Below are 56194 nucleotides of genomic sequence, written 5' to 3' on the forward strand. Positions count from 1 at the left end.
CGGCGTTGCCCGCCTTGTCCCGGGCCACCACGGCCAGCGGGCCGGCGCCGCCGCCCGGCTGGACGGTCTCGTCCGTGCCGGAGACCTGGACCAGTTCGGCGATGGCGGGGGTCTTCCACTGGAAGACCACGCGCCCGTCGCCGGAGCGGTCGGTGTTGACGCCGCCCTCGGCGATCCCACCGCGCACCGGCTCGCCGGACGGCTGCCAGAACGGGTCGTTCTTCGCCGGCGGCACCGTCCGGCTGCCGGTGAGCAGCCGGGCGTCCCGCACGCGCTCGGGGTCCACGTAACTGCTCCCGCCCGCGCCGCTGCCGATGGGGCCGCGCTCCTCGTCCGTGCCGCCGCCCCCGCCGCCGCCCGCGTGACCGGCGCCGCCGCCACCGCCGTAGCCGTGCGCGCCGGAGCCGCCGGCGCCGCCCTTGCCGCCGCCGGAGGCGTCGGCGCCCGAGGAGCCGTTGCCGCCGCCCGCACCGCCGGTGGCTCCGGCGGCGCCCTTGCCGCCGCGCTCGGACTCGGTGTCGTCCTGGCCGCGCTCGCCGCCGCCCGGGCCGCCCTGGCCGGCGTCCACGTCGCCGTAGCCACCGCCGCCGCCACCGGCCGCGATGAGCAGCGGCTCGCCGTCGGCGGAGCGCACCCCGCTGCTGTTGCCGCCGACCGCGGCGTACCGGCCGCCGCCCGCACCGCCGAGCGCGTCACCGAAGCGCTGCACGCCGACCGCGACCGACAGCTTCTCCCCGGGCGTGACACTGAGCGTGCCCGCGGTGTAGCCGCCCGCCCCGCCGTTGGCGAAGGGGGTGCCCTCGCCGCCCTGCCCCCAGGCGCGCACGTCGAGCGCCGTGACACCGGCCGGGACCCGGAAGTCCTCGCGGGCACCCGTCGGATCGAACAGCCGGCAGCCGGAGAACCCCTCCGTCGGCGTGCACGCCTTCCCGGCGAGCACCTGGCTGCCCGCGGCCGTGGCGGCGGAGGCGCCCGTCAGGGCGGTGCCGCCGGTCAGGGCCAGCAGGGTCAGAGCGGCGGCGCCACGCCGGTACCGGGCGCGCCGCGGCACGGCGGCATGGTGATGCATCAAGGGAACTCCCCCACTCGTCACACGCTCCCCCCCTGGGAGCCAGACACTGCTCGATCGGAATCGAACAGGAAGTGTGTGACAGCTGATCAAAGTCGAGGCGACCGGTCAACCGAGAATGACCGCTTCCGGACAACGGCATGACCGGCGTGACCGGCGTGAGGGGATCACCGGCGGGAAGGCCGGGCCGGGCTCCCGAGCGGCACACGCGGGGACGCGACGGCCCGGCCGGCCTTCCTCTGGCCGCAATCTGCCACCCGGCACCCCGCGGCGCCTCCCGGACGGGCCCGAACGTGGACGGCGGCCCGGACGGGGAACGGCCGGGCGAGGCTGCGATGATGCGCGCATGTCGACCCTCGCCACCGTCGCGGTCCTGGCCCTGGCCGCGCTGCACGTGTACATCCTCGTGCTGGAGATGTTCCTGTGGACCACGCCGCGTGGCCGCGCCGCCTTCGGCACCACGCCCGAATTCGCCGAGGCCACCAAGGCCCTCGCCGCCAACCAGGGCCTCTACAACGGCTTCCTCGCCGCCGGCCTGCTGTGGGGCGCGGTGGCCGCCGACCCGGTGGGCTTCCAGGTCTCGGTGTTCTTCCTGGTGTGCGTGGCGGTCGCCGGAGCGTACGGCGCCGCCACCGCCAGCCGGAGGATCCTCTTCGTGCAGACCGTCCCGGCACTGGCCGCGCTCGCCCTGGTGCTGATCGCGCACTAGGCCGGGTTCGCCGGGGTGCGGCGCTCACGCGCCCTGCGTGACGGCCCGTTCCATCAGCCGGTCCGCCTCGGCCCGAGCCGTCCCGGGCGGCACCACCAGCAGGTCCCAGCGGCCCCGGCCGGGGGCGAGCAGGCAGACGGTGTCGGAGGCGGTGGGCGAGTCCCTGCGGCCCACGTGGACCGCCCGGCCCGCCACGTCCACCCGCTCCGGGCAGTCGAGCCAGGTGTCCCCGTGGACCAGGACGCTGCTGATCCGGCCCCAGGCGCGCGGCAGCCCGGCCAGCAGCCCGGGCAGTTCCGCGGCCAGGTCGTGGGAGCGGGGCCACCACGCCCCGTCGATCCGGCGGGCCGTACGGCGCTCGCGCGGCTGGTCGGCGAGTCTCAGCCGGGCCCCGGACGAAGCGGGGTCCTGCGGCGGGGGCGAGGAGGCGGACGTCATGGAGGGCTCCTGCTGCGGACGGGGAGGCGGCCGGCAACCGTGTGCCGCCGCAGTGCGACCTACCCCGGTTCCTCCACCGTACCCCGCCCGCCGGTACGGGAGCCGGGCCTCGCGCTGCCGTCCGGCACTCCGCCCGGACCATCGGACATTCCGGGCGCTTTATACCAAGCTGTCGGCGATAATCGGAGCATGAATACGGCAACGTACGAAGTGCTGGCGGCGTCGTCAGACCACGCGGTCGCCGTGACCATCGCCTTCATCGCCGGGCTGGTCGTGGCGTGCGCGCTGATCTGGGGCGTGCGCGTCGGGATGCGGGTGATGGACAAGGACACCCACCACCCCGACCCGGCGGAGCAGCCGCACCTGCCGGAGACCGGCCCGGTCCGCGAGACGCGGGAGATGCGGGAGCCCGACGACGTGCCGGTCGTGGACCGCGGCGGGCGCCGGCTCATGCCGCACGAGCTGCACCGCGCGAGCACCAGGACCGGCAAGGACCAGCAACCGCGCCGCTGGTCCCCCGGATCCAGCGGGTCCTTCGGCGGCGGCGGCCTCGGCCGCACGTGATGCCATGAGCCGTGCGGCCACGGCTGCGGAGGCCCGTGATCCCATGAGTCGCGCGGCCACGGCTGCGGAGGCCCGTGATCCCATGAGCCGCGCGGCGACGGCTGCGGATGCCCGTGATCCCATGCGCCGTGCGGTCCGTACCGCTCCCCCGGGAGGCGACATGGCTGCTGCCCGTGATCGCGGACGCCGCAGGCGCGGGGCCGCGGCCGGGGCCGCCCTGGCGCTCGCCCTGACCGGTGTGCTCGCCGGCTGCGGCGGCGACAGCCCCGCGGACACCGCGCGCAAGGCCGAGTCGGCGGTCGGGTCGATCGCCTCGCAGGCCACCGAGGCGGTGGAGTCGGCCGCGGCGGAGGCCGAACGCCGGCTCGGCGACATCCAAGGCGGCGTCGACGCCAAGGGCGACGTCACGGCCGGCAGGCCCGTCACCGGCTCCGACGGCCGGGTCCGCAGCGAGGTCACCGTCCGCAACACCGACGACACGGCCCGGTCCTTCGCCGTCCAGGTCGACTTCGAGGACTCCGGCGGACGGCTGGTCGACACCGTGATCGTCACGGTGGGCCATGTGCAGGCCGGCCAGTCCGCCACGGCCACCGCCCGCAGCACCCACGACCTGTCCGGCGACGTCCGGGCGGAGGTGGCCCGGGCGGTCCGCCACTGACGCCCCGCGGCGGGCCCGCACCGGCGCGTCACCGGTCCGCTCCCGCCGATCGCGCTCACCCGCCCGGGGCGGCGCCCTCCCGGAGACGGTCGGCCGGCGCAGGGCGCCGACGGTCCCCGCGGCCCTCCGGGCGGACCCGCGCCCCCGAAGGGGCGCGGGCGGCCGCGCGGACCGGCGGGGCGGCTACCGGCCCAGCCACACCGTCGTGTCCGGCCCGACCCGGCCGTCCTCCAGCGGCGCGCTGCTCAGCAGCACCTCTCCGGCCGGCAGCGGGACCGCGGAGGCGGACAGGTTCGTCACACAGCGCCAGCCCTCGCAGCGGTCGAACTGCAGGACACCGTCCGGGGCGTCCGCCGCCCAGGTCAGCTCCTCACCGTCGAGCAGCTTGCGGCGCAGCCGCAGTGCCGTGCGGTACAGCTCCAGGGTCGAGCCCTCGACCCCGTCCTGCGCCTCGACGGCGTACGCGGCGAAACCGGGCGGCTGCGGCAGCCACGCCCCGCCCGGCCCGAAGCCGTACGAGGGTCCGGTCGTCGTCCACGGCAGCGGCACCCGGCAGCCGTCCCGGCCCTTGCGGACGTGGCCCGTCTGCTCCCAGATCGGGTCCTGGAGCACCTCGGTGGGCAGGTCGGCGACCTCCGGCAGGCCCAGTTCCTCGCCCTGGTAGACGTAGGCCGAGCCGGGCAGCGCCAGCATCAGCAGGGTGGCCGCGCGGGCCCGGCGCAGCCCGGCCGCCTCGTCGACGGCCGGGGCCCGCCCGCCGGAGAGCAGCCAGGCGTTGAGGTCGGTGTCCGGCGGGAGCATCAGGCGGGAGGCGTGCCGGATCACGTCGTGGTTGGACAGCACCCAGGTCGCCGAGGCCCCGGCGGCCCGGGCGGTGGCGAGCGAGTCGGTGATGACCTGCCGCAGCTCACCGGCCTCCCAACGGGCTTGCAGGTACTCGAAGTTGAAGGCCTGGCCCAGCTCGTCGGGGCGGGCGTACAGCGCGCGCCGGGCGCCCGGCACCCACGCCTCGGCGACGGCCATGCGGGGCGGGCGGTAGGCGTCGAGGATCTTGCGCCAGTCGCGGTAGATCTCGTGCACCTCGTCCCGGTCGTAGAAGGGGTGGGTGCCGGGTGGCAGCGCGGTGAGCGCCTCCTCGCGGCTCAGCTCGGGCCGGCCGAGGTCGCGCAGCGGCTCGCTCAGGTCCTTGACCAGGGCGTGGGCGACGTCGACGCGGAAGCCGTCGACCCCGCGGTCGGACCAGAAGCGCAGGGTGGTCCGGTAGTCGGCGCGCACCTCCTGGTTCTCCCAGTTGAGGTCGGGCTGTTCGGGGGCGAACAGGTGCAGGTACCACTGCCCGTCGGGCACCCGCTTCCAGGCGCTGCCGCCGAAGACCGACTGCCAGTCGGTGGGCGGGAGTTCGCCGTGCTCGCCGCGGCCGTCGCGGAAGACGTACCGGTCGCGGGCGGCCGAGCCGGGCCCGGCGTCCAGGGCCTCCTCGAACCAGGGGTGCCGGTGCGAGGAGTGGTTGGGGACGATGTCGACGATGACCTTCAGGCCGAGGCGGTGGGCCTCGGCGACCAGCGCGTCGAAGTCGTCCAGGGTGCCCAGGCGCGGGTCGACGTCCCGGGGGTCGGCGACGTCGTAGCCGCCGTCGGCGAGTTCGGAGGGGTAGAAGGGGCTCAGCCACAGGGCGTCCACGCCCAGCGCGGCGAGATGGCCGAGGCGGCGGGTGATGCCACGCAGGTCGCCGAGTCCGTCACCGTCGGCGTCGGCGAAGCTGCGGGGGTAGACCTGGTAGACGACGGCCTGCCGCCACCAGTCGGGGTCGCGGGACGACAGGTCGAGAGTGGAGCGATCGGTCACGCGGTCTCCTTCGCAGGGCATACGGGCGACAGCATTGAATCTGTCCAGAATGCCGGAAAAAGGAACCATCAGGTTGATCGGAGTGATCCATTCCCACTGTGTCGGAAGTGTGATGGAGGGGTAACTTCCTTTGCGTTCCCGCAGGTTGACAGTGTGCTGCGGCACCGCCACCATGGGGGCTCACTGAGGCGCATGTGACCAATGAGCCCAGTGTTTCTCAGACCACTCCACCCGGTACGGCCCCGGCAGCCGCGCATCGCGCTGCCCGCATGGCGCCGTCCGGGTTCCGGCACACGCCAAGAAACGGGATACCCCTATGTCCATAGCGAGACGTGTCACCGCGCGCCGCCTGCTGGGGACGGGCGTCGCGGCCCTCGCCCTGTGCGCCGCCTCCGCCACCACCGCCTTCGCCCACGGGACACCCGGCGGTGACGGCTGGTCGTCCGGCGGCAGCTACAAGCCCGGGACGGGCGCGGGCACGGAGACGGGGACCGACCGCTGCCAGTTCTCGCTCGACGGCACCACCTTCCAGGACTCGGTCAAGGTCGACGACCAGAACCTGAAGCCGACCGAGGACGGCAAGGTGCACATCAAGGTGCGCACCGCCGGCGACGCCTCGACCTGCACGGCCTCCCTCGCCTCCTACCTGGCCCACGGCGCGACCTTCGCGACCTCCGGCGAGCAGGTGTTCGTCGACTTCGACACGGTGACGGTCAAGCCGGGCGCCACCGACTCGCTCGACATCGCCATCCCCGACCAGGGCTGCTTCGCGCAGATCGACCTCTACCGGGGCGCGGTGAAGTTCGACGGGGAGCTCGACGCGAAGGACGGCTTCGAGCACGGCGAGCTGCCGAAGGGCCCGGACCGCCCGGTCATCAAGGACAAGCTGATCGCGGCCTGGAACGGCGGCACCAAGGACTGCACGACCCCGCCGCCCGCCGAGGAGGAGCCGCCCGCCTCCACGCCGCCCGCGACCCCGTCGGAGCCGGCCGAGGGCACCACTCCGCCGGCGTCCCCGTCCGAGCCGTCGGAGCCCTCCGCCCCGCCGGCCGGGGACACGGAGACCCCCGCCCCGAGCGCCTCCGAGTCGACGCCCGCCGCCCCGAAGCCGAACGGCGGTGGCGGCGACCTCGCCGAGACCGGCGCCGACGGCAACACCGGCCCGATCGCCCTGGGCGCGGCGGCCCTGCTCGCGGGCGGCGCGGCCCTCGTCCTGACGACCCGCCGCCGGGCGAAGCGGAACGCGGCCGGCGCCTGATCCGCGTCCGGTGACGCCCCCGCGCTGCCGTCCGGCGGCGGCAGCGCGGGGGCGTCGTCCCGTTTCCGGTGCTAGAGCGCTTGCTCGACGGTCGCCAGGTACAGCCGCACGTAGCGCTCCACGTCCACGTCCAGGCCCACGTCCACCATCGGCTGTTCGCGGGTGCCCTCGTGCAGTTCGGACTCGCCCGGGCGCGGGCGGCGGTCGACGATCGTCATGCCGCGCGTGGGGCCGGGCGCCAGGGAGACGTCGACCGGCAGGCGGTGGGTCGTCAGGCCCTCCGGGTCGGCGACCGCGCAGAGCGCCCCCGCGTCACCGAGACCGCCAGCCGTCTCGGCCGGGTCGCCGGGACGGCTGCCGGGGTGGGCCGGGCGGTGGGCGAGCAGCTCACCGGCCAGCCGGGCCCCCGGCTCGGCGCTCGCGCGCAGGCGCCGCACCTGCTCCGCCGGGACGACGACCCGGCTGAACACGTCCAGCCCGTACATCGTGATCGGCACCCCGGCGGTGAGCAGGATCGCGGCCGCCTCCGGGTCGTGCCAGACGTTGAACTCCGCGACGGGCGTGGCGTTCCCGGTCGCCGCCGCGCCGCCCATGAACACGATCCGCTCGATGTTGCGCACCACCTCCGGGTGGGTGCGCAGCAGCAGCGCGATGTTGGTGAGGGGCGCGGTCGGCACCAGTGTCACCGGGCGCGGGGAGGCGAGGATCTCGCGCCGCAGCAGCGTCACGGCGTCCACGCCGGCGGGCTCGCGGGCCGGGGCCGGCAGCCCCAGGTCGCCCATGCCGTCGTCGCCGTGCACGTGCCGGGCGGAGCGGGGCGCCTCGATCAGCGGCCGCTCCGCGCCCCGGGCGACGGGGATGTCGGGGGCGCCCGCCTGCTCCAGCACGGTCAGGGTGTTGCGGACGACCCCGTCGACGTCGGTGTTCCCGGCCACGCAGGTGATCGCGCGGACGTCGAGCGCCGGGTGCCGTACGGCGAACAGCAGGGCGAGGGCGTCGTCGACACCGGTGTCGCAGTCGATGATCACCGGGATGCGCTGTCCGTCCGTCACGACGAGGACTCCTTCCACCTGTTCCGCGTTGGGGCCTGTCACCGGCGACCTTACGGCCTGCCGGGCACGGCCCGGGTGGCCCGGCCGCCCTCCCGGCAGGTGCCCGGTGACCGCGAAGCCCGTCGCTACGGGGTGGTGGCGCGGGAGGTCACCCGGGCGGTGATGTGGTCGAGCAGTTCCGCGCCGGGCAGCGGGGCCGTGCGGTGGCCGTCCCGCAGGCGTGGCGCCACCAGGCCGGCGGCGGCCTCCCGGGCGCCGATCACCGCCTGGTACGGCACCATCCGGGCCGCGCGGACCCGGGCCGCCAGGGTGCCCTCGCCGGGGTCGGCGACCTCGGCGCGCAGCCCCCGCTCCCGGGCCAGGGCGGCCAGCGCGTGCGCCCGTCCGGTCTGCTCGTCCCCCACCGGCAGGACGACCAGCTGCACCGGGGCCAGCCAGGGCGGGAAGGCGCCGCCGTGGGCCTCGACGAGATGGGCGACCGCGCGCTCCACGCTGCCGATGACGCTGCGGTGCACCATGACCGGCCGGTGCCTGGCCCCGTCCGGCCCGGTGTAGTGCAGGCCGAAGCGCTCGGGCTGGTGGAAGTCGATCTGGACGGTGGACAGGGTGGTCTCCCGGCCCGCCGGGTCGGCGATCTGCACGTCGATCTTGGGACCGTAGAAGGCGGCCTCCCCCTCGGCGGCCTCGTAGGGGACGCCGGACGCGTCCAGGACCTCCCGGAGCAGCGCGGTGGCCCGCCGCCACAGCCGCGGGTCGGCCACGTACTTGCCGCCCTCGCCGGGCAGCGACAGGCGGTACCGGGACGCCCGGATGCCCAGGTCCGCGTAGGCGCGCCCGATCAGCTCCAGCGCGGCCCGGGCCTCCGCCACGGCCTGCTCGGGGGTGCAGAAGATGTGCGCGTCGTTGAGGGTGATGGCCCGCACCCGGGTCAGCCCGCCGAGCACCCCGGACGGCTCCGAGCGGTACATGCCGCCCAACTCCGCCATCCGGAAGGGGAGTTCGCGGTAGCTGCGGGCGCGGGAGCGGTAGATCAGCGCGTGGTGGGGACAGAGGCTGGGGCGCAGCAGGACCTGTTCGGCGCCCACGTCCATCGGCGGGAACATGTCGTCGCCGTAGTGGTCCCAGTGGCCGGAGATCTCGTACAGCTCGCGCTTGCCGAGGACGGGCGAGTAGACGTGCCGGTAGCCGGCCCGCCGTTCCGCCTCGCGGACGTACTCCTCCAGGGTGTGCCGCACGACGGCGCCGTCGGGCAGCCAGTACGGCAGCCCCGCGCCCATCAGCGGGTCGGTGTCGAACAGCTCCAGTTCGCGGCCGAGTCGGCGGTGGTCGTGCATGGTGGCTCCTCCGGATGCGGATGTCCGGGCGAGCACCGCGTGACGAAGCCCCGGGGCACTCGCCCCGGGGCTTCGGTCGTCTGCGTCAGCAGTCAGCGCGCCGGGACACTCTCCGGCGTCGTCGTGGCGGACGGGAACGGCTGGACGCGCTGCATGGGCGTGACCGTAACAGCGGCGCCGCACGCGACGCGACGGTTTTTCGGCGGCGTCCCCGTCAGCGGTCCCCCCGGCCCCCGCGCGCGTCATACGGCATTCCGGTCCCCGGCCCCCCGCGCCACGCCCCGCGCCCGCGCCCGCTCACCCGGACGGCCCGGCGCGCTGGTGGCCCGGCTGTGGCGGTGGTGCCGTATGAGCAGCGCACCCGATCTCGGTCAGCCCCGGCCCGCCCACCAGGAGGCACTCCGATGACCCACCCGCCGGCCACCGCCCGTGCCCTCCTCGTCCCCGTCCTGGCCCTGGCCGCCCTGCTGGGCTCGGCCGGGTGCGCCGTCCAGGGCGAGCCGCGCCCCAAGTGGTTCTCGGCGTCCGCCTCGGCGTCCCCCGCCTCGCCCGCCGCCGAGCAGCCCGCCGGGCCCGGGGACGGCCTCACCGAGGCGCAGGCCCGGGCGGCCCTGATCACGGAGACCGACCTCGGAGAACCCTGGGGGCCGACCCGGGGCGCGCGGACCTGGCGCGACGGGCTGCTGAAGGCGACCACCGAGGACCCCGAGTGCCAGCGGCTGCTGGACGCCCTCTACACCGAGGAGCTGTTCGGCGCCCCCCAGGGCCCGGCCGCCACGGCCGCGTTCGACGCCGCCGACACCGACGCCCAGGTGCGCTACCAGGTCGTCGCCCGTCCCCCGGCCGACGTCGACCGCACCCTGGACTGGCTGAGGTCGCTGCCGGGCAGGTGCGGGCAGTTCACCGCCGCGAGCACGCGCGGCGGCGTCCAGGGCGTCGAGGTGGGGGACCTGCCGCTGCCGGCGGCCGGGGACGCCCGCCAGGCCCTGCGGATCACGCTGTCCGGCGAGACGGAGGAGGGCGAGCTGACCTATCTGACGGTGGACATCGCCGGCGTGCGGGTCGGCGAGGAGGCGATCGTCGTCACCCACGGCGGGCTCGACGAGGTGGACGCCGAGGTCACGCGGGAGACCGTACGGATCGGGGCGCAACGTCTGACGGAACTCACCCGGCGGGGCCGGGCGCAGATCTGACCGCCGGTCCCGCGCCGCCGGGATCCCGGCGGAGCCGCCCGTGCGCGGGCCGCGCCCTGCAACCGTCCCGCAACGCAACGCGAGCCGCCCCCGCCGGAGTCCCCGTGGCCCGCGCCCCGGTCGCGTCAGTCCCGTTCGCGTCAGGCCCGTTCGCGTCAGTCCCGTTCGCGTCAGTCCCGGTCGGATCCGTCCCGGTCGAAGCGCCGGCGGTGGGCGATGACGTCGCGGGCCACGTCCAGGGCCGTGCGCCCGCGCGCGAACGCGTCGCCCCGCAGCAGCGCGAGCGCGTCGTCCGTGCCGACCCCGAGCTGCGCCATGATCATGCCGACGGCCTGGTAGATCTCGTCGTGGTCCGAGGCGAGCCCGCTCAGCCAGGGCTCCCCGTCCTGCGTCCCGGGCTCGTCCCCGCGCGGCAGTGCCATCAGGGCGACGGTCATCACACCGGCCACCAGCCGGGCCACGTACAGCTGGCGCTCGGTGAGTCCGCCCGGGGTGTCGCGGTACAGGTCGAGGGTGCCCACGCACACCGCGTCGCTGCCGAGCGGCACCGCGTACACCGCGCGGACCCCGGCCGCGGTGGCCTGCTGGGCGAAGACCGGCCAGCGTCCGGCGTCCCGGCCGCTCGTCAGGTCGCAGGCGAGCACGGGCACCCCGTCCGCCACCGCGCTCTGGCAGGGGCCGTCGCCCAGGGTGGCCTGGATCTGCGCCAGATACGCGGCCTGCGGGCTGCTCGCGCTCAGGTGCACGGGCATGCCCTCGCTGCGCAGCGACACGCTCGCGCCGGTCACCGGCAGCAGTTCGACGGCCACCTGGCACAGCCGCGCGGGCACCTCACCGGCAGGGGCGCCGCGCACGCCCCGGGCGATCGCGTCAGCGGCCCGCACCCCGTCCAGGTCCAGGTCGCCGCCCCCCGCACCGCGTGCGCCGGGGTCGTCACCCGCCGCGCCGTGGGGGTCGTCCCTGGGCCGCACGGCCACCGCCTCCTTCGATCACCGCGATCTGCACTTCGCCGTTCCCGCGCGGGACGGGCCCGCGTGCGCACGCCGGGACGGCCGGACGCCCGCACCCGCGGCGGGCGGCACGAGATCACGTCGGGGTGGCCGTCCCCGCTGCCCCGCGACGCACCACGGGACGGCCCGCGGGGGCCCGCCCGGGCCGTCCGGGCCGTGCCCCGGCGCCCGCCCGGAGTGCTGCCCCGACTACCCGGGGCGGTGGGGCCGAAACCCGTGGTGGGGCCGTCACGGCGGGGTGCGGCCTCAGCGCTTCTCGTAGGGGTTGCCCGGCTGCGGCACCCGCCGTACGGACGTGGCGTCCAGGACCGGCGGCCAGGCGGCGTCCGTCCCGAGGGCGCCCTCGGGACGCCAGGTGCCGGTGACGGTGACCCAGGTGTCGACGGCCGGGGCGTCCGCGCCGCGCACCTCGGCCTTGGCGGCGCTCGCGTCGGCGGCGCAGCAGGAGACGAGGAGCCGGGTGACGTACCAGGTGCCGTCGGCGTCGCGGGTGACGAAGCCGGTGAGCCGGACCGTGCGTCCCCGCAGGGAGCGGCCGCTGTCGTAGACCGCCCGGGAGCCGAACTCCCCGAGGGTGAGGTCGAGCGGGTCGCCGTCCGGCAGCGCCGGGAAGGTGCCGACGCCCTGCGCCGCCCGCTGGGCCGCCTCCCGCTCGGCGCTGTAGGACCCGAGGGCGGGCGGCGGGAACAGCAGCAGCGCGAGAGCGGGCAGGGTGAGCAGCCAGGCGACGCGCGGGCCGTGGCCGTGGCCGTGGTCCGCGTCGTGGGGGTGGTCCGGGTCGTGGCCTCGGTGCGGGCGGTGGGCGTGGTCCGGGTCGTGGGCGTGGTCCGGGTGGTCAGGGTGCGGGTCGGGGGTGGGGGCGGTCGCGTGCCGGTCGTGGGCCTGCGGGCCGGCGTCCTGGCGCCGGCCGGGCCGTGCCGCCCCGGCGGTCCGGGCCGACACCGTCGCGACCACCGCCAGCAGCACCAGCGCCACCCCCGACACCACCAGGCAGGGCCGCAGCCCCGGCTGGACGTAGCGCAGGTACAGCTCGCTGAACAGGGACACCCGCAGGATCGCCGCCCCCACGAGCGCGAGCAGCACCGCCGGTCCGTGGCGCCTCACAGCAGCCACCACCCCGTCAGGACGCTGCTGCCCACCGCCACCACCCAGGTCGCGGCCGAGAACCGCACGGCGAAACCCCGGCCGAAGGTGCCCGCCTGCAGCGCGAGCAGCTTCAGGTCGACCATCGGCCCCACCACCATGAACGCCAGCCGCGCGGTCGGCGAGAAGCCGCTCAGCGAGGCCGCCACGAACGCGTCCGCCTCGCTGCACACGCACAGCACGACCGCCAGCAGCGCCAGCAGCAGCACCGACAGCCAGGGCGACCCGGTGAAGACGTCCAGCACGGACCGCGGCACGGTCACGGCGAACGTCGCCGCCGCCGCAGCGCCCACCACGAGGAAGCCGCCCGCGTGCAGGAAGTCGTGCTGAAGGCCCGCGACGAAGGCGCGGATGCCGCCGCCGGGCTCATGACCGGTGGCGCGCTGCGGCAGCCGCAGCCACTCCGCCCTGCCGAACCGCGCCCACAGCCAGCCCATCACCACGGCCGTGCCGAGCGAGGCGGCCAGCCGGCCCAGGACCATCGCGGGCTGCCCGGGGAAGGCGATCGAGGTCGACACCAGGACGACGGGGTTGATCGCGGGCGCCGACAGCAGGAAGGCCAGCGCGGCCGCCGGGGCGACACCCCGGCGCATCAGGCTGCCCGCGACCGGCACGGACGCGCACTCGCAGCCGGGCAGCACCACCCCGGCCGCCCCCGCGACCGGCACGGCGAGCGCCTCGCGCCGGGGCAGCAGCCGGGTGAGGACCCGCTGCGGCACGAACGCCCCGATCGCGGCCGACACCACCGTGCCCAGCAGCAGGAACGGCACGCCCTGGACGGCGATCGCCGTGAAGACCGTCCACCAGGCCGCGACCGGCGGGGTGTACAGATCGAGCGCGGCCAGCGGCCCGAGCACCGACACCACCGTCACGACGGCGATCAGCGCGGCGCCCCCGAGGACGGCGTACACCAGGGCCCGCAGGCCCAGCCGTATGCCGTCGGCGACCGTCGGTCGGTTCTCCACGTGCCCCGCCCCCATCGTTCCCGGGAGAGGCTAACCCGCACGGCTGTGCGCCAGCCGTGCCCGGTCACAGCGGGGGCTGTGCGGGCGCGGGCCCGAGGGTGGTGGTGCCGGGGGCCGTACGGTGCCCGAGGCCCGTGCGGTAGGCGTCCAGGGCCGCCTCCACCCGCCCGGCACGCCGCAGCAGGTCGCCGAGCAGCCGGCACAGGTCGGCCAGGTCGCCCGCGGCCCCGGCCCGCTCCAGCAGGCTCAGGGCGCGCACGTAGTGCTCCTCGGCGTCCTCGGTGCGGCGGGCGTCCTCGGCGATGATGCCGAGCAGCCGGTGCGCGGCGGCGGCGTGCACGGCGCCGCGCTCGGGGGACAGGTGCCCGAGGACGTCGTGCAGCAGGGCCGCGGCCTCGTCGGACCGGCCGCGCTTGTGCAGCACGTCGGCCAGTTCGACGGTGACCTGGCTGCTGTAGAGGGCGGCGCGCTTGGCCGACAGCATGCCGAGCGCCTCGCGCAGCTCCGCCTCCGCGCGCTCCAGCTGCCCGTCCTGGGCGTAGACGTAGCCGCGCATCCAGTGGCAGTTGGCCAGTTCGGTGCGGATCTGCAGGCCCCGGTACAGCTCGGCCGCCTTCGCCAGCGAGGCGTCGGCCTCGGCGAGCCGGCCCTCGGCGACCAGGGTGCGGGCCACCGAACGGTGCATCCGGGCGACCAGGGCCGGGTCGCCGGACTGCGGGGCGAGGGCCAGGGCGAGCTCGGCGGCCTGGGCGGCCCGGGCGTGCGCGCCCATGTCCATGTACGGGCCGATGGCGCTGGCGTAGAGCAGCAGCAGGGCGTCCGGGTCGTGCAGGCCGCCGCGGTTGAGCTCGTCGAGAGCCGTCTCCAGCAGGTAGACGGCGTAGCGCAGCTCGCCGGCGAGGTAGTGGGCGACGGCCCGGCCGCGCAGGGCGGGGACGCGGGCGGGCAGCGGCGCGTCGGCCAGGCAGGCCTCGGCGCGTTCGAAGTACCCGCGGCCCTCCTCCAGCTCGCCGGTCTCCAGGGCGCACTCGCCGAGCCCGAGCAGGGCGGCGGACTGCTCGGCGGCCAGGCCGTGCCGCTCGGCCTCGGCGAGCAGCTCGGCGTACTGCCCGGCCGCGGCCTCCGTCTCGCCGACGGCGAGGGTGCGCTGGGCCTCGGTCAGCCGCAGCCGCAGTTCGGTGACGAGCCGCGCGGAACGCCCGGTGGCGAGTTCGTCGAAGGCGACGCCGAGCCGGCCGGCGAGATGGCGCAGGGCGTCGTCGGAGGGCCGCACCCGGCCCGACTCCAGGGTGGAGATGTAGGCGGGGGTGTACACAGGTTCCGCCAACTGCCGTTGCGTCAGTCCTCGTTCGACACGCAATCGCTGCACCCGGCGCCCGATGGTCCCCGGATCGTCCCGCTCCCCCACGCCAACTCCCCCTGCGCCTCTTGCCGTTCGGCCTGGACAGCCCCTAGGTTAAACGGAGTGTTAAGCCGAATTGTCGAAGACGCTTAATACGCTGCCGCCGTAGTCGCCGCCCCTGTTGCGAGGTCGCCGTGCTGATGCGCACACGCACCGCCGAGCGGTACGCCCGGGGCTTCGCCGCCGCCCTGGTCGCCATGGCCACCCTCCTGCTGGCGGCCAACGCCGGACCGGCCGGCCCGGAGCAGCCCCCGCACGGCCAGCGGACCGTCGCCGACGCCCGCTGAGCCGGGGCCCGGGACGGCTCACGGTGTCCCCGGCACCGGGTCCGCCAGGGCCGTGGACAGGACGCTCCGGCCGAGCGGGCCCGGGAGGTCGCGCGGGGGCAGGCGCAGGCAGGCGGTGATCTGCTTGCCGGCGGCGCGGGGCGCGACGACGACCCGGTGGCTGACCTCGTGCACCAGGCGCAGGCCGTGCCCGCCGAAGCGGCGCGGGTCGTGCTCCTGGGCCACGGGCCGGCCGGGCGAGGTGTCCCACACGGTGATGGCCAGGTGGTCGCCGGAGAGCCGCAGGGCCATGCCGCAGGGTCCGGGAGCGTGTTGCAGCGCGTTGGTGACGAGTTCGCTGATCGCGAGTTCGGCGTCCTGGATCGTCGGGGCCGGCAGGGGAGCGCGGCCGGTGCGTGCGGCATGGGCGAGGACGGCGTGCAGGGCCCGGCGCGCGTCGACGGAGCGCGCCGTGCCCTCGGACCAGGCCACGCCGTAGTGCAGCGTGGCGTGCGTGCCTGGGTCCTGCTCATCTGCCGCCTGATTCCTAAGCGGGATGGCCATACGGACTCTTTCGTTGTGGTCGCCGTTCGGCGGCTTGCCGCGGTGCGTCTACCCGCCCGCGGGGCGGGCACACGGCGGGCGGGTACGCGGATACGGCCGGGACCGCGGTCAGTCCACGCGGTGGCCGCCGGGGCAGACGGCGCTGTCGGCCGCGACCAGGGCCCGGCAGTAGGGGCAGGGGCGGATGCGGCTGAGCGTGACCAGGGCCGGCTGCACGGCCCCTCCCACCGTCCGTCGCGTCCGGCACGCGACGGCGGTCAGTCTCCTCAGCAGGAGGCCGGTGACACCGGGCACGCCCACGTCCTTCCCTCGGGCGGGGCACAGCCCGCACACACTCCACGCTCGATCACGTGTTCCCGCCCTCGCGCCTCCCACACCGGGCGGAATTCAGTGCGGCAGCAGCGCCCTCAGGGCTTCGTCGAGGTGCTCCGCCACCTCCGCGTCCCCCGGCCGCCCGGGCCCGTACAGGGCGTCCAGTTCCGTGACGAGGGTCCGGGTGACGGCCCCGTACAACGGCGTGCGCGGGCGCTGCACGGCACCGCGCAGCGCCGGGAACAGGATGTCCCGGGAGTAGCTGACGCCGCCGGCGAAGCGGTCGGGCGCCTTGAGCTCGGCGCTCTCACCGGTCGGGGACGCCGACGGGCTCGCGCGGTAGGCGGAGGCGTGCCGGCACTCCGGCGGGCCGCCGGGGTCCGCGTAGGCGGAGGTGCGGGTCGCGGCGAACCCGGCGCGCAGCAGGCAGCGCTCGCTGTCGGGGTCGGTCAGGAACGCGATCAGCTCGGCGGCCTTGGCGGCCCGCCGCTCGGACGCCGACGAGGTGACGGCCAGGTTCTGCCCGCCGAGCACCGCCTTGCCGGGCAGCCGGGTCACGCCGAGGTCCCCCTCGAACCTCTCGTACAGCACCGGGTAGACGTACGGCCAGTGGCGCAGGAAGGTCGTGCGGCCCTCCGCGAAGGCGCTGAGCGACTCGGCCTCACGGGAGGAGGATGCCTCGGCGAGCATGTAAGGCGGCGCCGTGCGCTCGCGCAGCTCGCTCACCCCGGCCGTCAGCTGCGCCACGTCGGCGGTGTACCGCCCCTCGTCGTCGGTCAGCCCGAACCCGGGCACGGCCGAGGCGAAGGCCTCGATCGCGTTGACCGTACGGCCCTCGTAGGCGGCGAGCTGGGTGGTCCACCCGTCCTCCAGGCCCGGCGGCCGCGTGCGGTCGTTGACGGCCTCGATCAGCCCCCGCAGCTCGTCCCAGGTCACTCCGCCGCTCAGGTCGGTCCGGGAGGCGCCGGCGTCGCGCAGGTGGTCCTTGCGGTAGTACAGCAGGCCCACGTCGCTGTTGAAGGGGACCGCGTACCGCTTCCCGTCCCAGAACGACGTCGCGTCGACGGACCGGATGATGTCGTCCGGGTCCTTCACCGCCGCGCCGGTCAGCGGGCGGATCAGGCCGGCGGCGGCGAACTCCGGGATCCAGGTCACGTCCAGGTTCACCACGTCGTACTCGGCGCTGCCGGACTGGAGCGCGCCCAGCAGCTGGCTGCGCTGCTGGTCGGCGGAGCCGGGGAGCTCGACCAGGCGCGCCCGGTAGCCCTGCTCGCCCTCCCGGGCGTTCCAGGCGTCGATGAGCTGCTGGCGGATGCCGTTCTTGCCGGTGACGTCCTGGCCGCTGGCGACGACGATCCGGGGCGGGTCGGCGTCCGGCGGCTGCTCCCGCGCGTCGCCGCCGGTGCAGGAGGCGGAGCTGAGCAGCGACACCACGGTGAGCAGGACCGCGGCGGCGGTCGCCAGGCGGCGGGCCGGGCCCCGGCCCGGCGGGCCCGGGTGCGGGCGGGTTGCCGTCATTCCTCCCCCATTCCGGTGCGGGCGACCTCGTCGTGCAGGGCCGGCACCAGGTCGTCCCCGGCGTCCAGGCAGCGGCCCCGGCCCGCCTCGGCGATCCGGGTGGCGGGGCGGCCCTGGTCGCAGCCCGAGCTGGTCAGGGAGACCATGGCCACCGGGACGCCCGCGCCGCCGGCCCGGTCGAGCACGTCCCGCAGGGCCCGGCCGGTCAGCCGGTTGTCGTCCTCGCCGTCGGTCAGGTACACGATCAACTGCGGGCGTTCGTCGCCGGCGCCGCGCTCCGCCATGAACTCCAGGGCGTCCCGCAGGGCGGCGGCCGGGTCGGCCTCGGCGTCGCGCCACCGGGCCGCGTCGAGGTGCCGTTCGGCGTCGGCCCGCGCGTGCGTGGTGAAGCGCAGCAGCTCGGTGTGCGTGCGCCCGCCGACGCCGTGCACCGCCCACACGCCGTACTCGTCCTCCCCGCCGAGCCCCGGCAGGGTCTGCTTCAGGATGCCGGGGCCGCCGCTGTCGCCGTCCCACCGGCCGGCCATGGAGCCGGAGCTGTCCAGCAGGTACAGGACCCGGCCGGGTCCGTGCGCGTTGGCGTACCGCTCCAGGGCCAGGTCCATGTCCGCGGCCCGGGCCGGTCGCGCGGGGCGCACGGACTCGGCGAGGCCCTCGGGGACCTGCCGCGGGGTGAGCAGGCGGCGCTCACCGGTCGCGGAGCGGAAGCCGTGCTCGCCGAGCACCGCCAGGCCGCCCTCCCCGGTCAGCCAGGCACGGAAGCGGTCCACCGCGTCGTCCCGCGCCTCGGCGTCCCGGTCGCCGTCCTCCCAGCGCACCCGCACGAACGCCGGCTCCAGCCCGGGCACGTCGTCCGGGTAGACGGCGACGCGCGGGGCCCGGGTGGCCGGGTGGCAGCCGATGCCGCTCTTCAGCAGGAACTCCGGCACCAGCGCCGCGCTGCGGTCGTCCACGGCGTCGTCGTCGGGCAGGGTGCACAGCAGCCGCACGGCCGACGGCTCGGGCCGCCCGGCCCGGGTGACGCTCAGCTCGGCGCCGCGCGCGTCGGCCCGCTCGCCGTGCAGGGCCATCGTCGCCAGCAGGGCCGCGTCCGTGAACTCCGGGTCGGGGCGGTGCAGTTCGGCTCTGCCGTCGGCCCGCCGCAGGTCGGTGACCAGCCTGGACAGCGACCGGCCGGTGGGGTCGAGGCCGGCGTCGAGCGCCTTCGGCACGGCCAGCACGACCGGCGAGTAGGCGATCGGCCCGGCCGCCGGCTCCAGCCGGGCGAAGACGCGGTCCTCCCGGGCCGCGGCCTGGTTGACCCGGTCGACGTCGGCGCGGGTGGCGGGGATCCACACGTCCGGCTGCGGGCCGATGTCCCGCTGCGGGTTGTCGTCCTCGCGCGGCTGCTGCCAGGCGTCGGTCCGCTCGCCCAGCGCGGTCACCACGTCGGCGGCGCCCGCGCTGCCGACGGTGACCCCGCTGCGCCGGCAGCCGTCGCCGGTGGTGTTGGCGGCCGAGGCGACAAAGGCGTCGGCGGACGCCCGCATCGCCGGTTCCAGGTCGGGGTCGGTGAGCACGCGCAGCTCCAGGGAGGGGGCGCAGGGGGCGGTGCCGCCGATCAGCGCGAAGAGTCCGTAGCCGCCGGTGCCGGTGGCGACGAGGGCCAGCAGCAGGGTCAGCGCGGTCCGGCCGAGCCGGTCGGCGGCGGCCCGCAGGCGCCTGCGCGGGCGGGACGGGTAGGGGTGGCGGACCCGGGTGCCGGGGCGCGGCCGCGCCGGGGGAGCCGGCGGAGGGGGGACCGGCGCGGGGGCGGGTGTGGTGACCGGGGCGGGGTTGGGCGCCGGGGCGGGTGTGGGTGAGGGGACCGGCGCGGAGGCGGGGTCGGGGGCCGGGACGGGAGCGGGTGACGGGACCGGCGCGGGGTCGGGGACCGGCGCGGGGGCCGGTCCCGCGGCGAGCAGGATGTCCGCGTCCGGGTTCCACGGCGGGGCCAGCGCCTGCGGCTTCTGCCGGTCGTTGTCCTCCGCCTCGTAGCCCGCCTCGGCCATCCGCCGCTTCAGCGCGGGGTAGAGCGTGGACAGCCACACCGGTCCGCCCCCGTCGAGGACGCGCGCCAGCTCGCGGGTGAACGGCGTCGCGACGTCCGCGTCCCCGCCCAGGATGCAGCGGTTGGGCTGCACGCTCATCAGGAGGAGGATCCTCTCCTTGCTCTCCTGCGGGGCCTCGAAGCGGTGCCAGATCGCCGCCGCGTTGCCCGCGTAGCAGCAGTCCAGGATCACCAGCACCTTCTCGGCGCGGCTCTGCGGAGCGCAGAGCTCGCCCAGCACCCCCGCGAAGCTCACCGCGCCCGGCAGCTCCTCGCCCGCGACCACCCGCGCGGTGCGCATCTGCAGGTGCAGCTTGTGGGTGGAGGTGTCGGTGACGACGGCGTGCCCGGCGAAGTAGAGCAGCAGCAGCCCCTCGGTCTCGCGGACGGCGCGGCGCAGCTCGCCGGTGAAGTCGTCCGGGGCCGGCGAGGCGAGCACCCTGATCTCGCCCGCGCGGAACACCCCGCCCCGGTGCAGCGCGTCCTCCAGGACCCTGCGGTTGTGGAGCACGGCGGGGAGCTGTCCCGACACGCCCTGCGGGTCCGGTGCCGTGTGGTCGTACTCGGACACGCCGACCAGCAGCGCCCTGTTCCGTCTGCCGCGCGGGTCGAAGCGGCTCACCGGACTACTCCCCGTCGGGGCCCAGTGGGCGTATCTCCGTGTCGGGTTCGCCGCCCTGGAGCCTGCGGCGGTTGTTCTTCCAGGTCTTCACGGCGCGGTTGGTGTACTCGGTCAGCGCCACGACCGTCGCCACGTCACCGAGCAGTTGGAGCACGAGTTCGATGTCGGGCCCCAGACGGCCCTTCTGCCCGTCGGTCCTGATCCGCTCCTCGATGCACAGCTGCTCGCCGGAGATCAGTTCCTCCAGCGGCTCGTCCCGCTCCAGCCATGCCTTCAGGGCTCTGACATCGTCCGTGGTCGCGCCGTCACCCAGCCGGACGCGTACGCCTAAGACAGCCACGTGGGTCCCCCTCTGTCAGGACCGACATCATGACACCGGGTCAGGCCCCGGCGGCAGACCCGTGACACGACCCGGACCGGTGACCGCACGCCCCCTTCACGCCAGGCGCACACGGCGCACGCGTGCTCAGCCCTGGGTCTGCAACTGCCGCAGCTGGCGCTGCACATGGTCCAGCGCTCCCTCGCGCCGGCCGGGCACCCGCCCCCGCAACGCGGCCAGCGCCGCGCCCAGTTCGCGGGCACCGGCCGGATCGCGGACCTGGCCCCACTGGTGGTGGGCCCGGTCGGCGGCGGCCTCGACGGCGGGGGAGTCCGCCGCCTGCCCGGCGTTCAGCCGGGCGGTGGCGACCGACAGCCAGGTGCGGCAGCTGCGTGCCGCGTCCCCGGCGAACATCGCCAGGTCGGCCCGGACCTCGGCCCAGTGCAGGGCCTCCTCGGATGCCGGCCCGTGCGCGGCGACGGCGCCCTGCTCGTAGCGGGCGGCGAGCGCGTCCGCCTCGGCGTGCCGGCCGCTCTGCACGGCGGCCGTGATGGCGGCGTGCGGATCCCCCGCCACCGGGCCGGGCGTGCTCAGCACCAGGTCCGTGCCCGCGCTCTCCGGCGCGATGCGGGCCAGCGCCTGCTGGTGCAACTGCTCGGCGGGCGGCCGGAATCCGCTGCGCAGGATCGTCGCGACGGCCTTCATGTACGCGGGTGCGGCGACCGCGCGCCGGGACGGGGGCGGGGCGACGCGACCGTGCACGGCGTTGCCGCGGCCCACGTCCAGCGGGGTGCCGCGCAGCAGTTCCCAGGTCTCGGCGTCGGCGTGCAGGTCGAGCAGGAAGGTGGTCGCCCCGGCGGGCCTGAGCCGCAGTTCCTCCCGGAACCAGTGCCAGGGGAAGGCCGTGTAGCGGGCGGTGGCGGGGGTGGTGCGGGCCAGCGCCAGGTGGGGCAGGCGCTGGCGGCGGTCGAGGAGGAGCTGTCCGGTGACGTAGACGGTGAGCGGGCCGGGGGCGGCCGCGGCGGCGCGCAGCCGGGTGAGGACGGCCTGCGGCTCCAGCGGGTCGGCGAGTTCGACGACGTTCGCGGTGTCCGTGCCGGACAGTACGGACGGCTCCACGGCGGCCAGGACGGGGAGCACGGAGGCGGCGTCGACCAGGCGCCCCCGGCCCACCGGTGAGGCCGCCAGCAGCAGCACGGTTCCGGGCATCGTCCCTCCCCCTGTGTCGATCACGTACCGCAGCACCGTAACCGCTGCGGCTGCGCCGGGAGGCCTCAGGACCGCAAACGTCCGCCTTCGAGTGCTTCACCCCGGGCGGTACCCGGCGCCCCCAGGGGCGCCGGGAACTGCGCGACCAGCCACCACGAGACCCGCACCCCGCCGCCCCCACGACACCCCTCACGGCGCTTCCGCCGGCCCCTCCGGGGCGGTGCGGCGGCGGACGGTGAAGATCGTCGTGTCGTCGGCGAGGCGGCCGCCGCAGTGCCGCAGGGTGCCGTCCCGCACCAGGGCGGCCAGCCGGGCCGGCTCGGCCGCGCCCGGGTCCTCGGCCACGGCCCGGGCCACCTCGCGGGCGAGCCCGTAGAACGCCCCGGTGCCGTCCCTGGCCTCCGTCACGCCGTCCGTCACCAGCAGCAGCGTCTCGTCGGCGGCCACCCGCACCCGCCGCGCCCCGGGCGGCCCCGGCGCGAGGTCCCCGAAGCCCAGCGGCAGCCCCGCCCCGGCCGGCAGGGCGCGCACCCCGCCCGGCCCGACCGCGAGCGGCGGTTCGTGCCCGAACACCAGGACGTCCACCGCCCCCGGGTCGTCGTCGGGGAAGCCGAGCAGGACGGCCGTGGCGAACCGGTCGCCGTCGGAGCGGCCCAGGGCGACCGTGTGCCCGCGGTGCCGGATCATCCGCGTCTCCAGCCACCCGGCGACGGTGGTGAGGTCGGCCTCGTGGTAGGCGGCCTCGCGGAACGTGCCGAGCAGCGCGGCCGCCGCCTCCACCGCGCCCAGGCCCTTGCCCTGCACGTCCCCGACCAGGACGCGGGTGCCGTGCGGGCCGGGCTGGATGTCGTAGAAGTCGCCGCCGACACGGGCCTCGGCGTCGGCGGTGAGGTAGACGCCGGCGTGGTCGAGGCCGCCCCAGCCCGGTGGCAGCGGGCGCAGCACCGTGCGGCGGATGGTCTCGGTGACGTCGCCCATGCGCAGCACGCGCTGCTCCTCGCGCACCCGGACGACGCAGGCCAGGGTGGCGAGGATGCCGCCGAGGGCGACGAGGACGAAGTCGGCGAGCCCGGCCTGGTACTCGTGCGGCCAGGCGCCGTCCACGACGACGTACGTCACCAGCGAGGCGAGGGCGAACAGGGCCGTGCCCCACACCCCGCAGATCGCGGCGGCGATCCCCGGCACCAGCACGATCCAGGAGATCATGCGGAACTCGCCGGTGGTGTGGTAGTCCCCCACGGCGATGGCGACGAGCAGCACCAGCGGCGGCAGCCAGGCCACGCGGTGCCCGCGCAGCCGCAGCAGCTCCTGCCGCCGCACGGGATCCCGTCCGCCGGCGTACCCGACTCCGGCCCGGCCGGACCCGGCCCGGCCGTACCCGTACCCGTACCCGTACCGGGCGTGCCCGTCGTCCATGCCGGTGTACCCGTCGCCGGCGGCCCGGGCAGGTCCGTCGCCGGCCCCGGGGTACCGGTCGAGCGGGCCGTGCCCCCCGCGGTGGCGCCTCACGCGCCCAGCGAAACACGGGGCCGGGCGGGCCGCATCCGGTTGCGGGCGTGCCGCCGACTTGCCCGCGGCTGCGCGCCGGTGTGCCCTGGAAGCCAGGGCAGGGACAGAGAGGAGAGCTGTCATGGCTCACGCGGCACCCGCCTCACGCCGGATGACCACGCCCCGGCGCAGGCCCGACGTCTTCAGCGCCCGGACCCACGCGGCCGCGGCGCTGGCGCTGCCCGTGGTGCTCGGGCTGGTCTACGGCTTCTGGGCCGCGGCCAACCGGCGTCACGGCGGGCCCATCACCGGCTGGAACCTGCTGTTCGGCTTCCTCACCGCGCTGGTCTTCGCGGTGGTGTTCGCCGCCGTGTGGCGGCTGGCCCCGCGGCTGCGCCGCGAGTTGCACGCGCTGGCCTGGTTCGCCTTCACGGGCTGCGCGATCGGCTTCCTCGTCAACCAGTCCGGCGAGTCCGTGCTGAAGTCCGCCGGGCTGGGACTGGCGGCCGGGGTGGGCGTCCTGCTGACGATGTTCTACCGCTATTACACCCGCGAGGACGCCGGGGGCCACCGCCGGGACTGACCCGGGCGAGCCCGCAGCCCTCCTCCCGAGGCCCGGGCCCCGGACGCGGAAGCACCCGTTCGGGTGAGGCACGCACCCGAAGGCGGCACGTCCCGCTCGGATCGCTGCCCGGGGGTGGGGAGCCCGTCCGGGGCGGCAGGGGGACCCGAATGCAGTCGTCCCGCTCGCGGCCGGGGCCCGGCGCGCCTTGCCTGGAAGGGTGCCCGAGCCGGACCGGGCGCCCGCTGCGGCGACGGCGCCCCCACGAGCGCGGAACGCCCTGTCGGCCGTTTCGCTCCTCCTCGCGTGCCTGCTCCTGCCGTTCGGCGCGCTGGCGTCCTGGGCGGCGCACGGGCCGGCCGACACCGACCGCTGGGTCCGGGCGATGGCGCCGCTCGCCGCCGACCCGGACGTGCGGCGCGCGGCCGCGGACGCCCTCGGGGACGGCGTCCTGCGCGCGGCCGGACCGGAACTGCACGGCGGGGCCGGGCCGTTCGTGCACGACGCGGCCCGCTCGTTCACCCGGACCGAGGCGTTCGCCACGGCCTGGGACGCCTCGAACCGGGCCGTGCACACGGCCGTGCTGCGCGCCCTGCGCTCCGACGCGCCGGCCGCCCCGGTCACCGTCGACCTCGCCCCCGTCGTCGACCGCGTCAGACACCGGCTCACCGAAGACCACGTGCCGTTCGCCCACCGCATCCCGGTCACGCACACCCGCGTCCCGGTGCTCCCGGCCGGCGACGTGGACCGACTGCGCAAGGGGTACCGGGTGCTGGACACCGCCGCCTTCTGGCTGCCGCTCGCCGCGGCCTGCCTCGCCGTCACCGGCATCGCCGTCGCCGCCTGCCGCCGCCGGGCGGTCACCGCCCTCGGCCTCGGCACGGCCCTGGGCGGGGCGCTGCTCGTCCTCGCCGTGGCCATCGGCCGCCGTCTGACCCTCGCCGACCTGCCCGCCGGCCTGCGGGGCCCGGCCGCGGGCGGGGTCTACGACGCCCTGACGGCCACCCTGCGCACGGTGTCCTGGCTGCTGTGCGCCCTCGGCCTCGCGGTGGCGCTCGGCGGATGGCTCACGGGCCGCTACGGTCCCCGGCTCGCCGCGCGGCGACGTGCGCGAGGGTCCGCAGGGCCCGCCGCAGATCCGGCTCCGGAGCCGACGCGAGCCCGAGCCTGACCGCGTCCGGCGTGTGGCCGGGGGCGACCGCGAAGGCGGGCCCGGGGGTGACGGCGATGCCGTGCGCCGCCGCGGCGGCCGTGAAGGTGTCGGCGCGCCACGGCGCGGGCAGCTCCCACCAGGCGAAGTAGGCGTGCGGGTCGGACCGCACGGCGAACCCCGCGAGTTCCTCGGCGAGGATCCGCTGGCGCCGCCCGGCGTCCGCCCGCTTGGCCTCCACCAGCCGGGCCACCGTCCCCTCGGCCGCCCACCGCACGGCCGCCTCCAGCGCGAACCGCCCCGCGCTCCAGCCGCCCGACCGCACGGCGTGGGCCACGGCGGCGACCCGGTGCGGCGGCACGACGAGGAAGCCGACGGTGAGCCCGGGGGCGACCCGCTTGGACAGCCCGTCGACGACATGGGTGAGGTCCGGGGCATGGGCGGCGAGGGGGACGGCGGGCTCGTGCAGGAACGACCAGATGCGGTCCTCCACGACCGGCAGGCCCAGGTCGTGCACCAGGCGGGCCAGGTGCAGCAGCCGGGTCCCGCTCGTCGTCAGGGACGTCGGATTGTGCAGCGTCGGCTGCACGTACAGGGCCGACAGGGGTGCCGTGCGGTGCGCGGCGGCGACGGCCTCCGGCAGCAGTCCGGCCGCGTCCCCGGCGAGCGGCACCAGCGTGATCCCGAGCCGCGCCGCGATCTCCTTGACCAGCGGATACGTCAGCTGCTCCACGCCGACCCGGCCGCCCGGCCGGACCAGGGAGGCCAGGACCGCGGCGATGGCCTGGCGGGCGTTCCCGGTGAACAGCAGCCGCTCGGGGCCGGGACGCCAGCCGGGGCCGGAGAGCAGGCCGGCGGCGGCCTCCCGGGCCTGCTCGGTGCCGGTGGCGGCGGCCGGTAACAGCGCCTCGGCCAGCACGTCGGGGCGCAGCAGCGGTGCGAGCACGGGCGCGAGCAGCTCCGACTGCCCGGGCGCGGACGGGTAGTTGAGCTCCAGGTTCACCGGCCCGCCGGACGCGCCGGTCTCGACGAGCGCCCGCCCCGCCGGCCCGTCCGGGGCGGCCCGGACGAAGGTGCCGCGCCCGACCTCGCCGACGACCAGTCCGCGCCGCACGAGTTCGCCGTACACCCGCCCGGCGGTCGACGGGGCGATCCCCCGCCTGCGGGCGAACACCCGCTGCGGCGGCAGTCGTTGGCCCGGCTTGAGCCGCCCGCCGGCGATGTCCTCGGCTATCCGGTCCGCGATGCGCCGGTAGTCACCCATCGGTCGGCCTCCCCCTCGCTGTCCTCGGATTGCACCGAGAGCAAAGATCCTATTGCACCGAGTAGTTGGGCCCGCCTAGGGTCGGCGCATGGCACCCTTCCTCGCATACGAGGACAAAGGCCCCGCATCCTCCCGGCAGCCCCTTGTCCCCCCGACTCCCCTGGTCCTGGTCCACGGACACCCCTTCGACCGCACCCTGTGGGCCCCGCAGCTGAAGACGTTCGCGGCGACCCGCCGTGTCGTCGCCCCCGACCTGCGCGGCTACGGCGCCTCCCCGGTGCGCCCCGCCCTCACGGACTTCTCCGGCTTCGCCCGGGACATCGAGGCCCTGCTGGACGAGCTGGGGGTGGACTCCTGCGTCCTGGCCGGCCTGTCCATGGGCGGCCAGATCGTCCTGGACTGCTACCGGCTGTTCCCCGAGCGCGTGCGGGGCCTGGTCCTCGCCGACACCTCCGCCGCCCCGGAGACCCCCGAGGGCGTCCGCGCCCGCGACGCCATGGCGGACCGCCTGCTCGCCGAGGGCCTGCGCGGCTACGCCGACGAGGTCCTGGAACGGATGGTCGCCCCGTCCGCGCCCGCCGAGGTCAAGGCCCACGTCCACGGCATGATGACGGCCACCTCCCCCGAGGGCGCCGCAGCGGCCCTGCGCGCCCGCGCCCGGCGCCCCGACCACCGGCCCCTGCTGCCGCGCGTGCGCGTCCCGGCCCTGGTCGTCGTGGGGGCCGACGACACCTACACGCCCGTCTCCGGCGCCCGCGCCCTGCACGCCGCCCTGCCCGACGTCACGCTGCACGTCGTCGAGGGCGCCGCCCACCTGCCGAACCTGGAACGCCCCGAGGTGTTCGACGCGGCACTGGCGGCGTTCCTGGCCCGCGTGGACGCCCGGCAACCTTCCTCCGCCCCACCTCGTCTCTGAGGGAGAATCCGGGCATCCCCCGCACGAACGGAAGGCCGGGACGTGGACACCGCCGCAGCCGAGTGGACCGCCACCGACGACGGGCCGCAGCAGCGCCCGCCCGGGCGACGCCTCGCCGCCTGGTGCGCCGGGCTGTTGTGCGCGGCGGTAAGCGTGATCGTCGGCTTCCGGGCGGCCGACAGCGACGGCATCACGCCCGTGCCGCAGTTTCTCGCCTTCCTCCCCTGGCTGCTCGTCCCCACCGCGGCCGCGCTGCTGCTCACGCTGCTGTCCCGCTGGTGGACCGGCACGGCCTGGGGCGTCCTGCTGCTCGGGCTGCTGGCCTGGTACATCGAGCCGTACGGCACGACCGACGACCCCGCGGGCCGCCCCGTCGCCACCCTGCGGGTGCTGACCTCCAACGTCGAGTTCGGCCAGGGCACCGGCTCCCTGGTCGCGGCCGTCCGCCGCGAGAAACCGGACGTCGTCTTCGTCCAGGAGTGCGACCACGCCTGCGACGCGCGGCTGCGGACGGACCTGGCGCGGGACTTCCCGCACCGCCGGGCCGTCGAGGGCGGCGGCTCCGAGGGGTCCGTCATCCTCAGCCGCTTCCCCCTGCGGCCCACGGCCGGCGTCCGCGGCACGATGGGCATGCCCGGGGCGGTCGCCGACGTGGACGGGCACGCCGTCCGGCTCCAGCTCGCCCACCCGATGCCCCCGCTGCCCGGCCAGGTCGACCTGTGGCGACGGGAACTGGGCGCCCTGCGCGACGCGGCCGCGGCCGACCGCTCCACCCCCCTGATCCTGGCCGGGGACTTCAACGCCTCCCAGGACCACGCCGCCTTCCGCCGCATCCTCGACACGGGTCTGCGCGACGCCTCCCGCCTGGACGGCGCCGGCCGCACGGCCACCTGGCCCGCCCTCACAGCCCCCACCCTCGGCGTGCAGATCGACCACGTGCTGCTCTCACGGCACTTCGCGGCCGACCGCACCCGGATCCTGGACCTGGCGGACACGGACCACCGGGCGGTGGTCACGGACCTGACCCTGCACGCGCCCCGGTGACGGCGAAGGGGGCGCCCCCCACGGACGCCCCCCCGCCTGACGCTCCTGCCGCGCCGCCCCGGTCAGACGCCGATGTCGCGGCCGTCGGCACGCCACACGGACACCACGGCCGGGCGGACGTACGACCCGGGCCCGTCGGGCCAGGTGCTGGCGGGCTTGTCCACGGTCGCGCCGTCGATCTCGCCCGGGTGCTGCACGGCCACGAGGACGCGCCGCTCCTGGATGATCGGGCCGCAGGTCTCGGCGCCCTTCGGCACGGTCAGGAACTGCTTGAGCTCACCGCGCCGCTCGCCCCGGGTCGCCACGCCGAACAGGCCGTCGTGCGAGCCGAGCTGGGCGCCGTCGGTGGAGATCCACAGGTTGCCGTGGGGGTCGAAGGCGACGTTGTCCGGGCAGGAGATGGGGCTGACGCCCTCCTTCGGGAAACCGGCGAAGTAGGTCGCCGGGTCCTGCGGGTCACCGGCGACGAGGAACAGCGACCAGGCGAACGTCGTGCTCTCCGGCCGGTTCCAGCGCTCGGTGAGCTCCAGGACGTGCCCGTGCTTGTTGGCGTGGCGCGGATTGGCCTCGTCCGCCTTGGGGTTGGCGCCGACGCCCCGGTTGGAGTTGTTGGTCAGGGCGACGTACACCTTGCCGGTGACCGGGTTGGGCTCGATGTCCTCGGGCCGGTCCATCTTCGTGGCGCCGACCTTGTCCCCGGCGAGCCGCGTGAAGACGAAGACCTCCTCCGCGCTCATCCCGTCCACGTGCGAGACGGCGCCCTCGGCGGTGGCCGTGGCCAGCGGGATCCACTCGCCGCTGCCGTCGAACTCGCCGTCGTTCGGCAGCTTGCCCGTGCCGTCGATCTCGATGGCCGGGGAGTCACCGGTGAGCCGGGCGACGTACAGGGTGCCCTCGTCGAGCAGCGACAGGTTGTGCTCGCGCACGGACCGCGAGGTGCCGTGCTTCATCCGCTTGCTGCTGACGAACTTGTAGAAGTAGTCGAACCGCTCGTCGTCGCCGGAGTACACGACGGGCCGGCCGTCGTGGGTGAGCCGCACGGTCGCGGCCTCGTGCTTGAACCGCCCGAGAGCGGTGTGCTTGCGGGGCGTGGAGTGGGGGTCGTACGGGTCGAACTCGACGACGTAGCCGAACCGGTGGACCTCGTTGGGCTCCCGGGCGACGTCGAACCGCTTGTCGAACCGCTCCCACTTGCGCTCGGTGGCCCCGGTCCCGATGCCGTACCGCTTGTCCGTCGCGCGGCTGCTGTTGGCGAAGTACTGGTTGAAGTTCTCCTCGCCGTGCAGGGTCGTGCCCCACGGGGTGACCCCGCCGGAGCAGTTGTTGAGGGTGCCGAGCACCTTGGTGCCGCTCGGGTCGGCGGAGGTCTTCACGAGGTCGGAGCCGGCCACGGGCCCGGTCAGCCGGAACTCGGTGGTGGCGGTGACGCGCCGGTTGAGCTGGTGCCGGGGGACGGCGGTGAGCCTGCCGCTCCTGCGGTCCTCCTCCACGACGACGGCGGACAGCCCGTGCGCGGCCCAGGCGATCTCCACCTGCTCGCGGGTGGGGGCGGCGGCGTCGTACCCGCGGAACATGAGCACCTCGTCGGTGTACTCGTGGTTCGCGACGAGCAGCTGCCGGCCCCGCTCGCCCGGCAGCGGAAGCAGCGCGAGGAAGTCGCAGTTGTACCCGAACTGCCCGGCCTGCGCCTTGGCGGTCTGCCTCTCCGGGTCGAAGGCGGGAGCACCGCGCAGGATCGGCTCGCCCCAGCGGATGACGACGTTCTGCCGGTACCCCTCCGGCACGGTCACGGCGTCGGCGGTGTTCGGCGCGACGGGCGCGAAGCGCAGACCCCGGGCGCCCTTGGTCCTGCTCCGGGCGGCCTCGCGGGCCGCGGCGGCCGGGACGCCGGTGCCCGGGGCGGCGGCGGCCTGCGGGGCCCGGGCCGCGCCCACGGCCCCCGCGCCCGCGGCGGCCACGGTCACCACGGCCGCGGCGCGCATCATCGAACGGCGGCTGAGAGCACCGGCGATCACGTCGCCGACGTACTCGTTGGAGCTGGTGTTGGGCACCTCGTGGAAGCAGGCGTCACCACACCGGAAACGACAGGTCATGGCGGACCGGCCGCCGGGGTGCGAATCGGACGGCGTTCCGATCAACGGCAGCAGCTTGCGCACTTTGCTCTCTCCTTGGATGCCCTGGGTGTCAGCGTGACCGTAGGGGCACATATGTGCGGGAGCCGGGCGCCCCGATGAACAACGAGTGAACCCGTGGCTGCCGTACGGGGGTTGCGGTGATTCAGCGCGCCGTCATCTGCGCAGGCCGGATGCCCTCTTGACAGCGAGGAGCCCGCATATCAGACCCTGCCCAAGATCACCCAGGAGGGCCGCTAACCTTACGTGTCCGTCCTGGCCAGGGATTGACGGGCTTCAACTCACGCGAAGGGTTGCGCGCACATGGGCATTCTCACTCGGTTGCGGAACGCGTTCGGACGGTCCCGCAAGTCACGGACCGCCGAGGCGGAGGGTGCGGCGCGGACGACGGAACCGACCACCACCGCACCGGCACCGGCCGAGCAGCCCTCCCCCACGGAGGCCGCCGAGCCCCGGGTCCCGTCCCCCTCCCCGGAACCCGACCCCACCCCCGCGGCGACCGTCCCCGAACCCCGCGTGTCGTCCCGCGACGAACACGACCTGGTGGCAGCGGCCTTCGACAAGGTGACGGTCCCCCGCCCCACCCGATCGGAGGACCGCCCCTCCGAGACGCCCACCCGGTCGGAGGACCGCCCCTCCGAGACGAACGAGAAAGCGGCGACCACGGAGCGCGAGCTGCGGGAGGAGCCGGGCGTCGAGGAGGCGGGCACGGAGAAGCTGGGCGTCGAGGAGCCGGTCGCGGAGAACGCGGTTGCCGCGGAGAAGGCGGGCGTGGAGGAGCCGGTCGCGGAGAAGGCGAGCGCGGAGACGGCGGGCGCAGAGACGGCGGTTGCTGCGGAGAAGCCGGGCGTGGAGGAGCCGGTCGCCGCGGAGGAGCCGGTCGCCGCGGAGGAGCCGGGCGCCGAGAAGGCGGCTGCTGCGGAGGGGCTGGTTGCCGCGGAGGAGCCGGTCGCCGCGGAGGAGCCGGGCGCCGAGAAGGCGGCTGCTGCGGAGGGGCTGGTTGCCGCGGAGGAGCCGGTTGCCGCGGAGCGGGAGATCGCGGAGGAGCCGGTGGCCGAGAGGCCGGCTGTCGCGGACCCGGAGAGCGTGGAGAAGCTCGAGGTGGAGGAGCCGGAGGCCGCCGAGGAGCCGAAGGCTGCGAAGCCCGAGGTGACCGAGGCACCGGCAGCCGCCGAGAAGCCCGAGGACACGGACGAGCCCGCCGACGCGGAGAAGTCGGCGGACGCGGAGAAGTCGGCGGACGCCGAGAAGGCGGACGACGCCGACGAGCCGAAGACCGCCGAGGCACCGGCAGCCGCCGAGAAGCCCGAGGACACGGACGAGTCGGCGGACGCCGCAAAGCCTGCCGTCAGCGAGAAGTCCGCCGTCACCGAGGACCCGGCGGTCGACGAGGAGCCGGAGGCCGAGGACAAGACCACGGCGCCGACCTCGGAGCCCCAGCCCCAGCCCGAGCCGGAGGCCGCCCCCGCCGAGAAGCCGGCGACCGCCGAGGCGCCGCAGGCGGACGAGCCGGAGACCACCGACGAGCCGGCGCCGGAGGCAAAGCGGGAAGCCGAGCCCGAGCAGCCGAAGGCCGAAGCCGAGGCGGCCGAAACGCAGCCCGCCCCCGTCAAGGACGAGGCCGAGGACGCGGACGAGGCCAGGAACGACACCACCCCCACCCCCGAACCCGCGGCCGCCGACGGCGACCAGGCCCCTCAGGGGCCACCCGCACCCGACGACGAAAGCCGCACGGGTGGTGCGGGTGGGAACGACACGGCCGAAGGCGAAGCCGAGGCCGAGGCCGAGGCCGAACCCGCCCTCACCCTCACCCAGCTCAAGACCCACGCCCCCGGCCTGGCCACCGCCTACCGCGCCGCAGCCAGCACCCTCAAGACCCACGACCTCACCGGCACCCGAGCCAAGGTCTACCTCGTCCTCGACCGCTCCGCCTCCATGCGCCCGTACTACAAGGACGGCAGCGCCCAGGCCCTCGCCGAGCAGACCCTCGCCCTCGCCGCCCACCTCGACCCCGAGGCCACCGTCCCGGTCGTCTTCTTCTCCACCGAAGTCGACGGCACCGGCGAGATCACCCTCACCGACCACGAGAACAAGATCGACACCCTGCACGCCTCCCTCGGCCGCATGGGCCGCACCAGCTACCACGCCGCGGTGGAGGCCGTCCTCGCCCACCACGACAAGGCGACCGCGGACACCCCCGGCACCCCGGCCCTGGTGATCTTCCAGACCGACGGCGCCCCCGACGCCAAGACCCCTGCCACCCAGGCCCTCACCGACGCGGCCAAGACCCACCCCGCCGTGTTCTTCTCCTTCGTCGCGTTCGGCGACCCGGAGAACAAGGCCTTCGACTACCTCCGCAAGCTCAAGACCCCCAACACGTCCCACTTCCTCGCCGGCGAGACCCCCCGCGAGCTCACGGACAAGGAGCTCTACGAGGGCGTACTCGCGAACTGGCGCCCGTAGACGCACCGCGGACCCCGCAGACCCCGCGGACCCCGCGGACCCCGCGGACCCCGCAGCCTCTCGGGGGGTGGACGGCGCACCCCACGGCCCGTCCACCCCCCGAAACGCGTGTGAGTCGATCTTCAGCCGCCCAGTAGGATTTCGACCATGGCGGCCACTGGATCCGAGAAGCAGGGGGCGAAGGCGTACTACGTCTCGACCCCCATCTACTACGTCAACGACGCTCCTCACCTGGGCCACGCCTATACGACCGTCGCAGGCGACGTGCTCACGCGCTGGCACCGTCAGCGTGGCGAGAAGGTGTGGTACCTCACCGGCACGGACGAGCACGGTCAGAAGATCATGCGCACGGCCGAGACCAACGGGGTCACTCCCCAGGCGTGGGCCGACAAACTCGTCACCGAAGCGTGGAAGCCTCTCTGGGAGCACCTGGAGATCGCCAACGACGACTTCATCCGCACCACCCAGAAGCGGCACACCGACCGCGTCCAGGAGTTCGTGCAGGACCTGTACGACAAGGGCGAGATCTACAAGGGCGGTTACGAGGGCCCGTACTGCGTCGGCTGCGAGGAGTACAAGCTCCCCGGCGAGCTGCTGGACGGCGAGGGCGAGTACGCGGGCGAGAAGCTCTGCCCGATCCACAAGAAGCCGGTGGAGATCCTCAGCGAGGAGAACTACTTCTTCAAGCTGAGCGCGTACGGCGAGAAGCTCCTCGCCCACTACGAGGCCAACCCCGGCTTCATCCAGCCCGAGTCCGCGCGCAACGAGGTCGTGAACTTCGTCCGCCAGGGCCTGCAGGACCTGTCCATCTCCCGCTCGACCTTCGACTGGGGCATCCCGATCCCCTGGGACGACAAGCACGTGATCTACGTGTGGGTCGACGCCCTGCTGAACTACGCCACGGCGGTCGGCTACAACGAGAACCAGGCGAAGTTCGAGGAGACCTTCCCGGCCGACGTCCACCTGGTCGGCAAGGACATCCTCCGCTTCCACGCGGTGATCTGGCCCGCGATGCTGATGGCGCAGGGCCTCCCGCTCCCCGGCAAGGTCGCGGCCAACGGCTGGCTGATGGTCGGCGGCGAGAAGATGTCGAAGTCGAACCTGACCGGCATCAAGCCGCAGGACCTGACCTCGCACTTCGGCGTGGACGCCTACCGCTGGTACTTCCTGCGCGCGATCGCCTTCGGCCAGGACGGCTCGTTCTCCTGGGAGGACTTCTCCGCCCGCTACACGAGCGAGCTGGCGAACGACTACGGCAACCTCGCGTCCCGCGTCGCGGCGATGGTCGGCAAGTACTTCGGCGGCGAACTGCCGGCGTCGGCGGCCGACGGCGACGCCGAGCGGGCGATCCACGAGGGCCTGGCCAAGGCCGTCTCGGAAGCGGACCGCCGCATCGGCGAGGAGCTGGACTTCCAGGGCGGCATCCTGGCGGTCTTCGACTTCGTCAAGCAGGTCAACGGCTACATCACCGAGCAGGAGCCCTGGAAGGTCGCCAAGGACACGTCCGACGAGGGCAGGGCCCGCCTGGCGACGATCCTCTACACGGCCGCGGAGTCCCTGCGCGCCGTCGCGGTCCTCCTCAACCCGGTCATGCCGGAGACGTCCCAGAAGCTGTGGGAGTCCCTCGGCGCGGAGGCCTCCCTCGGGGCCCTCGCGGACCAGCGGATCCAGGAGGCCGGCGACTGGGGCAGGCTCCCCGCCGGCACGACGGTCACCAAGGGCGCGGTCCTCTTCCCGCGCCTGGAGGAGAAGCCGACGGCGTAACAGCCGTAACACGCTCGCTACAGCAGGCGGCCCGGGAGAACGAGAGGCTTCTCCCGGGCCGCCTGCTTTGCGAAGATCCCTCCGAGGACGGCCGAGCGGCCGACCCAACATACAGGGGGAACCAACGATGGCACTGTTCGGCAACGCGCACACCGTGAACCCGGCCTCGGCCCAGCAGGACTACGCCCGCCTCCTCGGCCACGGCGAACAGGTCCACGCCGCGTTCCTGCTGATCCGCGACACGATCCTCTTCACCGACCGCCGCCTGATCCTCGTCGACAAGCAGGGCATCACCGGCAAGAAGGTCGAGTACCACTCCGTGCCCTACCGCAGCATCACCCACTTCTCGGTGGAAACGGCAGGCACCTTCGACCTGGACGCAGAACTCAAGATCTGGATCTCCGGCACCCCCGCCCCCATCGAAAAAACCTTCACCAAGGGCGTGGACATCTACGAGGTCCAGGCCATCCTCACCCAGTTCGTCGCCCGATAGCCCTTCGCACGACGGGAACGTTTTTGCTGTTCCCGAAAGAGTGAACGCACCCCGGACACCCGCATCACCGAATGCGAGGGGCCTACTTTGCCCACATGGTCACATCAACCCATGAGACCTCCCACCGGATCTTCCAGGACCATCCGGAGGTTCTCTTCCCCGTCTTCGAGGCCCTGGGGCTCCCGCCGCCCGCGAAGGCGACGATCGAGGCGCTGACACCCGACGCTACGGAGATCAAGCCCCTGGAGCGCCGGGTGGACACGGTGCTGAGAGTGGAGCCGTCAGAAGGCGACGGCTTTCTCATCGCCATCGAGGCCCAGACCGGCAAGGTCCGCGGCAAGGGACTCAGTTGGTCCTACTACGTGGCGTACCTGCATGCGAAGTTCGGCCTGCCGGTGCTGCTGGTCGCGGTGTGCAGGAACCGGCCGACGGCGGCCTGGGCGGCCGGGCCCTTCGAGTGCCGCGTCGGTACGTGGACGTCGCAGACCACGCGACCGTTCGTCCTGGGCCCGGACAACGTCCCGGAGATCACTGACGAATCCCTGGTCGCCCGTGCACCGGCGATGGCCACCTTCTCGGCCATCGTGCATAGCGAAAGCGAAAACGCCCCCGCCATACTGGACATGCTGGCCCGCGGAATGCGGTCGTTCGACAAGGCCACAGCGAAGTACTGGTGCGAATGGCTTGAAGTAGGACTGGAGAACACTCCGGTCCAGGAGACCTGGAGAGAGCTGGAGAAGATGGTCGCCACTTACTTCCCGGGCAGGGGAACCCTCTTCGAGCAGACCTACCTCGAAGGTAAGGCCGAAGGAAAGGCCGAGAACCAGGTCGAGTCCGTGCTTCGTGTGCTGGAGAAGCGTGGAGTCCCGCTCACCACAGACGACCGCGAACGCATCACCTCCTGCACGGACCTCGACACGCTCACCCTCTGGTTCGACCGGTCCCTGACCGTCGCCACCGCCGAAGAGCTCTTCTCCGAGGACTGAACGCGGCAGCGGCCCGGGCCGTTTCCGGTTCCGGGCCGCTCGTGTCTGTGCGTCCTACTTCGGCTGCGGCTTGCGCACCGTCAGGTGCAGTTCCTTCAGCCGGGCCTCCTCCAGCTCCGTCGGCGCGCCCATCATCAGGTCCTGGGCGTTGCCGTTGAGCGGGAAGGCGATGGTCTCGCGGATGTTGGGCTCGTCCGCGAGGAGCATGACGATGCGGTCGACGCCCGGGGCGATGCCGCCGTGCGGCGGGGCGCCGAAGCGGAAGGCGCGGAGCATGCCGGCGAACTTCTCCTCGACGGTCTCCCGGTCGTAGCCGGCGATCTCGAAGGCCTTGAGCATGATCTCCGGCTCGTGGTTCCGGATCGCGCCGGAGGACAGCTCGACGCCGTTGCAGACGATGTCGTACTGCCAGCCCAGGATGTCCAGCGGGTCCTGGGTCTGCAGGGCCTCCAGACCGCCCTGCGGCATGGAGAACGGGTTGTGCGAGAAGTCGATCGCGCCGGTCTCCTCGTCCTTCTCGTACATCGGGAAGTCGACGATCCAGCAGAACCGGAAGACGCCCTCCTCGAAGTGCCCGGCACGCTTGGCCGCCTCGACCCGGACCGCGCCCATGATCTTGGAGACCTCGTCGAACTCGCCCGCGCCGAAGAAGACGGCGTGGCCGGCGGCCAGGGAGAGCCGCTTGGTCAGCTCCGCGACGTTGTCCTCGGTGAGGAACTTCGCGATCGGGCCCGACAGCGAGCCGTCCTCGCCGACGCGGACCCAGGCCAGGCCCTTGGCGCCCTGCGAGACGGCGAAGTCGCCGAGCTGGTCGAAGAACTTGCGGGGCTGCGCGGAGACGTCCGGCACCGGCAGGGCGCGCACGTGCTTGCCCGCGAAGGCCTTGAACTCCGAGCCCTCGAAGATGTCGGTGATGTCGACGAGTTCGAGCTGGGCACGCAGGTCGGGCTTGTCGGAGCCGTACTTCAGCATCGCCTCGCGGAACGGGATCCGCGGGAACGGCGAGGTGACGTGGCGGCCGCCGCCGAACTCCTCGAACAGCTCGGTCATCAGCTTCTCGACGGGCTGGAAGACGTCCTCCTGCTCGACGAAGCTCATCTCGATGTCGAGCTGGTAGAACTCGCCCGGCGAGCGGTCGGCGCGGGCGTCCTCGTCGCGGAAGCAGGGCGCGATCTGGAAGTAGCGGTCGAAGCCGGAGATCATCAGCAGCTGCTTGAACTGCTGGGGCGCCTGCGGGAGGGCGTAGAACTTGCCCGGGTTCAGACGGGAGGGGACGACGAAGTCGCGGGCGCCCTCGGGGGAGGTCGCGGACAGGATCGGCGTCGCCATCTCGTTGAAGCCGAGGGCGACCATCTTCGAGCGGATCGAGGCGATCACCGACGACCGCAGCATGATGTTCTTGTGCATGCGCTCGCGGCGCAGGTCGAGGAAGCGGTACTCCAGGCGCCGCTCCTCGTTGACGCCGTCCTCGGTGTTGATCGTGAACGGCAGCGGGGCGGCCGCGCCGAGCAGTTCGACCTCGCCGACCTCGACCTCGACCTCACCGGTCGGCAGGTCGGGGTTGATGTTCTCGGCGCCGCGGGAGACGACCTTGCCGTCCACGCGGACGGTCGACTCCTTGGAGAGCTTGTCGAGGGCCTCGTAGGCGGCGGTGCCGGGACGGGCCACGAGCTGCGTGATGCCGTAGTGATCGCGCAGATCGATGAAGAGGATGCCGCCCAGGTCGCGCCGATTGTGCAGCCAGCCACTCAGCCGGACGTCGGTGCCGACGTCAGAGGAGCGGAGCTCGCCGCAGGTGTGGGACCTGTACCGATGCATCGTCGTTCATCCAGTCTTCGCTGATCGGGGTCTGTGTTTCACGTGAAACTGGTCCCCAGCGTACCGGGCAGGCGAAGATCGGCTCTCCCGAGTTCTCCGCGGACGACGGGCGAGCGCCCCGGCGAGGGGGACCGAGCACGCTGCCGCTCTCGGTGGCAGTGTGCGAGCGCGTCTTCTTAAAGTAGGGCAATGCGCACTGGCGAGCCCCTGCCCGCCGTGGGGGAGGCCCTCGCCGCCCTCGCGACCGGACTGTGGCACTGGGACACCGCCACCGGGCTGGTCACGGTCGACGCCGAGGCGGCACGGCTGCTCGGGCTGCCCGCCGAGCAGGTCACCCTCACGGAGGCCCAGGCCCGGGCCCGGCTGCACCCGGTCGACTGGAACGAGATCACCGGCGTGATCCAGCTGGCCGTCGCGGAGGGGACCCTCGCGGAGGTGCGGATCCGGATCATGGACGAACAGGGCCGGGTGGTCCGGGTCGTCCGCAGCCGCTCCAAGCCGACCTTCGACCGGGCCCGCAAGGCCTATCTGCTGATCGGCACGCTCCAGGAGGTCACCGAGCCGACACCGGGCACCCCGGCCGGGCGCAGTGCGGTCACCGGTGACTGGCGGCGCTCGCGGGAGGCGTTCCTGCTGGACGCCGGCCGGGCTCTGGCCGAGGCCCGCTCCACGCAGGAGGTCCTGCGCGTCACCGCGAATCTGTCCATGCCCGGGTTCTCGCCGGACGGGCTGGCGGTGTTCGGCGTGGAGGGCGACCGGCTGACGGTCATCGGCCACCACGGACAGCAGCGCGGCACCGAGAGCCCCTTCTCGGACATGCCGCTGGACACGGACTACCCGGCCGCCGAGGTGGTGCGAACCGGCCGGGCCGTGTATCTGTCCTCGCCCGAGCAGTACAAGGCCCGCTATCCGCTGACCTGGCCGCTCGCCGAGCGGTTCGGCCGCCGGTCCTGGGCGTTCCTGCCGCTGACCGTGGCGGGCCGCACGATGGGCGCCTGGATGGCGGCGTTCACCTACCCGGTCGCCTTCACCCCGGACGAGCGGTCCGTCCTGGCGACGGTGGCGCGGATGCTGGCCCAGGCGCTGACCCGGGCGGGCGTGGCCGAGAGCGAGCGGGCCCTGACGGACGGACTGCAGCGCACGATGCTGCCGAGGCTCGGCTCCCAGCGCATCCCGGGCATGAGCGTCGCCGCCCGCTACGTCCCGACCGGCGGCGGGCTCCAGGTCGGCGGCGACTGGTACGACGTGATCCCACTGCCCAGTGGGCGGTTCGCGCTGGTCATCGGGGACGTCCAGGGCCATGACGTGCGGGCGGCGGGGCTGATGGGGCAGCTGCGGATCGCCCTGCGGGCCTACGCCTCGGAGGGCCACCGCCCGGACGCGGTGCTCTCCCGCGCCTCGCGCTTCCTGCACGGCATCAGCGACGAGGACCCCTACGATCCGCGCTTCGCCACCTGCGTCTACGTGGAGGTCGATCCGGCCTCGGGGCTGCTGGACATCGCCCGCGCCGGGCATCCGGACCCGGCGATCCGGATGGCCGACGGCACGGTGCTGACCCGGCCGACCTCGGGGGGTCTGCCGCTGGGCATCGACCCGGACGCCGACTACCCGACGACCCGGCTCGCGCTGGAGCCGGGCGAGACCATGCTGATCTGCACGGACGGCCTGATCGAGACCGGCGGCCACGACCTGGACACGGGCTGGCGGCGGCTGCGCACGATCCTGGAGGAGCACAAGGGCGATCTGGAGGAGCTCGCCGACACGCTGGTGCAGGCCGTGCACGGCCCGTCCTCGCACCACACCACCGGCCCGCTGGTGGACCGCCGCGAGGACGACATCGCGATGCTGCTGCTGAGCCGGGACGGCGACGGCTGCGGCTGCGGCGACTCCCTGGCGGCGGCGCCGCCGGTGCGCCGCTCGGTGCTGACGGTCGCGCAGGCCGAGCCGGAGCGGATCGCGGTGGCCCGGCAGCAGCAGCGGGAGCTGCTGCACGACTGGGCCAGTCCCGACCAGGTGGACTCGGCGGTGCTGCTGCTGTCCGAGCTGCTGACGAACGTCCTCGTGCACACCGACTCCGACGCCCTGCTCGTCGCCGAGATCACCGGGGAGGTGGGGGAGCGGCGGCTGCGGATCGAGGTCGCCGACGCGGGCGACGACCTGCCGCACAAGCGCAGGCCCGGGGAGCTGGCGTCCTCCGGCCGCGGTCTGGTCCTGATCGAACTGCTCGCGCACGCCTGGGGGGTCGACCCGCGGGGCGAGGGCAAGAGCATCTGGTTCGAGCTGTACGAGTCGGTGAACGGCTCGGGGGACGGCTCCTGGTCGCCTTGACGGACCCATCCGTCAACTCCGCGAAGCCTATGCACCCTTTCGTGTGACCGCCGGGTGAGTGACGGCGACGCCCTTCACACCGCCTGCACGATAAGTCCCCTGGCCGCACTCCGACCGCAGGCAAGGAATTCGCATGGGCAAGTCCGCATCCCGGGAGGACCGGGGCAAGAGGTCCTCCTTCTCGGTGTCGTACGAGGGCGGCGGCCGACGCGACCCCTCCGCACAGGTCAAGCTGGGACGCCTGTCGTACAAGGGTCCCGCCACCGCCATGGTGGCCATCACCGCGGTGGCCGTGGTGGGCGTGGTCGGCTATCTGTGGCTCGACGGTCAGGGCGCCCAGGGCGGCGCGCAGGCCGGGGCGGGCACGAGCGTGACGACCGGTTCGTCCGCGTCCCCGGACCCGGGCGGGACGTCCGCGGCCACGGGCGGCACGCCGACGCCGGCACCGGCCGCCTCCCCGCCGGGCGCCGCCGCCCCGGCGGCCGACGCCGACGCGGCGGCCGCGGAGGTGCGGGAGCACCGCAAGGTGGTGCTGAGGTCCGGGGCCGGCACGGACCTGGACTTCAGCGAGGGATTCCCCGACATCACCTCCACCATGCCGACCGGCGGCAACGGCTGGACCATCGGCGGTGACAGGGGTGACATCGCCACCGTCGAAGGGGCGGCGACGCAGCAGAGCTGCGCCGCCGCCACCGACTTCGGCTTCACCATCGACCGGAAGAACATCCGCAAGGGCCTCACCGCCTGCGTGCTCACCGACGAGAACCGGGTCGCCTCCCTGACCGTCCTCGGCTGGCAGACGGACGACAACGGATTGTCGTCCGTCACCGTGGACGTCACCACCTGGGAGAACCCCGAGGCGCGGTGACGGCCGTCAGTCCTGCGGACCGCTCTCGGTCATGCCGTGCACGGCCGGGACCGTGCCCAGGCGGCCCTTCTGGAAGTCCTCGAAGGCCTGCATGAGCTCGTCCTTGGTGTTCATCACGAACGGGCCGTAGTGGGCCATCGGCTCACGGATCGGCTGCCCGCCGAGCAGGACGACCTCCAGGTCCGGCGTGCGGGAGTCCTGCTTCTCGTCGGCGCGGACGGTCAGCGAGGAGCCCGCGCCGAAGACGGCGGTCTGGCCCATGTGGACCGGGCGGCGCTCGGCGCCGACGCTGCCGCGCCCGGCCAGCACGTACGCCAGGCCGTTGAAGTCCTCGCGCCACGGCAGGGTCAGCTCGGCGCCCGGCGCCAGCGTGGCGTGGATCATCGTGATCGGCGTGTGCGTGATGCCCGGACCCTGGTGCCCGTCCAGCTCACCGGCGATGACCCGCAGCAGCGCACCGCCGTCGGGGCTGGTGAGCAGCTGGACCGAGCCGCCGCGGATGTCCTGGTAGCGCGGGGCCATCATCTTGTCCTTGGCCGGGAGGTTCACCCACAGCTGCAGGCCGTGGAAGAGCCCGCCGGACATCACCAGGTGCTCCGGTGGTGCCTCGATGTGCAGCAGGCCCGAGCCGGCGGTCATCCACTGGGTGTCCCCGTTGGTGATGGTGCCGCCACCGCCGTTGGAGTCCTGGTGGTCGAAGATGCCGTCGATGATGTAGGTGACGGTCTCGAAGCCGCGGTGCGGGTGCCAGGGGGTGCCCTTGGGCTCGCCCGGCGCGTACTCCACCTCGCCCATCTGGTCCATCATGATGAACGGGTCGAGGTGGCGGTAGTTGATCCCCGCGAACGCCCGGCGCACCGGGAAGCCCTCGCCCTCGAAACCGCTCGGGGCGGTCGTGACGGCGAGCACGGGACGTGCCACGGCGTCGGCGGAAGCGGTCACTCGGGGCAGCGTCAGCGGGTTCTCGACGGTCACAGCAGGCATGTCGGTTCCTCCTCGTGTACGCCCACTTTAGTTGAGCGTTGAACTTTCTGCCACCCCCAACCGAGAAACCGGGAGGCGCATTCCCGGCCCGGGGGACGGCGCAGCGAACCACGGCGGAGGGGCACGGCGAAAGGCCGTCACCCCCGCGGGGGTGACGGCCCGAGGACCCGGAGGCCAGACGGAATCCGCAGTTCGGCCGGCTGCGCGGCGAGGCGTCTAGCCGTACATGCGGCGCATCGCGAACTCGACCATCTGCTCGACGGCCTTCGCGTCGAACACCATGCGGTGCTCGCCCTCCATGTCGAGGACGAAGCCGTAGCCCGTGGGCAGCAGGTCCAGCACCTCGGCGCCGGTGATCACGAAGTACTTGGACTCCTTGCCCGCGTACCGGCGCAGCTCCTTGAGCGTGCTGAACATGGGGATCACCGGCTGCTGCGTGTTGTGCAGGGCGAGGAAGCCGGGGTTGTCGCCGCGCGGGCAGTACACCTTCGACGTGGCGAAGACCTGCTGGAAGTCCTCGGCCGCCATCTGCCCCGTCGTAAACGCGCGCACCGCGTCGGCGAGCGAGGGCGGGGACGGCTCGGGGTACAGCGGCGGCTGCTGCCCGTACCCGCCGGACATCGGCTGCTGCGGAGGGGCGTACTGCGCTTGCGGGCCCGCTGTCTGGTCGTAGCCGTACATGAGCGCAAGCGTACCGAGAGCGGCCGGGCGAAGTGCCCGCCCGCCGCAGGACGACTCACGGCGCCGGTCTGAGCCACGCGTCACAGATGACCGGATCGGGGTTGCCTCTTATTACCGACGGGTAGCATCATGTGTAGCTACTTGTTGGTACGTGAACTAGCGCGAGGATCCAGTGCCTCGCCGATCTCTCTACGGAGCCGGGAGCCGTCGCCATGGGGCACTACAAGTCGAATCTCCGCGACATCGAGTTCAACCTCTTCGAAGTACTCGGGCGCGACAAGGTCTACGGCACCGGCCCGTTCGAGGAGATGGACGTCGAGACCGCCAAGAGCATCCTGGAGGAGCTGACCCGCCTCTCGGAGAACGAGCTGGCCGAGTCCTTCGCCGATGCCGACCGCAACCCGCCGGTCTTCGACCCGGAGACCAACACCGCGCCGATCCCCGCGTCGTTCAAGAAGAGCTACCAGGCCTTCATGGACTCCGAGTACTGGCGCCTCGGCCTGCCCGAGGAGATCGGCGGCACCACCGCGCCGCGCTCCCTCATCTGGGCCTACGCCGAGCTGATCCTGGGCGCCAACCCGGCCGTGTGGATGTACTCCTCGGGCCCCGCCTTCGCCGGCATCCTCTTCGAGGAGGGCAACGAGGTCCAGAAGCACATAGCCAAGATCGCCACGGAGAAGCAGTGGGGCTCCACGATGGTGCTCACCGAGCCCGACGCGGGCTCCGACGTGGGCGCCGGCCGCACCAAGGCGGTCCAGCAGGAGGACGGCTCCTGGCACATCGAGGGCGTGAAGCGCTTCATCACCTCCGGTGAGCACGACATGTCGGAGAACATCCTCCACTACGTGCTGGCCCGCCCCGAGGGCGCCGGACCCGGCACCAAGGGCCTGTCCCTCTTCCTCGTCCCGAAGTACCTCTTCGACTTCGAGACCGGCGAGCTGGGCGAGCGCAACGGCGTCTACGCCACCAACGTCGAGCACAAGATGGGCCTGAAGGCGTCCAACACGTGCGAGATGACGTTCGGCGACAAGCACCCCGCCAAGGGCTGGCTGATCGGCGACAAGCACGACGGCATCCGCCAGATGTTCCGCATCATCGAGTTCGCCCGCATGATGGTCGGCACGAAGGCGATCTCCACGCTCTCCACGGGCTACCTGAACGCGCTCGAGTACGCCAAGGAGCGCGTCCAGGGCCCGGACCTGGCGAACTTCATGGACAAGACCGCGCCCAAGGTCACCATCACGCACCACCCGGACGTGCGCCGCGCGCTGATCACGCAGAAGGCGTACGCGGAGGGCATGCGCGCCCTGGTGATGTACACCGCCTCGATCCAGGACGCCATCCAGATCAAGGAGGCCGCCGGCGAGGACGCCACCACCGAGCACGCGCTGAACGACCTGCTCCTGCCGATCGTCAAGGGCTACGGCTCCGAGAAGGGCTACGAGCAGCTCGCCCAGTCGCTGCAGACCTTCGGCGGCTCCGGCTTCCTGCAGGAGTACCCGATCGAGCAGTACATCCGGGACTCCAAGATCGACACCCTCTACGAGGGCACCACGGCCATCCAGGGCCAGGACTTCTTCTTCCGGAAGATCGTCCGCAACCAGGGCGCCGCGCTGAACTCCCTCGCCGAGGACATCAAGAAGTTCCTGGCGCTCGGCACCGGCGGCGAGGAGCTGGCGGGCGCCCGCGAGCACCTGGCCAAGGCGGCCGTGGAGCTGGAGGCGATCGTCGGCCTGATGCTGACCGACCTCGCCGCCACCGAGCAGGACGTCAAGAACATCTACAAGGTCGGGCTCAACACCACCCGCCTGCTGATGGCCTCCGGTGACGTGGTCGTCGGCTACCTGCTGCTCAAGGGCGCCGCGATCGCCGCCGAGAAGCTTCAGACCGCTTCCGCCAAGGACAAGGCCTTCTACACCGGCAAGATCGCGGCCGCGAAGTTCTTCGCCGCCAACGTCCTGCCCGGCGTCACCCTGGCCCGCAAGGTCGCCGAGAGCGTCGAGCTGGACCTGATGGAGCTGGACGAGGCCGCGTTCTGATCCTCACGTCCTCGGTTCGAGGGCCTGTTCCCCTGCCCGGGGAGCGGGCCCTCGTCCGTCGTTAAGGTGAGGGCATGACCAACCCAGCGCGCTTCGACCGCGGCCACACCGACGACCTCATGTCCTTCCTGGCGGCGAGCCCGTCGCCGTACCACGCCGTGGCGAACGCCGCCGAACGGCTGGAGAAGGCCGGCTTCCGGCAGGTCGCCGAGACGGACGCCTGGGACGGGACGAGCGGCGGCAAGTACGTGCTGCGCGGCGGGGCGATCGTCGCCTGGTACGTGCCGGAGGGCGCCGCCGCGCACACGCCGTTCCGGATCGTCGGCGCCCACACCGACTCCCCCAACCTGCGCGTCAAGCCGCTGCCCGACACCGGGGCGCACGGCTGGCGCCAGGTGGCCGTGGAGATCTACGGCGGGCCCCTGCTCAACTCCTGGCTCGACCGCGACCTCGGCATCGCCGGCCGGCTGACCCTGCGCGACGGCTCGACGCGGCTGGTGAACGTCGACCGGCCGCTGCTGCGCGTCCCGCAGCTCGCCATCCACCTGGACCGCTCGGTGACGGCCGACGGCCTCAAGCTCGACAAGCAGCGGCACATGCAGCCGGTCTGGGGCCTGGGCCACGACGTGCGCGACGGCGACCTGATCGCCTTCCTGGAGGAGACCGCCGGCCTCCCCGCGGGCGAGGTCACCGGCTGGGACCTCATGACCCACTCCGTGGAGCCGCCCGCCTACCTGGGCCGCGACCGTGAACTGCTGGCCGGCCCGCGCATGGACAACCTGCTGTCGGTGCACGCCGGCACGGCGGCCCTCGCCGCCGTCGCCGCGTCGTCGCAGCCGGCCTCCATCCCGGTCCTGGCCGCCTTCGACCACGAGGAGAACGGCTCCCAGTCGGACACGGGCGCCGACGGACCGCTCCTCGGCAACGTCCTGGAGCGCTCGGTCCTCGCGCGCGGCGGCTCCTGGGAGGACCGGGCCCGCGCCTTCGCCGGATCGGTCTGCCTGTCCTCCGACACGGGCCACGCCGTCCACCCCAACTACGCGGAGCGGCACGACCCGACGCACCACCCGCGGGTCAACGGCGGCCCGATCCTCAAGGTCAACGTCAACAACCGCTACGCCACGGACGGTTCGGGCCGCGCGGAGTTCACGGCGGCCTGCGAGGCGGCGGACGTGCCGTTCCAGTCGTTCGTCTCCAACAACTCCATGCCGTGCGGCACCACCATCGGCCCGATCACCGCCGCCCGGCACGGCATCAGGACGGTCGACATCGGCGTGGCCATCCTGTCGATGCACAGCGTCCGCGAACTCTGCGGCGCCGACGACCCGTTCCTGCTGGCCAACGCCCTGACGGCCTTTCTGCAGCGGTAGAACGGCCCCTCACCGCATGGGTGTTCGCCCTGGGGGTACCCGGTGTTCCGGGACCGGAACGACCGGACCGTACAGGGAGGCGACACACATGGGCCTCGGCGGATGCATCATCCTCATCGCCGTGGGAGCCATCCTCACGTTCGCGACCGACTGGGACATGCAGGGGGTCAACCTCGACCTGGTCGGAGTGATCCTGATGATCGTCGGACTGATCGGCGTCACGACGTTCAGCAGCATCGCCAGGCGCCGGCGCGTGGTGGTGCCCCCCACGACGCCGGTCGTGGACGACGGACGGCGCCCGACGCGCGACGGCTACAGCGACGGCTACGGGGTCTGACCCCGGCACGGCTTCACCCGGGCGGGGCGGTCCGGCGAGAGGCGGGGGTGTGACCCCCCGTCACCGACCGGGCGCCTCGTCCATGCCCGCGAGGACCAGCGGCAGCCGGTCGGTGCCCGTCTCGGTGAGACGGACGGGGACGCCCCAGTCCTGCTGGTGCACATGGCAGGCCGGGTAGGGGTTGGCCGGGTCGTCGTCGCAGGACGCGGCCATCGCGGAGACGTGCAGCACGCCCTCCGGTACGGACGGGTCGAGTTCCACGGCGCGCGACAGGTCCGTCCCCGCGCCCTCGCCGGTCCGCAGCAGCTCCGGCGGGGTCGAGGAGACCAGCAGCCGCGTCGAGGGGCCGTACCGGGTGTCCAGCTTCTGGCCCGCCGGTGCCTGGAAGACCACGTCCACCCGGAGCCGCCCGGGAGCGACCTCGGCCGGCTCCCGCCGGGTGCGGTGGGCCACGTCCGGCACCTTCACCGCCTCCTCCGGCAGCCGCAGCCGGGTCAGCCGGTGCCGGGCCGACTCCACGACCACGATGTCGTCGCCCGCGAGTACCGCGTCGCTCGGCTCGCGCAGGTCCGTGGCCAGGGTCGTCACCTCGCCGGTCGCCGGGTCGTAGCGGCGCAGGGCGTGGTTGTAGGTGTCGCTGACGGCGACCGAGCCGTCGGGCAGGGCCGTGACGCCCAGCGGGTGCTGGAGCAGGGCCTGTGCGGCGGGGCCGTCCCGGTGGCCGAAGTCGAACAGGCCGGTGCCGACGGCGGTGTGGACCGAGCCGTCGGGATCCACCCAGCGCAGGGCGGACGTCTCCGCGTCGGCGAGCCACAGCCGCTCCTCCGTGGCGGCGAGTCCGGAGGGCTGCGCGAACCAGGCCTGGTCGCCCGGCCCGTCGACCAGCCCCTCGTTGGTCGTCCCGGCCGCGACGGCCACCGTCCCGTCCTGCGGGTCGTACGCCCACAGCTGGTGCACCCCGGCCATGGCGATCCACACCCGGCCCCGCCACCAGGCGACGTCCCAGGGGGAGGACAGGTCGACCTCGCGGGCCGGACCCGAGGTGGGGGAGCCCTGCCACCACTGCCGGCCGGTGCCGGCGAGGGTGGTGACCTCCCCGGTGGCGAGGTCCAGCCGCCGCAGGGCGTGGTTGACGGTGTCGGCGACGACCACCGACCCGTCGTCGAGGACGGCGAGCCCCTGCGGCTCGTTGAACGCGGCGGCACCGGCGGCCCCGTCGGCGAAGCCCCGCGTGCCGGCGCCGATCCTGCGCAGCACGCTCTCCCCGTCCGCGGCCAGCTCCACCAGCTGGTGCCGGGTCGTGTCGCTCACCAGGAAGGTGCCGCCCGGCAGCGGCACGGCCTTGCCCGGGAAGCGCAGCACCGTCGGCTCCGGCTCCGGCGCCACGTAGGGCCCGTCGCCGCGGCGCAGCGTGCCCTTGGCCGCGTGCTCCTCCTCCAGCTCCGCGACCAGCCGCTCGATGGCGTGCACATGGCCCTCACCGGCGTGCTGGGCGACGACGTACCCCTCGGGGTCGATCACCACGAGCGTCGGCCAGGCGCGCACGGCGTACTGCTTCCACGTGGCCAGCTCCGGGTCGTCCAGCACCGGGTGCTCCACGCCGTAGCGCTCCACCGCGTCGGCGACCGCCGCGTGCTCGGCCTCGTGCGCGAACTTCGGCGAGTGCACCCCGATGACCACGACCGTGTCCCGGTGCTTCTCCTCCAGCTCGCGCAGCTCGTCCAGGACGTGCAGGCAGTTGATGCAGCAGAAGGTCCAGAAGTCCAGGACGACGATGCGTCCGCGCAGGTCGGCGAGGGAGTACTGCCGCCCGCCCGTGTTCAGCCAGCCGCCCTCGCCGGTCAGCTCGGGGGCGCGGACGCGGACGCGCCGGGGTGCGGAGTCGTTCATGCGTCCAGCTTGCCATCCCGGCGCGACGCCGGATCGCCGGTCCGCGGCGGGCCCGGGGAGCGGTCAGCCCAGCGCGTGCCCCGTCGTGGCGTCCACGTGGTCCGGGACCTCGTCGTGGCGGTCGCCGACGGTGAGCGTGCCGGTCGGCTCGAACATCAGGATCGCGGCCGGCGCGGGCGCGTACGGCTTGTGTTCGGTGCCGCGCGGGACGGTGAAGACGCTGCCCCGGGGCAGGACGACCATGCGCTCGCCGGCCGGTTCGCGCAGGCCGATGTGGAGCTCGCCGTCGAGGACGAGGAAGAACTCGTCGGTGTGGTCGTGGACGTGCCAGACGTGCTCGCCCTCGACCTTGGCGATCCGGACGTCGTAGTCGTTGACGGCGGCGACGATGCGAGGGCTCCACCGCTCGGTGAAGGAGGCCAGGGCGTCGGCGAGAAAGACGGGTTCTGGGGTCATGAACCGATCCTGCGGGGTGCCGTACGGCGGCCGCGAGTGCTAGGAATCGCACATGTCGCAAGGATCCTCGCAGCGTCCGCACCGCCCGCACCGCCCGCACCAGGTCGCCGTGATCGTGGACGAGGGCACCAACCCGTTCGAGGTCGGGGTGGCCACCGAGCTGTTCGGGCTGCCGCGGCCCGAGCTGGGGCTGCCGGGGCCGCTGTACGAGGTGACGCTGTGCGCGCCCGCGCCGCGGATCCGGATGAACCACGGCTTCTTCACGCTGAGCGGCGTCCCGGGCCTGGACGCCGTGGACGGGGCGGACACGCTGGTGGTGCCGGGCCGGCCGGACAACGTCGTGCCCCGGGTCCCCGCCGTGCTGGACGCCGTCCGCCGCGCGCACGCGCGCGGCACCCGGGTGGTCAGCTTCTGCACCGGCACGTTCGCGCTCGCCGAGGCCGGGCTGCTGGACGGCCGGCGGGCGGCGACGCACTGGCGCTGGGCGGACTCCTTCCGCCGGCTGCACCCGCGGGTGCTGCTGGAGCCGGACGTCCTCTTCGTCGACGAGGGCGACGTCCTCACCGCGGCGGGCAGCGCGGCCGCGCTCGACCTGGGGCTGTACCTGTGGCGCCGTGACCACGGCGCCGAGATCGCCAACCACGTCTCCCGCCGGCTGGTGTTCGCCGCGCACCGGGACGGCGGGCAGCGGCAGTTCGTGGAACGGCCGGTGCCCGAGGTGCGGGACGCGTCGCTGGCGCCGCTGCTGCAGTGGGCGCAGGAGCGGCTGGGCGAGCCGCTGACGGTGGCGGACCTGGCCGCCCGCGCGCGGGTCAGCCCCGCCACGCTGCACCGCCGCTTCCGCGCCCAGCTCGGCACGACCCCGCTGGCATGGCTCACGGGCGAGCGCGTGGCGCTGGCCTGCCGGCTGATCGAGCGGGGCGAGGAGCGGCTGGAGGTGGTGGCGGCCCGCAGCGGGCTCGGCACGGCCGCCAACCTGCGGGCGCGGCTGCGGCGGGCGACCGGGCTCAGCCCGTCGGCCTATCGGCGGCGTTTCGGCGGCGGCGGCGGGGAAGCCCTGGTCTCATGAGATTCCTCGTGTACGACCGGCTCCTCGGCTTCGGTGACGACTACTGGATCGAGGACGAGCACGGCGCCAAGGTGTTCCTCGTCGACGGCAAGGCCCTGCGGCTGCGCGACACCTGGGAGCTGAAGGACGCCCAGGGCCGCGTCCTCGTCGACATCCACCAGAAGATGCTGGCCCTGCGCGACACGATGGTGCTGCAGCGGGCCGGGGAACCGCTGGCGACCATCCGCCGCAAACGGCTCTCCCTGCTGCGCAACCACTACCGGGTGTCCCTGGCCGACGGCAGCGAACTGGACGTCAGCGGCAAGATCCTGGACCGGGAGTTCGCCGTCGAGTACGACGGGGAGCTGCTCGCGGTGATCTCCCGGCGCTGGCTGACGCTGCGGGACACCTACGGCGTGGACGTCGTGCGCGAGGACGCGGACCCGGCGCTGCTGATCGCGGTGGCGGTGTGCGTGATCCACCTGGCGGAGAAGGAACGGGAGGACTGAGAGCGTCCGCTCAGGGTGTGCGCGGCGGCCGGAGTCCCAGCATCCGGTCCTTCAGTGCCGGGAACTGCTCCCGGGTCGCCGCGACCTTCGCCGGGTCGAACTCCACGGTGAGGACCTCCTCCCCCGCCCCGGCCTCGGCCAGCACCTCGCCCCAGGGGTCGACCACGACCGAGTGCCCCGACTGGGGGACACCCGCGTGCGTCCCGGCCGTCGCGCAGGCCAGGACGAACGACTGGTTCTCCACGGCCCGGGCCCGGGCCAGCAGCGTCCAGTGGGACCGGCGGCGCTCCGGCCAGCCCGCCGACACCACGAGCGTCTCGGCCCCGGCGTCGACGAGCCCGCGGAACAGCTCGGGGAAGCGGAGGTCGTAACAGGTCGCCAGGCCCAGGGTCGTGGCGGGCAGACGCACCGTCACCAGCTCCCTGCCGGCGCCCATCAGCACGGCCTCGCCCTTGTCGAAGCCGAACCGGTGGATCTTCCGGTAGGCGGCGGCCAGGTCGCCGGAGGGCGAGAAGACGAGGGAGGTGTTGTACAGGGGGCCGTCGGGGTCCCGCTCGGGGATCGACCCGGCGTGCAGCCAGACGCCCGCGTCGCTCGCGGCCTTGGCCATGGCCTCGTGGGTCGGGCCCTCGAGCGGTTCGGCCTCGGTGCCGAACGCGTCGTAGGCGAAGGCGCCGGTGGTCCACAGCTCGGGGAGGACGACGAGGTCGCTGCCGGCCTGCTCCCGGACCAGCGCGGCGGCCCGCAGGCGGCGCGATTCGACCGATTCGCCCTCGTCTACGGCGATCTGGATCACAGAGGCGCGCACACTACCACCGTCCTGGCATTCGAGCCGTCCACACGGGCCTACGATCGTCACACGAAAGCACTGCCGGGGTGCCCCACAGCAGCGTAACTTAGCTCGCAAGACACCCGCCGACAGCCGCCAACTCCCACTGGCAACGCCGCCACCACCTGCCCGTGCACCGACCGCCGAGGGGTCCCGTTCCGTGAGTCTGCATCCCACCCTCCAGCCCTACGCCGACGCCTGGACCCACTCCATCGAAGCGATATCCGAGCTGGTCCAGCCGCTCGCGGAGGCCGAATGGAACCGGCGTACGCCGTGCCCCGGGTGGTCGGTGCGGGACGTGGTGTCCCATGTCATCGGCCTGGACTGCGAGATGCTCGGTGACCCGCGCCCGATCCACTCGCTGCCGCGCGACCTGTTCCACGTCACGAACGACCACCAGCGCTACATGGAGATGCAGGTCGACGTCCGCCGCCACCACACGGCGCCGGAGATGACCTCCGAGCTGGAGTACGTGATCATCCGCCGCAACCGCCAGCTGCGCAACGACTCGCGCGACCCGGGCACGAAGGTGCGCGGGCCGCTCGGCGCGGAGCTGACCCTGGAGGAGTCCATGCGCCGGCACGCCTTCGCGGTGTGGGTGCACGAGCAGGACCTGCGCACGGCGCTCGGCCGGCCCGGCAACCTCGACTCCCCCGGCGCGCACGTCGCCCGTGACGTGCTGCTCGGTGAACTGCCGCGCGTGGTGGCGGAGGACGCGCAGGCGCCGCGCAGCTCGGCGATCGTCTTCGACGTGCACGGCCCGGTCGAGTTCCTGCGCACGATCCGGGTCGACATCCAGGGCCGCGGCACCCTGGAGACGGCCCCGGCGCTGGGCCCGGCGGCCACGCTCACCCTCGACTGGGAGACCTACGTCCGGCTGGCCTGCGGCCGCGTGACGCCCGAGGCGGTTGCCGACCGCCTGAAGACGGAGGGCGACCCGGACCTGACGGCGGCGATCCTCCGCAACTTCACGGTGACCCCGTAGGCCACGCCCTCACCCGGCGACGAGCGGCCCCGGCCCCGCCCGCCCGCGGACAGGCGCACCACCGGAGGGCTGGTCCCTGTGGGGGGAAACCGGACGGGGAACGCGACTTGCCGTATCGAGCCGCGCAACGCGAGGCCCCGCCCGGCACGGGCGGCACCGGCCGCGCCCGCCTGCGGCAACCGCGCCACCGGGCGACGGCCCCCGGCCGGAGCGGAACCGGGAGGTCCGGGGGCGGCGGGCGCGGTGGCGCCTCGTCGCGCCGAGGCGCGCAGGCCATGGCCCTCGACCGCCGACGCCCGGCACCGGCCACACCCCGCACGCGGCAACCGCGCTGCCACAACGGCGGCCTCCCACCCGGCGACGGAGCAACGCCGGGCACCGGGACACGGGCAGCCGCGCCGCCACGGCGACGGGCCCGGCCGGAGCGAGACCGAGAGGTCCGGGGGCGGCGGGCGCGGTGGCGCCTCGTCGCGCCGAGGCGCGCAGGCCATGGCCCTCGACCGCCGACGCCCGGCACCGGCCACACCCCCACGCGGGCAACCGCGCCGCCACAACGGCGGCCTCCCGTCCGGCGACGGGCAACGCCGGGCACCGGGACGCGGGCAACCGCGCCGCCACGGCGGCGGGCCCCGGGGTCCGGGTGGAGCCGGGAGCTTCGGTGGCCCGGGGGGGCCGAGGGGGTGCGTTTCCGGCCCGGCGGTCGGGCTGGGTGTCGATAAACCGGGTGCCGGCGCGCCGCGCCCCGCCGTAGCGTCCCCTCCCATGACCCCGCCACCCCGCCGCTCCGGCCGGCTCACCTTCCACGGCCCTCTGTCCGAGACCCGCGCGGACGCCCTCGTGCGACGCCTCGCCGGCAACTCCCCCGCCTCCGTCCTGGACATCGGCTGCGGCCGGGGCGAGCTCATGCTGCGCGTCCTGGCGGCCGCCCCGGGGGCGACCGGCCTCGGCGTCGACCTCGACGCCGAGGACCTGGCCCACGGCCGGCGGGCCGCCGAGGAACGGCAACTCACCTCCAGGGTCCGCTTCCTGGAGGAGTCCGCCACCGGCACGCCCCACGGCCCCGCCGACCTCGTCCTGTGCGTCGGCGCGAGCCAGGCCCTCGGCGGCGACCTCCCCGGGGCCCTGGCGGACCTGCGCGGGCTCGTCACCGACGGGGGCCGTGTCCTGCTCGGCGAGGGTTTCTGGCAGCGCACCCCGACCGTCGCCGAACTGTCCCGCATGTGGCCGGGCGCCGCCGCCACCGACCATCCCGGCCTGCCGGGCCTGATCGACCGGGTGATCGCGGCGGGGTTCCGGCCGGAGTGGACGGAGACCGCGAGTCTCGACGAGTGGGAGGCGTTCGAGTCGGCGTACCTGGCGGACACCGAGGTGTGGCTCGCCGAGCACCCCGGCCACCCGCAGGCCGAGGAGACCCGGCAGCGCGCCGACCGCCACCGCACCGCCTGGCTCACCTACCGCGGCGTCCTCGGGCTCGCGTACCTCACGCTCGTGCCCGTCGCGGCCCGCTGACACGGCCGGCTACGCCGGCACGTGCACCGTCTCCACCCGGCTCGCCACCAGCCGCTCCCGCTCCCGGCGGGCAGCCCGCCCGCCCAGCCGCAGGATCTGCGTGACGCCGAGCGCCTGCAGCACGAAGACCGCGGAGAAGGCCACCGTGTAGTCGTCGCCGGTGGCGTCCAGCAGCACGCCGATCGCGAAGAGCGTGGTCATGGACGCCACGAAACCGCCCATGTTGGTGATGCCGGAGGCCGTGCCCTGCCGCTCGGGCGGGTTCGCCGGCCGGGCGAAGTCGAAGCCGATCATCGACGCCGGCCCGCACGCCCCGAGCACCACGCACAGCACGACCAGCAGCCACATCGGCGCGTGCCGCCCCGGGTGGAAGATCGTCGCCGCCCACAGGACCGCCGTCGTGCCGACCGTGCCGAGGGCGAGCGGCAGCCGGGCGCCGTGGTGCCGGGCGACGATCTGGCCGTAGACCAGGCCGACGGCCATGTTGGACAGCACCACCAGCGTGAGGAGTTCACCGGCCGTGGCACGGGGCAGCCCCTGCGCCTCCACCAGGAACGGCAGGCCCCACAGCAGCAGGAACACCATCGCCGGGAACTGGGTCGTGAAGTGCACCCACAGACCCAGCCGCGTCCCCGGCTCCCGCCAGGAGGCGGCGATCTGGCGCCGTACGTAGGCCGCGCCCCGGTGCGGGACCGGCTCCGGTTCCTGACCCTCCGGGTGGTCCCTGAGGAACAGCAGCACCAGCGCGAACACCACGGCACCGGCGACCGCGCTGCCCGCGAAGGCCGCGGTCCAGCCGACGCCGTGCAGCAGCCGGGCCAGCACGAGCGTGGAGACCAGGTTGCCCGCCATGCCCACCAGCCCCGCGAACTGGGCGACGAGCGGCCCGCGCCGGGCGGGGAACCACCGGGTGCCCAGCCGCAGCACGCTGATGAACGTCAGCGCGTCACCGCAGCCGAGCAGCGCCCGCGAGGCGAGCGCCATGCCGTACGACGGGGAGAACGCGAAGCCCAGCTGCCCGGCCGTGAACAGCACCGCGCCGAGCGCGAGCACCTTCTTGGTGCCGAGCCGGTCGACGAGCAGGCCGACGGGTATCTGCATGCCCGCGTAGACCAGCAGCTGGAGGATGGAGAAGGTCGACAGCGCCGAGGCGTTGACGTGGAAGCGGTCGGCGGCGTCCAGGCCGGCCACGCCCAGGGACGTGCGGAAGATGACCGCGACGAAGTAGACGGAGACGCCGACGCCCCAGACGGCCAGGGCCCGCCGTCCGCCCGGGGGTGCCCCCTGCGGGGGAGGACCGCCCGGAAGCGCCGCCGAGCTCATCGGACCTCCCCGCGGGCCAGGTGGGAGAACCAGCCGACGTGCCGGTGGACGAGCCCGACGGCCGCCTCGGCGTCCCCCGCCCGCAGCGCGTCGAGGATCTCCTCGTGCTCGGCGAGGGTCTTGGCGATGCGGTCGGGGTGGGAGTGCATCACGGCCACGCCCATGCGCAACTGGCGGTCGCGCAGCTGGTCGTAGAGGCGGGAGAGGATCTCGTTGCCGCCGCTGCGGACGATCTCGGCGTGGAAGCAGCGGTCGGTCACGGCGGCCCCGGCGAGGTCTCCCGCGGCGGCCTGCCTCTTCTGCCGGGCCAGCAGCTCCTCCAGGCGCTCGATGAGCCCGGGGGGCGCGGGCACGGCCTTGCGCGCCGCGTGCTCCTCGACGAGCAGCCTTGTCTCGACGACGTCGGCGATCTCCTGCGCGGAGACGGGCAGGACCAGGGCCCCCTTCTTGGGGTAGAGCCGGATCAGACCCTCGGCCTCCAGCCGGAGCAGCGCCTCCCGCACGGGGGTGCGCGAGACCCCGACGGCCTCGGCCAGCTCGCCCTCGGTGAGGAGGGTCCCGCCCTCGTAGCGGCGCTCCAGGACGCCCTGTTTGACGTGGATGTAGACGCGGTCGGCGGCGGGGGGTTGCTTCACGGCCAGGGTCATGCGGACAGCATAGATACAACAGGTGTCCATGGACGCAGCCGTCCAGGATCCGGACGCGTATGTCACACATCTGTGGCAAAGCAGGGGTCCCGCGCGGTGTGAGCACAACCAACTGTGCTACTTACAAGTCAGACACGTGCGGCCCCTTTCTCCTCGTCCTCAACTCGGCCGCACCGTTGGGGCATTCAACGCAATCGGGGTATCTGACTTGATAACCGGCACTAAGGGCACCCGTTTCCGCAGAGCCGCGGCCGTCGCCGTGACCACCGGCGCCATGCTCGCGACCGGAGCCCTCACCACCACGCAGGCGCAGGCCGCCGCCACGCCCTCGATCGCCGCCAAGGGCGGCTACGTGATGAACAACGCGACCGGCACGTCGCTCTACACCAAGGCGGCCGACACCCGCCGCTCGACCGGCTCCACCACCAAGATCATGACCGCGCTGGTGGTGCTGAAGCAGTCGAACCTCAACCTGGACAGCAAGGTCACGGTCCAGAAGGCGTACAGCGACTACATCGTCGAGAACAACTGGGCGTCCAACGCCAAGCTGATCGTCGGCGACAAGGTCACCGTCCGCCAGCTGCTGTACGGGCTGATGCTGCCGTCCGGCTGCGACGCGGCCTACGCCCTCGCCGACAAGTTCGGCTCGGGTTCGACGCGGTCGGCGCGCGTTAAGTCGTTCATCGGCAAGATGAACACCACCGCCAAGAGCCTGGGCCTGAAGAACACGCACTTCGACTCGTTCGACGGCATCGGCAAGGGCGCCAACTACTCCACGCCGCGCGACCTGACG

Annotated in this window: 50 protein-coding genes (2 of these 50 running past the window's edge); 24 read left to right on the forward strand and 26 right to left on the reverse strand. The window is 74.0% G+C overall.

Annotation, left to right across the window (positions count from 1 at the left end; all coding sequences use genetic code 11):
* Nucleotides 1–1069: the 5' portion of a hypothetical protein gene (locus ACIGAN_RS10040; protein WP_399856544.1), read on the reverse strand. It extends 836 nt beyond the left edge of the window; 1069 of the gene's 1905 nt are visible here — the first part of the coding sequence; the start codon lies at nt 1067–1069; its stop codon lies off the left edge, out of view.
* Between the two features lie 346 nt (nt 1070–1415).
* On the opposite strand from ACIGAN_RS10040, the gene ACIGAN_RS10045 reads away from it, so the two are divergent.
* Entirely contained in the window at nt 1416–1778 is a 363-nt protein-coding gene (locus ACIGAN_RS10045; protein ID WP_365099544.1) for a DUF1304 domain-containing protein, read from the forward strand.
* 24 nt (nt 1779–1802) lie between these two features.
* Here the strand turns inward: ACIGAN_RS10045 and ACIGAN_RS10050 are convergent, their stop codons facing one another.
* Nucleotides 1803–2216: a DUF5994 family protein gene (locus tag ACIGAN_RS10050; RefSeq protein WP_399856546.1), complete on the reverse strand. Its 414-nt coding sequence runs from the start codon at nt 2214–2216 to the stop codon at nt 1803–1805.
* Nucleotides 2217–2405: 189 nt separating this feature from the next.
* Here ACIGAN_RS10050 and ACIGAN_RS10055 point away from each other — a divergent pair, with 189 nt between their 5' ends.
* Together ACIGAN_RS10055 and ACIGAN_RS10060 are read left to right on the forward strand one after the other, a co-directional pair.
* Nucleotides 2406–2780: a DUF6479 family protein gene (locus ACIGAN_RS10055; protein WP_365736255.1), complete on the forward strand. Its 375-nt coding sequence runs from the start codon at nt 2406–2408 to the stop codon at nt 2778–2780.
* A gap of 160 nt (nt 2781–2940) precedes the next feature.
* Nucleotides 2941–3438, forward strand: coding sequence for a hypothetical protein (locus ACIGAN_RS10060; protein WP_399856548.1), 498 nt, complete (start codon nt 2941–2943; stop codon nt 3436–3438).
* 183 nt (nt 3439–3621) lie between these two features.
* Here ACIGAN_RS10060 and ACIGAN_RS10065 read toward each other — a convergent pair whose 3' ends face one another.
* Entirely contained in the window at nt 3622–5283 is a 1662-nt protein-coding gene (locus ACIGAN_RS10065; protein WP_399856550.1) for a glycoside hydrolase family 13 protein, read from the reverse strand.
* Between the two features lie 316 nt (nt 5284–5599).
* Here ACIGAN_RS10065 and ACIGAN_RS10070 point away from each other — a divergent pair, with 316 nt between their 5' ends.
* Nucleotides 5600–6541 carry an LAETG motif-containing sortase-dependent surface protein gene (locus ACIGAN_RS10070; RefSeq protein ID WP_399856552.1) on the forward strand — a complete coding sequence of 314 codons (942 nt, stop codon included), beginning with the start codon at nt 5600–5602 and terminating at the stop codon, nt 6539–6541.
* A gap of 71 nt (nt 6542–6612) precedes the next feature.
* On the opposite strand, the gene ACIGAN_RS10075 is transcribed toward ACIGAN_RS10070, so the two are convergent.
* Both ACIGAN_RS10075 and thrS read right to left on the reverse strand, forming a co-directional pair.
* Nucleotides 6613–7593: a nucleoside hydrolase gene (locus ACIGAN_RS10075; protein ID WP_399856554.1), complete on the reverse strand. Its 981-nt coding sequence runs from the start codon at nt 7591–7593 to the stop codon at nt 6613–6615.
* A 125-nt stretch (nt 7594–7718) separates the two neighbouring features.
* Nucleotides 7719–8927 (reverse strand): threonine--tRNA ligase, encoded by a 1209-nt coding sequence (thrS, locus tag ACIGAN_RS10080; RefSeq protein ID WP_399856556.1) that lies wholly within the window; start codon nt 8925–8927, stop codon nt 7719–7721.
* A gap of 404 nt (nt 8928–9331) precedes the next feature.
* Between thrS and ACIGAN_RS10085 the strand changes: the two genes are divergently transcribed.
* Entirely contained in the window at nt 9332–10120 is a 789-nt protein-coding gene (locus ACIGAN_RS10085) for a hypothetical protein (protein WP_365736267.1), read from the forward strand.
* Between the two features lie 170 nt (nt 10121–10290).
* Here the strand turns inward: ACIGAN_RS10085 and ACIGAN_RS10090 are convergent, their stop codons facing one another.
* The 4 genes from ACIGAN_RS10090 to ACIGAN_RS10105 all read right to left on the reverse strand — a co-directional run bounded on the left by ACIGAN_RS10090 (nt 10291) and on the right by ACIGAN_RS10105 (nt 14646).
* Nucleotides 10291–11091, reverse strand: coding sequence for a GAF and ANTAR domain-containing protein (locus ACIGAN_RS10090; RefSeq protein WP_365736269.1), 801 nt, complete (start codon nt 11089–11091; stop codon nt 10291–10293).
* A gap of 285 nt (nt 11092–11376) precedes the next feature.
* Nucleotides 11377–12234 (reverse strand): TIGR03943 family putative permease subunit, encoded by an 858-nt coding sequence (locus tag ACIGAN_RS10095; RefSeq protein WP_399856558.1) that lies wholly within the window; start codon nt 12232–12234, stop codon nt 11377–11379.
* Nucleotides 12231–13253: a permease gene (locus ACIGAN_RS10100; RefSeq protein WP_399856560.1), complete on the reverse strand. Its 1023-nt coding sequence runs from the start codon at nt 13251–13253 to the stop codon at nt 12231–12233. Before ACIGAN_RS10100 ends, ACIGAN_RS10095 begins: the two co-directional genes overlap by 4 nt.
* Before the next feature lie 49 nt (nt 13254–13302).
* Nucleotides 13303–14646 (reverse strand): tetratricopeptide repeat protein, encoded by a 1344-nt coding sequence (locus ACIGAN_RS10105; protein ID WP_365736276.1) that lies wholly within the window; start codon nt 14644–14646, stop codon nt 13303–13305.
* 134 nt (nt 14647–14780) lie between these two features.
* Between ACIGAN_RS10105 and ACIGAN_RS10110 the strand changes: the two genes are divergently transcribed.
* Entirely contained in the window at nt 14781–14927 is a 147-nt protein-coding gene (locus tag ACIGAN_RS10110; protein ID WP_365099545.1) for a hypothetical protein, read from the forward strand.
* Between the two features lie 18 nt (nt 14928–14945).
* Here the strand turns inward: ACIGAN_RS10110 and ACIGAN_RS10115 are convergent, their stop codons facing one another.
* The 7 genes from ACIGAN_RS10115 to ACIGAN_RS10145 form a co-directional block, all read right to left on the reverse strand.
* Nucleotides 14946–15470 carry an ATP-binding protein gene (locus tag ACIGAN_RS10115; RefSeq protein WP_399856563.1) on the reverse strand — a complete coding sequence of 175 codons (525 nt, stop codon included), beginning with the start codon at nt 15468–15470 and terminating at the stop codon, nt 14946–14948.
* A 108-nt stretch (nt 15471–15578) separates the two neighbouring features.
* Nucleotides 15579–15764: a hypothetical protein gene (locus ACIGAN_RS10120; protein ID WP_399856565.1), complete on the reverse strand. Its 186-nt coding sequence runs from the start codon at nt 15762–15764 to the stop codon at nt 15579–15581.
* A 93-nt stretch (nt 15765–15857) separates the two neighbouring features.
* Nucleotides 15858–17300 (reverse strand): extracellular solute-binding protein, encoded by a 1443-nt coding sequence (locus ACIGAN_RS10125; RefSeq protein WP_399856567.1) that lies wholly within the window; start codon nt 17298–17300, stop codon nt 15858–15860.
* On the reverse strand, nt 17297–19990 hold the full coding sequence (locus ACIGAN_RS10130; RefSeq protein ID WP_399856569.1) for a vWA domain-containing protein: 2694 nt from the start codon (nt 19988–19990) through the stop codon (nt 17297–17299). The genes ACIGAN_RS10125 and ACIGAN_RS10130 overlap by 4 nt, the downstream gene beginning before the upstream one ends.
* 4 nt (nt 19991–19994) lie before the next feature.
* Nucleotides 19995–20330 (reverse strand): hypothetical protein, encoded by a 336-nt coding sequence (locus ACIGAN_RS10135; protein ID WP_365736286.1) that lies wholly within the window; start codon nt 20328–20330, stop codon nt 19995–19997.
* Nucleotides 20331–20456: 126 nt separating this feature from the next.
* A complete protein-coding gene (locus tag ACIGAN_RS10140) occupies nt 20457–21518 on the reverse strand; it encodes a hypothetical protein (protein WP_365099705.1) in 1062 nt (353 codons plus the stop codon).
* Nucleotides 21519–21707: 189 nt separating this feature from the next.
* Nucleotides 21708–22838: a PP2C family protein-serine/threonine phosphatase gene (locus ACIGAN_RS10145; protein ID WP_399856811.1), complete on the reverse strand. Its 1131-nt coding sequence runs from the start codon at nt 22836–22838 to the stop codon at nt 21708–21710.
* Nucleotides 22839–23148: 310 nt separating this feature from the next.
* Between ACIGAN_RS10145 and ACIGAN_RS10150 the strand changes: the two genes are divergently transcribed.
* Both ACIGAN_RS10150 and ACIGAN_RS10155 read left to right on the forward strand, forming a co-directional pair.
* Entirely contained in the window at nt 23149–23589 is a 441-nt protein-coding gene (locus ACIGAN_RS10150; protein ID WP_399856571.1) for a hypothetical protein, read from the forward strand.
* A 199-nt stretch (nt 23590–23788) separates the two neighbouring features.
* A complete protein-coding gene (locus ACIGAN_RS10155; RefSeq protein ID WP_399856573.1) occupies nt 23789–24739 on the forward strand; it encodes a hypothetical protein in 951 nt (316 codons plus the stop codon).
* Here ACIGAN_RS10155 and ACIGAN_RS10160 read toward each other — a convergent pair.
* Nucleotides 24636–25982, reverse strand: coding sequence for a PLP-dependent aminotransferase family protein (locus ACIGAN_RS10160; protein ID WP_399856575.1), 1347 nt, complete (start codon nt 25980–25982; stop codon nt 24636–24638). The genes ACIGAN_RS10155 and ACIGAN_RS10160 overlap by 104 nt on opposite strands.
* Nucleotides 25983–26070: 88 nt before the next feature.
* Between ACIGAN_RS10160 and ACIGAN_RS10165 the strand changes: the two genes are divergently transcribed.
* Nucleotides 26071–26898, forward strand: a complete 828-nt coding sequence (locus ACIGAN_RS10165; RefSeq protein ID WP_399856577.1) for an alpha/beta fold hydrolase — start codon at nt 26071–26073, stop codon at nt 26896–26898.
* A gap of 42 nt (nt 26899–26940) precedes the next feature.
* Nucleotides 26941–27942: an endonuclease/exonuclease/phosphatase family protein gene (locus tag ACIGAN_RS10170; RefSeq protein ID WP_399856579.1), complete on the forward strand. Its 1002-nt coding sequence runs from the start codon at nt 26941–26943 to the stop codon at nt 27940–27942.
* 62 nt (nt 27943–28004) lie between these two features.
* Here the strand turns inward: ACIGAN_RS10170 and ACIGAN_RS10175 are convergent, their stop codons facing one another.
* Nucleotides 28005–30098: a PhoX family protein gene (locus tag ACIGAN_RS10175; protein WP_399856581.1), complete on the reverse strand. Its 2094-nt coding sequence runs from the start codon at nt 30096–30098 to the stop codon at nt 28005–28007.
* A gap of 279 nt (nt 30099–30377) precedes the next feature.
* Here ACIGAN_RS10175 and ACIGAN_RS10180 point away from each other — a divergent pair, with 279 nt between their 5' ends.
* The 4 genes from ACIGAN_RS10180 (at nt 30378) to ACIGAN_RS10195 (ending at nt 35780) form a co-directional block, all read left to right on the forward strand.
* Nucleotides 30378–32537, forward strand: a complete 2160-nt coding sequence (locus ACIGAN_RS10180; protein ID WP_399856583.1) for a VWA domain-containing protein — start codon at nt 30378–30380, stop codon at nt 32535–32537.
* A gap of 147 nt (nt 32538–32684) precedes the next feature.
* Nucleotides 32685–34301, forward strand: a complete 1617-nt coding sequence (gene metG / locus ACIGAN_RS10185; protein WP_399856585.1) for a methionine--tRNA ligase — start codon at nt 32685–32687, stop codon at nt 34299–34301.
* 127 nt (nt 34302–34428) lie between these two features.
* A complete protein-coding gene (locus ACIGAN_RS10190; RefSeq protein WP_376326511.1) occupies nt 34429–34794 on the forward strand; it encodes a PH domain-containing protein in 366 nt (121 codons plus the stop codon).
* A gap of 95 nt (nt 34795–34889) precedes the next feature.
* Nucleotides 34890–35780, forward strand: coding sequence for a hypothetical protein (locus ACIGAN_RS10195; RefSeq protein WP_399856587.1), 891 nt, complete (start codon nt 34890–34892; stop codon nt 35778–35780).
* A 54-nt stretch (nt 35781–35834) separates the two neighbouring features.
* Here the strand turns inward: ACIGAN_RS10195 and aspS are convergent, their stop codons facing one another.
* Nucleotides 35835–37598, reverse strand: coding sequence for an aspartate--tRNA ligase (gene aspS / locus ACIGAN_RS10200; RefSeq protein ID WP_365736308.1), 1764 nt, complete (start codon nt 37596–37598; stop codon nt 35835–35837).
* A gap of 189 nt (nt 37599–37787) precedes the next feature.
* Here aspS and ACIGAN_RS10205 point away from each other — a divergent pair, with 189 nt between their 5' ends.
* Together ACIGAN_RS10205 and ACIGAN_RS10210 are read left to right on the forward strand one after the other, a co-directional pair.
* The gene (locus ACIGAN_RS10205) at nt 37788–39926 is read left to right on the forward strand and encodes an ATP-binding SpoIIE family protein phosphatase (protein WP_399856589.1); all 2139 of its coding nucleotides are present in this window, start codon (nt 37788–37790) and stop codon (nt 39924–39926) included.
* A gap of 133 nt (nt 39927–40059) precedes the next feature.
* Entirely contained in the window at nt 40060–40794 is a 735-nt protein-coding gene (locus ACIGAN_RS10210) for a hypothetical protein (RefSeq protein WP_399856591.1), read from the forward strand.
* A gap of 6 nt (nt 40795–40800) precedes the next feature.
* Here ACIGAN_RS10210 and ACIGAN_RS10215 read toward each other — a convergent pair whose 3' ends face one another.
* Both ACIGAN_RS10215 and ACIGAN_RS10220 read right to left on the reverse strand, forming a co-directional pair.
* Nucleotides 40801–41778, reverse strand: a complete 978-nt coding sequence (locus tag ACIGAN_RS10215; protein WP_365098942.1) for a pirin family protein — start codon at nt 41776–41778, stop codon at nt 40801–40803.
* Between the two features lie 216 nt (nt 41779–41994).
* Nucleotides 41995–42459 carry an SseB family protein gene (locus ACIGAN_RS10220; RefSeq protein ID WP_094057835.1) on the reverse strand — a complete coding sequence of 155 codons (465 nt, stop codon included), beginning with the start codon at nt 42457–42459 and terminating at the stop codon, nt 41995–41997.
* A gap of 212 nt (nt 42460–42671) precedes the next feature.
* Here ACIGAN_RS10220 and ACIGAN_RS10225 point away from each other — a divergent pair, with 212 nt between their 5' ends.
* The 3 genes from ACIGAN_RS10225 (at nt 42672) to ACIGAN_RS10235 (ending at nt 46205) form a co-directional block, all read left to right on the forward strand.
* Complete coding sequence (locus ACIGAN_RS10225; protein WP_365736314.1) at nt 42672–44498, forward strand: acyl-CoA dehydrogenase; 1827 nt, start codon at nt 42672–42674, stop codon at nt 44496–44498.
* Between the two features lie 74 nt (nt 44499–44572).
* Nucleotides 44573–45868 carry a M18 family aminopeptidase gene (locus tag ACIGAN_RS10230; RefSeq protein WP_399856594.1) on the forward strand — a complete coding sequence of 432 codons (1296 nt, stop codon included), beginning with the start codon at nt 44573–44575 and terminating at the stop codon, nt 45866–45868.
* Between the two features lie 88 nt (nt 45869–45956).
* Entirely contained in the window at nt 45957–46205 is a 249-nt protein-coding gene (locus tag ACIGAN_RS10235) for a DUF6458 family protein (RefSeq protein ID WP_184985954.1), read from the forward strand.
* 60 nt (nt 46206–46265) lie between these two features.
* Here the strand turns inward: ACIGAN_RS10235 and ACIGAN_RS10240 are convergent, their stop codons facing one another.
* Both ACIGAN_RS10240 and ACIGAN_RS10245 read right to left on the reverse strand, forming a co-directional pair.
* Nucleotides 46266–48095 carry an NHL domain-containing thioredoxin family protein gene (locus ACIGAN_RS10240; RefSeq protein WP_399856596.1) on the reverse strand — a complete coding sequence of 610 codons (1830 nt, stop codon included), beginning with the start codon at nt 48093–48095 and terminating at the stop codon, nt 46266–46268.
* Between the two features lie 63 nt (nt 48096–48158).
* Entirely contained in the window at nt 48159–48551 is a 393-nt protein-coding gene (locus ACIGAN_RS10245; RefSeq protein ID WP_399856598.1) for a cupin domain-containing protein, read from the reverse strand.
* Nucleotides 48552–48603: 52 nt separating this feature from the next.
* On the opposite strand from ACIGAN_RS10245, the gene ACIGAN_RS10250 reads away from it, so the two are divergent.
* Nucleotides 48604–49620 (forward strand): helix-turn-helix domain-containing protein, encoded by a 1017-nt coding sequence (locus ACIGAN_RS10250; protein ID WP_399856600.1) that lies wholly within the window; start codon nt 48604–48606, stop codon nt 49618–49620.
* Nucleotides 49617–50108, forward strand: a complete 492-nt coding sequence (locus ACIGAN_RS10255; RefSeq protein WP_365736324.1) for an LURP-one-related/scramblase family protein — start codon at nt 49617–49619, stop codon at nt 50106–50108. Before ACIGAN_RS10250 ends, ACIGAN_RS10255 begins: the two co-directional genes overlap by 4 nt.
* 10 nt (nt 50109–50118) lie before the next feature.
* Here ACIGAN_RS10255 and ACIGAN_RS10260 read toward each other — a convergent pair whose 3' ends face one another.
* Nucleotides 50119–50916 carry a carbon-nitrogen family hydrolase gene (locus ACIGAN_RS10260; protein ID WP_399856602.1) on the reverse strand — a complete coding sequence of 266 codons (798 nt, stop codon included), beginning with the start codon at nt 50914–50916 and terminating at the stop codon, nt 50119–50121.
* Between the two features lie 181 nt (nt 50917–51097).
* Between ACIGAN_RS10260 and ACIGAN_RS10265 the strand changes: the two genes are divergently transcribed.
* A complete protein-coding gene (locus ACIGAN_RS10265; protein ID WP_365736326.1) occupies nt 51098–51922 on the forward strand; it encodes a maleylpyruvate isomerase family mycothiol-dependent enzyme in 825 nt (274 codons plus the stop codon).
* Between the two features lie 762 nt (nt 51923–52684).
* On the forward strand, nt 52685–53431 hold the full coding sequence (locus tag ACIGAN_RS10270; protein ID WP_399856604.1) for an SAM-dependent methyltransferase: 747 nt from the start codon (nt 52685–52687) through the stop codon (nt 53429–53431).
* Between the two features lie 9 nt (nt 53432–53440).
* Here the strand turns inward: ACIGAN_RS10270 and ACIGAN_RS10275 are convergent, their stop codons facing one another.
* Together ACIGAN_RS10275 and ACIGAN_RS10280 are read right to left on the reverse strand one after the other, a co-directional pair.
* A complete protein-coding gene (locus ACIGAN_RS10275) occupies nt 53441–54754 on the reverse strand; it encodes a nitrate/nitrite transporter (RefSeq protein WP_399856606.1) in 1314 nt (437 codons plus the stop codon).
* On the reverse strand, nt 54751–55401 hold the full coding sequence (locus tag ACIGAN_RS10280; RefSeq protein ID WP_365736332.1) for a GntR family transcriptional regulator: 651 nt from the start codon (nt 55399–55401) through the stop codon (nt 54751–54753). Before ACIGAN_RS10280 ends, ACIGAN_RS10275 begins: the two co-directional genes overlap by 4 nt.
* A gap of 208 nt (nt 55402–55609) precedes the next feature.
* Here ACIGAN_RS10280 and ACIGAN_RS10285 point away from each other — a divergent pair, with 208 nt between their 5' ends.
* Nucleotides 55610–56194: the 5' portion of a D-alanyl-D-alanine carboxypeptidase family protein gene (locus ACIGAN_RS10285; protein WP_365736334.1), read on the forward strand. It continues 315 nt past the right edge of the window; only the first 585 of its 900 coding nucleotides appear in the window; its start codon is at nt 55610–55612; its stop codon lies beyond the right edge, outside the window.

This window comes from Streptomyces sp. NPDC085931 (assembly GCF_044540565.1).
In the GTDB taxonomy this organism is placed as follows: domain Bacteria; phylum Actinomycetota; class Actinomycetes; order Streptomycetales; family Streptomycetaceae; genus Streptomyces.

What these genes read in the sequence shown, in the direction of transcription:
- ACIGAN_RS10165 (WP_399856577.1), top strand. Translation starts at nt 26,071, where the DNA reads ATGGCACCCTTCCTCGCATACGAGGACAAAGGCCCCGCATCCTCCCGG.
- ACIGAN_RS10115 (WP_399856563.1), bottom strand. Translation starts at nt 15,470, where the DNA reads ATGGCCATCCCGCTTAGGAATCAGGCGGCAGATGAGCAGGACCCAGGC.
- ACIGAN_RS10150 (WP_399856571.1), top strand. Translation starts at nt 23,149, where the DNA reads ATGGCTCACGCGGCACCCGCCTCACGCCGGATGACCACGCCCCGGCGC.
- ACIGAN_RS10210 (WP_399856591.1), top strand. Translation starts at nt 40,060, where the DNA reads ATGGGCAAGTCCGCATCCCGGGAGGACCGGGGCAAGAGGTCCTCCTTC.
- ACIGAN_RS10255 (WP_365736324.1), top strand. Translation starts at nt 49,617, where the DNA reads ATGAGATTCCTCGTGTACGACCGGCTCCTCGGCTTCGGTGACGACTAC.
- ACIGAN_RS10225 (WP_365736314.1), top strand. Translation starts at nt 42,672, where the DNA reads ATGGGGCACTACAAGTCGAATCTCCGCGACATCGAGTTCAACCTCTTC.
- ACIGAN_RS10055 (WP_365736255.1), top strand. Translation starts at nt 2,406, where the DNA reads ATGAATACGGCAACGTACGAAGTGCTGGCGGCGTCGTCAGACCACGCG.
- ACIGAN_RS10250 (WP_399856600.1), top strand. Translation starts at nt 48,604, where the DNA reads ATGTCGCAAGGATCCTCGCAGCGTCCGCACCGCCCGCACCGCCCGCAC.
- ACIGAN_RS10160 (WP_399856575.1), bottom strand. Translation starts at nt 25,982, where the DNA reads ATGGGTGACTACCGGCGCATCGCGGACCGGATAGCCGAGGACATCGCC.
- ACIGAN_RS10060 (WP_399856548.1), top strand. Translation starts at nt 2,941, where the DNA reads ATGGCTGCTGCCCGTGATCGCGGACGCCGCAGGCGCGGGGCCGCGGCC.
- ACIGAN_RS10070 (WP_399856552.1), top strand. Translation starts at nt 5,600, where the DNA reads ATGTCCATAGCGAGACGTGTCACCGCGCGCCGCCTGCTGGGGACGGGC.
- ACIGAN_RS10110 (WP_365099545.1), top strand. Translation starts at nt 14,781, where the DNA reads ATGCGCACACGCACCGCCGAGCGGTACGCCCGGGGCTTCGCCGCCGCC.
- ACIGAN_RS10190 (WP_376326511.1), top strand. Translation starts at nt 34,429, where the DNA reads ATGGCACTGTTCGGCAACGCGCACACCGTGAACCCGGCCTCGGCCCAG.
- ACIGAN_RS10205 (WP_399856589.1), top strand. Translation starts at nt 37,788, where the DNA reads ATGCGCACTGGCGAGCCCCTGCCCGCCGTGGGGGAGGCCCTCGCCGCC.
- ACIGAN_RS10215 (WP_365098942.1), bottom strand. Translation starts at nt 41,778, where the DNA reads ATGCCTGCTGTGACCGTCGAGAACCCGCTGACGCTGCCCCGAGTGACC.
- ACIGAN_RS10240 (WP_399856596.1), bottom strand. Translation starts at nt 48,095, where the DNA reads ATGAACGACTCCGCACCCCGGCGCGTCCGCGTCCGCGCCCCCGAGCTG.
- metG (WP_399856585.1), top strand. Translation starts at nt 32,685, where the DNA reads ATGGCGGCCACTGGATCCGAGAAGCAGGGGGCGAAGGCGTACTACGTC.
- ACIGAN_RS10085 (WP_365736267.1), top strand. Translation starts at nt 9,332, where the DNA reads ATGACCCACCCGCCGGCCACCGCCCGTGCCCTCCTCGTCCCCGTCCTG.
- ACIGAN_RS10280 (WP_365736332.1), bottom strand. Translation starts at nt 55,401, where the DNA reads ATGACCCTGGCCGTGAAGCAACCCCCCGCCGCCGACCGCGTCTACATC.
- ACIGAN_RS10275 (WP_399856606.1), bottom strand. Translation starts at nt 54,754, where the DNA reads ATGAGCTCGGCGGCGCTTCCGGGCGGTCCTCCCCCGCAGGGGGCACCC.
- ACIGAN_RS10230 (WP_399856594.1), top strand. Translation starts at nt 44,573, where the DNA reads ATGACCAACCCAGCGCGCTTCGACCGCGGCCACACCGACGACCTCATG.
- aspS (WP_365736308.1), bottom strand. Translation starts at nt 37,598, where the DNA reads ATGCATCGGTACAGGTCCCACACCTGCGGCGAGCTCCGCTCCTCTGAC.
- ACIGAN_RS10220 (WP_094057835.1), bottom strand. Translation starts at nt 42,459, where the DNA reads ATGTACGGCTACGACCAGACAGCGGGCCCGCAAGCGCAGTACGCCCCT.
- ACIGAN_RS10180 (WP_399856583.1), top strand. Translation starts at nt 30,378, where the DNA reads ATGGGCATTCTCACTCGGTTGCGGAACGCGTTCGGACGGTCCCGCAAG.
- ACIGAN_RS10140 (WP_365099705.1), bottom strand. Translation starts at nt 21,518, where the DNA reads ATGCCCGGAACCGTGCTGCTGCTGGCGGCCTCACCGGTGGGCCGGGGG.
- thrS (WP_399856556.1), bottom strand. Translation starts at nt 8,927, where the DNA reads ATGCACGACCACCGCCGACTCGGCCGCGAACTGGAGCTGTTCGACACC.
- ACIGAN_RS10050 (WP_399856546.1), bottom strand. Translation starts at nt 2,216, where the DNA reads ATGACGTCCGCCTCCTCGCCCCCGCCGCAGGACCCCGCTTCGTCCGGG.
- ACIGAN_RS10235 (WP_184985954.1), top strand. Translation starts at nt 45,957, where the DNA reads ATGGGCCTCGGCGGATGCATCATCCTCATCGCCGTGGGAGCCATCCTC.
- ACIGAN_RS10270 (WP_399856604.1), top strand. Translation starts at nt 52,685, where the DNA reads ATGACCCCGCCACCCCGCCGCTCCGGCCGGCTCACCTTCCACGGCCCT.
- ACIGAN_RS10125 (WP_399856567.1), bottom strand. Translation starts at nt 17,300, where the DNA reads ATGACGGCAACCCGCCCGCACCCGGGCCCGCCGGGCCGGGGCCCGGCC.
- ACIGAN_RS10245 (WP_399856598.1), bottom strand. Translation starts at nt 48,551, where the DNA reads ATGACCCCAGAACCCGTCTTTCTCGCCGACGCCCTGGCCTCCTTCACC.
- ACIGAN_RS10100 (WP_399856560.1), bottom strand. Translation starts at nt 13,253, where the DNA reads ATGGGGGCGGGGCACGTGGAGAACCGACCGACGGTCGCCGACGGCATA.
- ACIGAN_RS10195 (WP_399856587.1), top strand. Translation starts at nt 34,890, where the DNA reads ATGGTCACATCAACCCATGAGACCTCCCACCGGATCTTCCAGGACCAT.
- ACIGAN_RS10045 (WP_365099544.1), top strand. Translation starts at nt 1,416, where the DNA reads ATGTCGACCCTCGCCACCGTCGCGGTCCTGGCCCTGGCCGCGCTGCAC.